The 55011-nt window shown below is 66.9% G+C and carries 62 protein-coding genes, 2 tRNA genes and 1 pseudogene (1 of these 65 only partly in view); 33 read left to right on the top strand and 32 right to left on the bottom strand.

Features of this window, described 5'->3' with window-relative positions; translation table 11 throughout:
* The 5 genes from UG56_RS18675 to pknB all read left to right on the top strand — a co-directional run.
* On the top strand, window positions 1-494 hold the 3' end of the coding sequence (locus tag UG56_RS18675) for a PP2C family protein-serine/threonine phosphatase (protein WP_052693202.1). Its footprint begins 841 nt before the window's first position; the window shows 494 of its 1335 coding nt (coding positions 842-1335); the start codon falls outside the window, past its left edge; its stop codon occupies window positions 492-494.
* 76 nt (window positions 495-570) lie between these two features.
* The gene (locus tag UG56_RS18670) at window positions 571-2001 is read left to right on the top strand and encodes an FtsW/RodA/SpoVE family cell cycle protein (protein WP_045547302.1); all 1431 of its coding nucleotides are present in this window, start codon (window positions 571-573) and stop codon (window positions 1999-2001) included.
* Complete coding sequence (locus UG56_RS18665) at window positions 1998-3476, top strand: peptidoglycan D,D-transpeptidase FtsI family protein (RefSeq protein ID WP_045547301.1); 1479 nt, start codon at window positions 1998-2000, stop codon at window positions 3474-3476. The genes UG56_RS18670 and UG56_RS18665 overlap by 4 nt, the downstream gene beginning before the upstream one ends.
* Window positions 3473-5017, top strand: a complete 1545-nt coding sequence (locus UG56_RS18660) for a serine/threonine-protein kinase (protein WP_045547300.1) — start codon at window positions 3473-3475, stop codon at window positions 5015-5017. The genes UG56_RS18665 and UG56_RS18660 overlap by 4 nt, the downstream gene beginning before the upstream one ends.
* Entirely contained in the window at window positions 5010-6824 is a 1815-nt protein-coding gene (pknB, locus tag UG56_RS18655; RefSeq protein WP_045547299.1) for a Stk1 family PASTA domain-containing Ser/Thr kinase, read from the top strand. The genes UG56_RS18660 and pknB overlap by 8 nt, the downstream gene beginning before the upstream one ends.
* Window positions 6825-6851: 27 nt before the next feature.
* Here pknB and UG56_RS18650 read toward each other — a convergent pair whose 3' ends face one another.
* Window positions 6852-7580: a DUF881 domain-containing protein gene (locus UG56_RS18650; protein ID WP_256206739.1), complete on the bottom strand. Its 729-nt coding sequence runs from the start codon at window positions 7578-7580 to the stop codon at window positions 6852-6854.
* Between the two features lie 103 nt (window positions 7581-7683).
* Here UG56_RS18650 and UG56_RS18645 point away from each other — a divergent pair, with 103 nt between their 5' ends.
* Window positions 7684-8145, top strand: a complete 462-nt coding sequence (locus tag UG56_RS18645) for a cell division protein CrgA (RefSeq protein ID WP_052693201.1) — start codon at window positions 7684-7686, stop codon at window positions 8143-8145.
* Between the two features lie 144 nt (window positions 8146-8289).
* Here the strand turns inward: UG56_RS18645 and UG56_RS18640 are convergent, their stop codons facing one another.
* From UG56_RS18640 to UG56_RS18610, 7 genes are all read right to left on the bottom strand, one after another.
* A complete protein-coding gene (locus tag UG56_RS18640; RefSeq protein ID WP_052693199.1) occupies window positions 8290-9096 on the bottom strand; it encodes a rhomboid family intramembrane serine protease in 807 nt (268 codons plus the stop codon).
* Window positions 9097-9201: 105 nt separating this feature from the next.
* Window positions 9202-9717, bottom strand: coding sequence for a peptidylprolyl isomerase (locus tag UG56_RS18635; protein ID WP_008355625.1), 516 nt, complete (start codon window positions 9715-9717; stop codon window positions 9202-9204).
* 122 nt (window positions 9718-9839) lie between these two features.
* The gene (locus tag UG56_RS18630; protein WP_045547296.1) at window positions 9840-10166 is read right to left on the bottom strand and encodes a DUF3817 domain-containing protein; all 327 of its coding nucleotides are present in this window, start codon (window positions 10164-10166) and stop codon (window positions 9840-9842) included.
* Entirely contained in the window at window positions 10163-10996 is an 834-nt protein-coding gene (locus tag UG56_RS18625) for an SURF1 family protein (RefSeq protein ID WP_084101282.1), read from the bottom strand. Before UG56_RS18625 ends, UG56_RS18630 begins: the two co-directional genes overlap by 4 nt.
* Window positions 10997-11183: 187 nt before the next feature.
* Window positions 11184-12086: a hypothetical protein gene (locus UG56_RS18620; protein ID WP_143055107.1), complete on the bottom strand. Its 903-nt coding sequence runs from the start codon at window positions 12084-12086 to the stop codon at window positions 11184-11186.
* Window positions 12087-12178: 92 nt separating this feature from the next.
* The gene (locus UG56_RS18615) at window positions 12179-13183 is read right to left on the bottom strand and encodes a TauD/TfdA family dioxygenase (RefSeq protein WP_071327188.1); all 1005 of its coding nucleotides are present in this window, start codon (window positions 13181-13183) and stop codon (window positions 12179-12181) included.
* 307 nt (window positions 13184-13490) lie between these two features.
* Window positions 13491-13910 (bottom strand): MarR family winged helix-turn-helix transcriptional regulator, encoded by a 420-nt coding sequence (locus UG56_RS18610; RefSeq protein WP_045547293.1) that lies wholly within the window; start codon window positions 13908-13910, stop codon window positions 13491-13493.
* A gap of 170 nt (window positions 13911-14080) precedes the next feature.
* Between UG56_RS18610 and UG56_RS18605 the strand changes: the two genes are divergently transcribed.
* The 4 genes from UG56_RS18605 (at window position 14081) to UG56_RS18595 (ending at window position 16201) form a co-directional block, all read left to right on the top strand.
* Complete coding sequence (locus UG56_RS18605) at window positions 14081-14479, top strand: DUF1304 family protein (RefSeq protein ID WP_045547292.1); 399 nt, start codon at window positions 14081-14083, stop codon at window positions 14477-14479.
* A 36-nt stretch (window positions 14480-14515) separates the two neighbouring features.
* On the top strand, window positions 14516-15211 hold the full coding sequence (locus UG56_RS29045; protein ID WP_177191508.1) for a hypothetical protein: 696 nt from the start codon (window positions 14516-14518) through the stop codon (window positions 15209-15211).
* 62 nt (window positions 15212-15273) lie between these two features.
* A complete protein-coding gene (locus tag UG56_RS18600) occupies window positions 15274-15606 on the top strand; it encodes an ArsR/SmtB family transcription factor (protein WP_045547291.1) in 333 nt (110 codons plus the stop codon).
* Between the two features lies 1 nt (window position 15607).
* A complete protein-coding gene (locus tag UG56_RS18595; RefSeq protein ID WP_045547290.1) occupies window positions 15608-16201 on the top strand; it encodes an SRPBCC domain-containing protein in 594 nt (197 codons plus the stop codon).
* Between the two features lie 86 nt (window positions 16202-16287).
* Here UG56_RS18595 and UG56_RS18590 read toward each other — a convergent pair whose 3' ends face one another.
* From UG56_RS18590 to UG56_RS18570, 8 genes and pseudogenes are all read right to left on the bottom strand, one after another.
* Window positions 16288-16539 carry a hypothetical protein gene (locus tag UG56_RS18590; protein WP_045547289.1) on the bottom strand — a complete coding sequence of 84 codons (252 nt, stop codon included), beginning with the start codon at window positions 16537-16539 and terminating at the stop codon, window positions 16288-16290.
* A gap of 392 nt (window positions 16540-16931) precedes the next feature.
* Window positions 16932-17744 carry a protein phosphatase 2C domain-containing protein gene (locus UG56_RS18585; RefSeq protein WP_256206738.1) on the bottom strand — a complete coding sequence of 271 codons (813 nt, stop codon included), beginning with the start codon at window positions 17742-17744 and terminating at the stop codon, window positions 16932-16934.
* 186 nt (window positions 17745-17930) lie between these two features.
* Complete coding sequence (locus tag UG56_RS28460) at window positions 17931-18086, bottom strand: DUF6980 family protein (RefSeq protein WP_177191507.1); 156 nt, start codon at window positions 18084-18086, stop codon at window positions 17931-17933.
* Window positions 18087-18136: 50 nt separating this feature from the next.
* A pseudogene (locus UG56_RS29160) lies at window positions 18137-18256 on the bottom strand (DUF6980 family protein); the annotation flags it as partial.
* Between the two features lie 128 nt (window positions 18257-18384).
* Entirely contained in the window at window positions 18385-18687 is a 303-nt protein-coding gene (locus UG56_RS18580) for a hypothetical protein (protein ID WP_045547288.1), read from the bottom strand.
* Between the two features lie 246 nt (window positions 18688-18933).
* Window positions 18934-19006, bottom strand: a tRNA-Ala gene (locus UG56_RS18575).
* Window positions 19007-19023: 17 nt separating this feature from the next.
* The gene (locus tag UG56_RS28700) at window positions 19024-19143 is read right to left on the bottom strand and encodes a DLW-39 family protein (protein ID WP_008355567.1); all 120 of its coding nucleotides are present in this window, start codon (window positions 19141-19143) and stop codon (window positions 19024-19026) included.
* Between the two features lie 81 nt (window positions 19144-19224).
* Entirely contained in the window at window positions 19225-20172 is a 948-nt protein-coding gene (locus UG56_RS18570; RefSeq protein ID WP_045547287.1) for a hypothetical protein, read from the bottom strand.
* A 72-nt stretch (window positions 20173-20244) separates the two neighbouring features.
* On the opposite strand from UG56_RS18570, the gene UG56_RS18565 reads away from it, so the two are divergent.
* Window positions 20245-21174 carry an MBL fold metallo-hydrolase gene (locus UG56_RS18565; protein ID WP_071327187.1) on the top strand — a complete coding sequence of 310 codons (930 nt, stop codon included), beginning with the start codon at window positions 20245-20247 and terminating at the stop codon, window positions 21172-21174.
* A 67-nt stretch (window positions 21175-21241) separates the two neighbouring features.
* Here UG56_RS18565 and UG56_RS18560 read toward each other — a convergent pair whose 3' ends face one another.
* Entirely contained in the window at window positions 21242-21949 is a 708-nt protein-coding gene (locus UG56_RS18560) for a hypothetical protein (protein WP_045547285.1), read from the bottom strand.
* Between the two features lie 664 nt (window positions 21950-22613).
* On the opposite strand from UG56_RS18560, the gene UG56_RS18555 reads away from it, so the two are divergent.
* Window positions 22614-22916: a hypothetical protein gene (locus UG56_RS18555; protein ID WP_045547284.1), complete on the top strand. Its 303-nt coding sequence runs from the start codon at window positions 22614-22616 to the stop codon at window positions 22914-22916.
* 179 nt (window positions 22917-23095) lie between these two features.
* Here the strand turns inward: UG56_RS18555 and UG56_RS28005 are convergent, their stop codons facing one another.
* Window positions 23096-23923, bottom strand: a complete 828-nt coding sequence (locus tag UG56_RS28005) for a zinc ribbon domain-containing protein (protein ID WP_143055106.1) — start codon at window positions 23921-23923, stop codon at window positions 23096-23098.
* A 10-nt stretch (window positions 23924-23933) separates the two neighbouring features.
* A complete protein-coding gene (locus UG56_RS18550) occupies window positions 23934-25037 on the bottom strand; it encodes a DUF262 domain-containing protein (protein WP_045547283.1) in 1104 nt (367 codons plus the stop codon).
* Between the two features lie 161 nt (window positions 25038-25198).
* Between UG56_RS18550 and UG56_RS18545 the strand changes: the two genes are divergently transcribed.
* Both UG56_RS18545 and UG56_RS18540 read left to right on the top strand, forming a co-directional pair.
* Window positions 25199-26434, top strand: coding sequence for a DNA cytosine methyltransferase (locus UG56_RS18545; RefSeq protein ID WP_071327186.1), 1236 nt, complete (start codon window positions 25199-25201; stop codon window positions 26432-26434).
* Window positions 26435-26444: 10 nt separating this feature from the next.
* Window positions 26445-27296: a hypothetical protein gene (locus tag UG56_RS18540; protein ID WP_045547282.1), complete on the top strand. Its 852-nt coding sequence runs from the start codon at window positions 26445-26447 to the stop codon at window positions 27294-27296.
* A gap of 16 nt (window positions 27297-27312) precedes the next feature.
* Here UG56_RS18540 and UG56_RS28455 read toward each other — a convergent pair whose 3' ends face one another.
* Window positions 27313-27465: a hypothetical protein gene (locus UG56_RS28455; RefSeq protein WP_177191506.1), complete on the bottom strand. Its 153-nt coding sequence runs from the start codon at window positions 27463-27465 to the stop codon at window positions 27313-27315.
* 187 nt (window positions 27466-27652) lie between these two features.
* On the opposite strand from UG56_RS28455, the gene UG56_RS28000 reads away from it, so the two are divergent.
* Window positions 27653-28453, top strand: coding sequence for a hypothetical protein (locus UG56_RS28000; protein ID WP_143055105.1), 801 nt, complete (start codon window positions 27653-27655; stop codon window positions 28451-28453).
* Here UG56_RS28000 and UG56_RS18535 read toward each other — a convergent pair.
* Window positions 28450-29511, bottom strand: a complete 1062-nt coding sequence (locus UG56_RS18535) for a DUF1152 domain-containing protein (protein ID WP_256206743.1) — start codon at window positions 29509-29511, stop codon at window positions 28450-28452. The two genes, UG56_RS28000 and UG56_RS18535, sit on opposite strands and share 4 nt — an antisense overlap.
* Window positions 29512-29586: 75 nt before the next feature.
* On the opposite strand from UG56_RS18535, the gene UG56_RS18530 reads away from it, so the two are divergent.
* From UG56_RS18530 to UG56_RS18490, 10 genes are all read left to right on the top strand, one after another.
* Window positions 29587-30330 carry a GntR family transcriptional regulator gene (locus tag UG56_RS18530; RefSeq protein WP_045547281.1) on the top strand — a complete coding sequence of 248 codons (744 nt, stop codon included), beginning with the start codon at window positions 29587-29589 and terminating at the stop codon, window positions 30328-30330.
* A 121-nt stretch (window positions 30331-30451) separates the two neighbouring features.
* Window positions 30452-30919, top strand: a complete 468-nt coding sequence (locus UG56_RS18525) for a hypothetical protein (protein ID WP_045547280.1) — start codon at window positions 30452-30454, stop codon at window positions 30917-30919.
* Window positions 30919-31242, top strand: coding sequence for a hypothetical protein (locus UG56_RS18520; protein WP_045547279.1), 324 nt, complete (start codon window positions 30919-30921; stop codon window positions 31240-31242). Before UG56_RS18525 ends, UG56_RS18520 begins: the two co-directional genes overlap by 1 nt.
* Window positions 31239-31415, top strand: coding sequence for a hypothetical protein (locus tag UG56_RS28450; protein ID WP_177191505.1), 177 nt, complete (start codon window positions 31239-31241; stop codon window positions 31413-31415). The genes UG56_RS18520 and UG56_RS28450 overlap by 4 nt, the downstream gene beginning before the upstream one ends.
* Before the next feature lie 85 nt (window positions 31416-31500).
* Complete coding sequence (locus tag UG56_RS18515) at window positions 31501-32826, top strand: FtsK/SpoIIIE domain-containing protein (protein WP_052693191.1); 1326 nt, start codon at window positions 31501-31503, stop codon at window positions 32824-32826.
* A complete protein-coding gene (locus UG56_RS29155) occupies window positions 32823-33083 on the top strand; it encodes a WhiB family transcriptional regulator (RefSeq protein ID WP_045547278.1) in 261 nt (86 codons plus the stop codon). Before UG56_RS18515 ends, UG56_RS29155 begins: the two co-directional genes overlap by 4 nt.
* Window positions 33080-33787: a DNA cytosine methyltransferase gene (locus tag UG56_RS18505; RefSeq protein WP_045547277.1), complete on the top strand. Its 708-nt coding sequence runs from the start codon at window positions 33080-33082 to the stop codon at window positions 33785-33787. Before UG56_RS29155 ends, UG56_RS18505 begins: the two co-directional genes overlap by 4 nt.
* Complete coding sequence (locus UG56_RS28445) at window positions 33784-35412, top strand: replication initiator (protein ID WP_052693189.1); 1629 nt, start codon at window positions 33784-33786, stop codon at window positions 35410-35412. The genes UG56_RS18505 and UG56_RS28445 overlap by 4 nt, the downstream gene beginning before the upstream one ends.
* 13 nt (window positions 35413-35425) lie before the next feature.
* Window positions 35426-35611: a helix-turn-helix transcriptional regulator gene (locus UG56_RS28440; RefSeq protein ID WP_045547276.1), complete on the top strand. Its 186-nt coding sequence runs from the start codon at window positions 35426-35428 to the stop codon at window positions 35609-35611.
* Window positions 35611-36840, top strand: coding sequence for a tyrosine-type recombinase/integrase (locus tag UG56_RS18490; RefSeq protein ID WP_045547275.1), 1230 nt, complete (start codon window positions 35611-35613; stop codon window positions 36838-36840). The genes UG56_RS28440 and UG56_RS18490 overlap by 1 nt, the downstream gene beginning before the upstream one ends.
* Before the next feature lie 41 nt (window positions 36841-36881).
* Here the strand turns inward: UG56_RS18490 and UG56_RS18485 are convergent.
* Window positions 36882-36955, bottom strand: a tRNA-Ile gene (locus tag UG56_RS18485).
* 153 nt (window positions 36956-37108) lie between these two features.
* On the opposite strand from UG56_RS18485, the gene UG56_RS18480 reads away from it, so the two are divergent.
* Window positions 37109-37750, top strand: coding sequence for a type IV toxin-antitoxin system AbiEi family antitoxin domain-containing protein (locus UG56_RS18480; protein WP_052693188.1), 642 nt, complete (start codon window positions 37109-37111; stop codon window positions 37748-37750).
* Window positions 37751-37773: 23 nt separating this feature from the next.
* Here UG56_RS18480 and UG56_RS27995 read toward each other — a convergent pair whose 3' ends face one another.
* From UG56_RS27995 to recF, 6 genes are all read right to left on the bottom strand, one after another.
* A complete protein-coding gene (locus UG56_RS27995) occupies window positions 37774-37977 on the bottom strand; it encodes a hypothetical protein (RefSeq protein ID WP_143055104.1) in 204 nt (67 codons plus the stop codon).
* A 182-nt stretch (window positions 37978-38159) separates the two neighbouring features.
* A complete protein-coding gene (locus UG56_RS18475) occupies window positions 38160-38714 on the bottom strand; it encodes a DUF3566 domain-containing protein (RefSeq protein ID WP_045547274.1) in 555 nt (184 codons plus the stop codon).
* Entirely contained in the window at window positions 38714-41413 is a 2700-nt protein-coding gene (gene gyrA, locus UG56_RS18470) for a DNA gyrase subunit A (RefSeq protein ID WP_045547273.1), read from the bottom strand. The genes UG56_RS18475 and gyrA overlap by 1 nt, the downstream gene beginning before the upstream one ends.
* A gap of 49 nt (window positions 41414-41462) precedes the next feature.
* Window positions 41463-43526, bottom strand: a complete 2064-nt coding sequence (gene gyrB, locus UG56_RS18465; RefSeq protein ID WP_045547306.1) for a DNA topoisomerase (ATP-hydrolyzing) subunit B — start codon at window positions 43524-43526, stop codon at window positions 41463-41465.
* 356 nt (window positions 43527-43882) lie between these two features.
* A complete protein-coding gene (locus UG56_RS18460; protein ID WP_045547272.1) occupies window positions 43883-44446 on the bottom strand; it encodes a DUF721 domain-containing protein in 564 nt (187 codons plus the stop codon).
* A complete protein-coding gene (recF, locus tag UG56_RS18455; RefSeq protein WP_045547271.1) occupies window positions 44439-45584 on the bottom strand; it encodes a DNA replication/repair protein RecF in 1146 nt (381 codons plus the stop codon). Before recF ends, UG56_RS18460 begins: the two co-directional genes overlap by 8 nt.
* 29 nt (window positions 45585-45613) lie before the next feature.
* Between recF and UG56_RS18450 the strand changes: the two genes are divergently transcribed.
* Together UG56_RS18450 and UG56_RS18445 are read left to right on the top strand one after the other, a co-directional pair.
* Window positions 45614-46036 carry an NINE protein gene (locus UG56_RS18450; RefSeq protein ID WP_045547270.1) on the top strand — a complete coding sequence of 141 codons (423 nt, stop codon included), beginning with the start codon at window positions 45614-45616 and terminating at the stop codon, window positions 46034-46036.
* Window positions 46037-46058: 22 nt separating this feature from the next.
* Window positions 46059-46457, top strand: coding sequence for a DUF2752 domain-containing protein (locus UG56_RS18445; protein WP_052693184.1), 399 nt, complete (start codon window positions 46059-46061; stop codon window positions 46455-46457).
* A 43-nt stretch (window positions 46458-46500) separates the two neighbouring features.
* Here the strand turns inward: UG56_RS18445 and gnd are convergent, their stop codons facing one another.
* The 3 genes from gnd to dnaA form a co-directional block, all read right to left on the bottom strand.
* On the bottom strand, window positions 46501-47391 hold the full coding sequence (gene gnd / locus UG56_RS18440; RefSeq protein WP_045547268.1) for a phosphogluconate dehydrogenase (NAD(+)-dependent, decarboxylating): 891 nt from the start codon (window positions 47389-47391) through the stop codon (window positions 46501-46503).
* Between the two features lie 77 nt (window positions 47392-47468).
* Complete coding sequence (dnaN, locus tag UG56_RS18435; protein WP_045547267.1) at window positions 47469-48608, bottom strand: DNA polymerase III subunit beta; 1140 nt, start codon at window positions 48606-48608, stop codon at window positions 47469-47471.
* Window positions 48609-49217: 609 nt separating this feature from the next.
* Complete coding sequence (gene dnaA, locus UG56_RS18430) at window positions 49218-50954, bottom strand: chromosomal replication initiator protein DnaA (RefSeq protein WP_045547265.1); 1737 nt, start codon at window positions 50952-50954, stop codon at window positions 49218-49220.
* 487 nt (window positions 50955-51441) lie between these two features.
* Between dnaA and rpmH the strand changes: the two genes are divergently transcribed.
* Genes rpmH through UG56_RS18405 form a run of 5 tightly spaced genes read left to right on the top strand, consistent with a single transcriptional unit; the run spans window position 51442 to window position 53784 of the window.
* Window positions 51442-51579, top strand: a complete 138-nt coding sequence (gene rpmH / locus UG56_RS18425; RefSeq protein WP_008355531.1) for a 50S ribosomal protein L34 — start codon at window positions 51442-51444, stop codon at window positions 51577-51579.
* Window positions 51580-51604: 25 nt separating this feature from the next.
* Complete coding sequence (gene rnpA, locus UG56_RS18420) at window positions 51605-51952, top strand: ribonuclease P protein component (protein WP_045547264.1); 348 nt, start codon at window positions 51605-51607, stop codon at window positions 51950-51952.
* Window positions 51949-52284, top strand: a complete 336-nt coding sequence (gene yidD / locus UG56_RS18415) for a membrane protein insertion efficiency factor YidD (RefSeq protein WP_045547263.1) — start codon at window positions 51949-51951, stop codon at window positions 52282-52284. Before rnpA ends, yidD begins: the two co-directional genes overlap by 4 nt.
* A gap of 4 nt (window positions 52285-52288) precedes the next feature.
* A complete protein-coding gene (gene yidC, locus UG56_RS18410) occupies window positions 52289-53278 on the top strand; it encodes a membrane protein insertase YidC (protein ID WP_045547262.1) in 990 nt (329 codons plus the stop codon).
* A gap of 11 nt (window positions 53279-53289) precedes the next feature.
* Entirely contained in the window at window positions 53290-53784 is a 495-nt protein-coding gene (locus UG56_RS18405) for a Jag family protein (protein WP_143055103.1), read from the top strand.
* A gap of 85 nt (window positions 53785-53869) precedes the next feature.
* Here UG56_RS18405 and UG56_RS18400 read toward each other — a convergent pair whose 3' ends face one another.
* Window positions 53870-54625 (bottom strand): L,D-transpeptidase family protein, encoded by a 756-nt coding sequence (locus UG56_RS18400; protein ID WP_256206736.1) that lies wholly within the window; start codon window positions 54623-54625, stop codon window positions 53870-53872.
* Between the last annotated feature and the right edge of the window lie 386 nt (window positions 54626-55011).

The following is a 55011-nucleotide window of genomic DNA, read 5'->3' as shown; positions in this document are numbered from 1 at the left end:
AGCTCAAGAGGAGAACCACCAAGACCGGCCAGATGACCGCCCTGTTCCGCGGTCACCGGATGGGCGACACCGGCGAGCTGGACCCGATCGACGAGGAGATCCCCGACGGCGCGATCGCCGCCGACCCGGAGGAGATGCGCTACGCGCTCCAGGCGCCGGCGAAGCACCCGCGGCTGCGCTGGACGTTCGGGCTGATGACCGTCCTCGGCATCGTCTGGATCGCCGTCGCGACCGCGTTCGTCTGGTCGCAGAACCAGTGGTACATCGGCGAGCAGGACGGCAACGTCACGATCTTCCGCGGCGTACCGACCACGATGGTCGGCTTCGACCTCTCCGAGCCCTACCAGACCTCTGACCTGAAGGTCGCCGACCTGGCCGAGACCTACCAGCACCAGCTCGAGGACGGCATCCACAGCAAGGACCTGGCCGGCGCCCAGGAGAAGGTGCAGTCGCTGGCCGACCAGAACGCTGCCGACTCGGGAAGCGGGTCATGAGCGAGCGCCAGCGAGCGACAACAGGCCTCAGGCCGGCACCTCCGTATTCTTGCGCTTGCGCTACGGAGGTGGCGGCATGAGCGGATTCACCCCGGCGAGCTCGATGCCCGTCTTCGTCCACCGGTCACGCCGAGGGGCTGAGCTGGTCCTGCTGATCCTGGCCCTGGCGGTCGGGATCGGAGCGTACGCCGCGGTCGGCCTCGGGGTGCAGGAGAAGATCCCGGTCGACATCGCCGGCTACGGCACCTGGCTGGTCGCGCTCCTGGTGGCGGCCCACATCGGCGTACGTCTGCTGGCGCCCTACGCCGACCCCGTGCTGCTGCCGCTGGTGGCGATGCTCAACGGTTTCGGTCTGGCCGTCATCCACCGGCTCGACCTGGCCGCGGGGGCGAGCGAGTCCGACGCCTTCGCCCGTCAGCAGCTGATCTGGATGACGATCGGCGTGGTGCTGTTCCTGGTCACGCTCTTCGTGGTCCCCGACCACCGGATGCTGCAGCGGTTCACCTACACCGCCGGACTCGGCGCTGTGGTCATGCTGATCCTGCCGATGCTCCCGCTCATCGGGAAGGAGATCAACGGCGCCCGGATCTGGATCAACCTCGGTCCGGTGAGCTTCCAGCCCGGTGAGGTCGCCAAGGTGCTGCTGGTGATCTGTTTCGCCGGCTACCTGGCGGTCCACCGTGACGCGCTCGCCCTGGCCGGCCGCCGGTTCGTCGGCATCGACCTGCCGCGCGGCCGCGACCTCGGCCCGCTGCTGATGATGTGGGTGATCAGCCTCGCGATCCTGGTGCTGCAGCGCGACCTCGGCTCCAGCCTGCTGTTCTACGGCCTCTTCGTGGTGACGCTCTACGTCGCGACCGAGCGCAAGGGCTGGATCTTCGTCGGCGGTGTGCTCTTCGCCGGCGGGGTCTTCGCCGCGATCAGCCTCTTCAGCCATGTCCGCGTCCGCGTGCTGACCTGGCTGAACCCGTTCGACTACTACCCCGACCCCCTCAACGGCACTTCTTCGGGTCAGCTCGTCGAAGGCCTCTTCGGGATGGCCTGGGGCGGCATGATCGGCCGCGGGTTCGGCTCCGGCGAGCCTTGGCGGGTCCCCTACGCCAACTCTGACTTCATCATCCCGGCGATCGGCGAGGAGCTCGGCCTGACCGCGCTCCTCGCGCTGCTGCTCTGCTACGGCCTGATCGTCGAGCGCGGCCTGCGCACGGCGATCGTGGCCCGCGACGACTTCGGCAAGCTGCTCTCCGTCGGTCTGGCCACCTCGGTGGCGCTGCAGACCTTCGTGGTCGTCGGTGGCGTGACCGGGCTCATCCCGCTGACCGGTCTGACCACGCCGTTCCTCTCGTATGGTGGATCTTCGCTGGTCGCCAACTGGGTGATCGTGGCCCTGCTGTTGCGCGTCTCGGACCAGTCCCGCAGGCCGCTGCCGACGGCGCCGTCCGACGAGGACCTCGCCGCTGAGGAGACCCAGATCGTCAAGCTCGACAAAGGGGCGATGACCAAGTGAACCGCCCCATCCGCACGCTCAGCGTCGGCTGCCTGATCCTGTTCGTGGCGCTGATGCTGAACCTGACGTACGTCCAGTTCTTCAAGGCGAGCTGGTACAACAGCCGCGCCGACAACCGCCGGGTCACCGAGGACGCCTACTCGCAACAGCGCGGCGACATCCTGGTCGGCAAGAAGGCGATCGCCACCAGCAAGCCGAGCGACGACAAGTACGAGTGGCAGCGCACCTACCCCGGCGGCAAGAAGTACGCCCCGATCACCGGGTTCATGTCCTATTCCTACGGCCAGTCCGGGGTCGAGCGGTCCCAGAACTCCGTGCTGTCCGGGAAGGACAACAAGCTCTTCACCAACCGCCTCGTCGACCTCGTGACCAACTCCGAGCCGGCCGGCGGCAACGTCGAGCTCACCATCGACTCGAAGGTCCAGGACGCTGCGTACGAGGGCCTGACCGCGCTCGGTGACGACGTCCAGGCGGCCGCGGTGGCGATCGAGCCGAGCACCGGCCGGATCCTGGCGATGGCCTCGACCCCGACCTACAACCCGGACCGGCTGGCGACCCACGACTTCGGCGCCGCGAGGAAGTCCTACGACCAGCTCTCGAAGGACGACGACGAGCCGCTGCTCAACCGCTCCATCCAGACCGCGCTGCCGCCGGGCTCGACCTTCAAGCTGGTCACCGCCGCCGCCGCGATGGAGAACCTCGGCAAGAACCCCGACAGCAAGGTCTACGGTGGCGCGCTCCTGGACCTGCCGCAGAGCGACAAGGACCTTCCCAACGAGAGCGGCGGCTCCTGCGGCGGCGACCAGATCACGCTCACCCGCGCGCTCGAGGTCTCGTGCAACACGGCCTTCGGCCAGCTCGGCATCGACCTGACCAAGGAGCAGCAGGACGAGCAGGCGCGGAAGTTCGGCTTCGGCCAGAAGTATCTGACCGACCTGCCGAACCAGGCCACGAGCACCTTCACCGACGATCTCGACAAGCTCGACAGCCCGCCCTTCCGCGCCTACAGCGCGATCGGGCAGTACAACGTCAAGGCGACCCCGCTGCAGATGGCGATGGTCTCGGCCGGCATCGCCAACGGCGGGACCGTGATGAAGCCCTACATCGTCGACCGGGTGACGTCGTCCTCGCTCGACGTCATCGACCAGGGCAACCCCACCAAGATCGACGACCAGCCTGCGGTGTCGAGCGAGACCGCAGAGGGTCTGACCGAGATGATGGTCAGCACCGTCGAGAACGGCACCGCTGCCCCGGCCGCGATCCCGGGCGTCACCGTCGCCGGCAAGACCGGCACCGCGCAGAGCTCCAAGGAACGTGCGCCGTACGCGTGGTTCACCTCCTTCGCCCCGGCGGAGAACCCGAAGATCGCGGTTGCCGTGATGGTCCAGAAGAGCGGCACCGAACGCAGCGAAATCGCCGGCGGACGGCTGGGCGGCCCAATCGCGAAGGCCATGATGGAGGCAGCGATCTCATGAGTCGTTACGTATTCCACGAGCTCATCGGCACCGGCGGGATGGGCGAGGTGTGGCGGGCGACCGACACGACCCTCAACCGCGAGGTCGCGATCAAGCTCCTCAAGCCCGAGCACGCCGAGGACCCGATCGGGCGCTCCCGGTTCGAGTCCGAGGCGAAGCACGCCGCGGCGCTCCACCACCCCAACGTGGTGGCCGTCTACGACGTCGGCGAGATGCCGACCGCCTCCGGCCTGATGCGACCGTTCCTGGTGATGGAGCTGGTCGACCACAAGCCGCTCTCCGAGCTGCTCCGGGACGGCCGTCCCCTGGATCCCGAGGTCGTCCGCGACCTGCTCGGTCAGGCCGGCGACGCCCTGGCCGCCGCACACCGCGCCGGCATCGTCCACCGCGACGTGAAGCCTGCCAACCTCCTGGTCACCCCGCAGCGCAAGGTGAAGGTGACCGACTTCGGCATCGCCCGAGCGCAGGCGTCGACCGGCATCACCGGCACCGGCCAGGTCATGGGCACCCCGCAGTACCTGAGCCCCGAGCAGGCCCGTGGCGAGAAGGCCACCCCGGCCTCCGACGTCTACTCCCTCGGCGTGGTCGCCTTCGAGTGTCTGGCCGGCTACCGGCCGTTCCAGAAGGAGACCCCGGTCGCGACCGCGATCGCTCACCTGCACGACCCGGTGCCGCCGCTGCCCGACCACGTCCCCGCCGATCTGGCCGCGGTCGTGATGCGGAGCCTGCAGAAGGACCCGACCCTCCGCTACGCCGACGCGGCCGCGTTCACCGCCGCGATGATCGGGCACGGCGCGGCCGACGCGGACGCCGATGCCACCACCGTCGTCGCCGCCGCGCCGGGTGACGCGACCGCGACGTCGGTCATGGACCCGGTGCCCTCGCCCGGTTCCACCCAGAACTTCGTCGGCATGCAGGGTGGTCCTGGTGGCCCCGAGGGTCCGCTGCCGCCTCGCTACCAGGACCCCTACGACCGTTACGACGAGGACGAGGACCAGCGGCCCTGGTACAAGAAGCCGTTCAACATCGTCGTGCTCGTGATGCTCGTGGCCGTGATCATCGCGATCATCTGGATCATCTCCACCCTCGCCGCCGATCCGGAGACGCCTCCGGCGAGCGATGCGTCCACCACGCCGTCGGTCTCCTCGACTCCCACCCCGTCGAAGAAGCCCGAGGACGAGCCGAAGCCCGTCGAGATCGACGAGGACGACTACATCGGCCGCAACGTCGACGAGGTGCGCTCCGAGCTCAGCGACCTCGGCCTGACCGTGAAGGTGGCCGTCCAGGACAACGACGGCAGCAACGAGCCCGACACCGTCTCCGGCCTCGACCCGACCCGCAACCTCTACGAGGGCGACACGATCACCATCCGCTACTACGGCGAGCGGCCGGTGGTCGAGCCCACTCCCACCGAGGAGACCGAGGACCCGGAGGAGACCGAGGACCCGACCGACGGCGAGTCCTCCGACGGCTGGGTGTTCCCGTCCGACATCCCCACCGACGGCAACGGCAACGGCAACGGAGGCGGCGGCAATGGCTGAGGGAGCACTCCTCGCCGGTCGCTACGAGGTCGGCGAGCTCCTCGGCCGCGGCGGGATGGCGGAGGTCCGCAAGGGCACCGACCACCGGCTCGGCCGCGTGGTCGCGATCAAGCGCCTGCGGATGGACCTCGCCAGCGACGCGACCTTCCAGGCCCGGTTCCGGCGTGAGGCGCAGTCCTCGGCCAAGCTCAACCATCCCTCGATCGTGTCGGTCTACGACACCGGCGAGGAGAAGTCCGACGACGGCGTCGCCCAGCCCTACATCGTGATGGAGTACGTCGCCGGCCGCACGCTGCGCGACGTGCTCCGTGAGGGTCGCAAGATCCTGCCCGAGCGAGCGCTGGAGATCAGCTCCGACGTACTCAACGCGCTCGACTACAGCCACCGCAACGGGATCATCCACCGCGACATCAAGCCGGGCAACGTCATGCTGACGCCGGCCGGTGACGTGAAGGTGATGGACTTCGGCATCGCCCGGGCGCTCAACGACGTCCAGTCCACGATGACGCAGACCGCGGCCGTCGTCGGCACCGCGCAGTACCTGAGCCCGGAGCAGGCCCGCGGTGAGCAGGTCGACGCCCGCTCCGACGTCTACTCGGCCGGCTGCCTCCTCTACGAGCTGCTCACCGGCCGTCCGCCGTTCGTCGGTGACTCGCCGGTCTCGGTGGCCTATCAGCACGTACGCGAGCAGGCTCAGCCTCCCTCGGCCCACGACCCGTCGCTGCCCCGTGAGCTCGACGCCATCGTGATGAAGTCGCTGGCCAAGCGGGTCGAGGATCGCTACCAGTCGGCGCAGGCGATGCGCACCGACATCGAGCGCTACCTCGCCGGACGTCCGGTCCAGGCGACCGTGCCACCGAGCTTCGACCAGACCCAGGTCGCCCAGAACCGCGCGGTGGCGGGCGCCCCCTACGGCGGCGACCCCACCAACGGTGGCTACTACCCGCCCCAGGACGACCGGGCCGAGGGCCCGCGGCCGTGGGTGCTCGTCCTCCTCGGACTCGTCATCATCGGCCTGATCGCGGTGGGCGCCTACTTCCTGCCGACGGCGCTCGGTCCGCAGACCACGCCGGCACCCGACGTCACCGGCCTCACCCAGGAGAAGGCGATGGCCGAGCTGAGCACGGCCAAGCTGAAGGGCGACGTCAAGCAGGAGCCGAGCGACACCGTCGCCGTCGGCGTGGTGATCTCCCAGGACCCGCCCGCCGGCGAGGACGTCGAGGAGGGCAGCACCGTCACGCTGACCGTCTCCACCGGGCCACCCAACCGGGAGATGCCCAACGTGATCGGGATGCCGCAGAAGACGGCCAAGGAGCTGCTCGAGAGCGATCCCTACAACTTCACGGTGAAGATCGAGACGGAGGAGTCCGACGAGGACAAGGGCACCGTCATCAAGTCCGACCCGGTCGACGGACAGAGTGTCACCACCGGCAACAGCACCGAGGTCCTCCTCACCGTCTCCAAGGGCCCGAAGAAGGTCCCGAACGTGGTCGGGAAGACAGCGGAGCAGGCCGAGGAGATCCTCCGTAATGCCGGCTTCAAGCCCGTACGCAAGGACGAGCCGAACACCGACAAGCCCAAGGGCACCGTCGTCGAGCAGACGCCGGCCAAGGGCACCCCGCTCGCCCAGGACGGCGAGGTGATCATCTTCGTCTCGACGAAGGAGGACGCCCTGCCGAGCTGTCAGACGCTCGTGCCCGGCACGGACCCGGCCAACCCGTCGGCGTCGGCCACCCAGACCGCCGATCCGGGCGACCCGCCCACGTGTGACCCGGCGCTGCCGCCGAGCACCCCGGCGTCGCCGTAGCGCCCGGACCTCGCCGTAGCCCCTGTCTCACTTGTCCTGAGGCAGGGGCTTCGCGTATTTCACGTCGAGCAGGCCGTCGTAGGCCGGCGCGGTGAGGTAGGTCAGCGGCTTGAGGAACCAGCCGATCTGGACGCTCGGGTCGCGGGCGTCGGCGCGGTAGTTCTGGACGTGCTCGTCGCGGTCGATCGCAGCCTGCAGACGGTCGGGATCGCCGACCGCCTCGATGACGTACGGCTGGGGGTAGGGGACGCCGTCGAGCTGCACCGTGCTGCCGGAGCACTTGATGCCGGTGGTGGTGATGATCCGCTTGCCGGCGATGGTGATCGCCTCGGCGCCACCGGCCCACAGCGCGTTGACGACGGCTTGGATGTCCTGCTGGTGCACGACGAGAGAGTTGGGGTCGTCGCCCGTGTAGCTCTGCTGGACCTCCGAGGGCGCGTCACCCAGCACGATCTGCATGCCGGCGCCGCTGCGGTCGGAGGTGCCCGCCGGGTCGGCGAGCCTCGCGGACTGGTGCCGGAGCTTCTTGACGTCCTTGTCGGTGACTCCACTGGTCAGCTGGTCCACCTGGCTCTGCAGGTCGGCGAGCTGGGCCTCGAGGCGGTTGTAGCGGGCCCGCTCGCCGTCGACGAGCGTCGCCAGGTCCTCGTAGCGGCCCGGACGCAGGTCGGTGCCGTCCGCGTTCACGAAACTCACCGCCAGCAGACCGCCACAGAGCAGCACCACGACGGGCGTACCGAGCCTCCAGGAGGTCACGCGGGACCAGCGCTTTGGTTTAGAGGTGGGGTTAGCCTGGGTTCCGGAGCTCACGACCATTAGGGTATGCGCAGCAATCACATTTGTCTGAGGAGCATCACCCGTGGCCAAGCTCAAGCTCTCGAAGAAGAGTGATCTCGACCTGCCGAAGGACCCGATCTTCACTCCCCGCTTCGGGATCGCCCTGTTGCTGATCGCTCTCGGCATCGGCTGGATCGCCTACTACTACACCGGGGTGCGCCCCAACGAGATCGGTGGCGACTTCACCGGGCCGAAGCCGGTGCAGAAGCTCGAGGGCTGGAACTATCTGATCGGCTTCGTCCTGCTCTTCCTGGGCCTGGCCGTCTCCGCCCACCCGAAGACCCCGCTGGGCCGCGGCCGCGGCGTCGTGGTCGGCATGCTCGGCTGCTTCGTGATCGGCCTGATCTGGATCTGCGTCTTCTACATCTTCGCCAACGACCACCTGGACAAGATCTGGGTCTTCAACGACCTGGGTCAGAAGAACCTGCTGGTCGGCATCGGCTTCATGGCGGTGGGCTTCACCTTCGCCACGAAGTGGGAGTGACCCCTTCGTTAGACCCCGAAAGAGGCGCAACCCTTGCGGTTGCGCCTCTTTGCGTTACACGGGTGTAGTTCTCCACAGGGTTTCCCACACCTGTGGATTTGTCCACGCCGGGAAAACGCCCCGAAAACACCTGTTCCGACGGCGTCAGAACACCAACATCCGTACGCCGACAAGGGCAAGCAACACCAACGTGAAGCCACCCAGGGCAGCCCACTGCAACGGCGCCTTGCGGTCGGCTCGGAGCTGGGTGAAGATGCCCGCGACGACGAGACCGCCGACGAAGCCACCGACGTGACCCTGCCAGGAGATCCCGGGCCCGAAGAAGGTGATCCCCGCGTTGATCAGGAGGATCGGCAGCAGCGGTGAGAGCGACTGGCCGGCCCTGACGAAGAGCACCACGAGGACGCCCAGGAGGCCGAAGATCGCGCCGGAGGCGCCCACGGTCGACCCGGCTGGCGTCGCGGCCCACACCACGAGGACGGAGCCCGCCACGCCCGAGATCAGGTAGAAGACCAGGAATCGCAGCCGGCCCACGATCGGCTCGAGGAACGAGCCGAGCATGTAGAGGGACAGCATGTTCACGGCCAGGTGGATGATCGAGACGTGGGTGAACGTCGAGGTCAGCAGCTGCCAGACCGCGCCGTCGTCGACCCCGGGCATCCAGCTGTAGCCGCTCGCCCGGCAGACGCTCCGTGGCACCGCGAAGCCGCCGTCCGGCGTCATGCAGTAGCCCTGCAGGCGGATCGCGAAGAAGTCGGCGATCCTCGAGCCGGAGCCGCCGGTCAGGATGATGCTCAGCCACACCAGGACGTTGACGCCGATGAGCGAGATGGTCACCGGGAGCGCCCGGAAGCCGATCCGCGCGCCGGTGAAGCGCTTGGGCTGGCGCACGGACCTGTGGCCTTCCTTCACGCACTCGGGGCACTGGAAGCCGACCGAGGCGCTGGCCATGCAGTCAGGGCAGATGGGACGCCCACAGCGCTGACAGCTGATGTGAGTCTCACGGCCGGGGTGTCGGTAGCAGACCGGCACCCCGACCGGGGTCGTCTCGGACAATCAGCCCTCGACGATCTCGACCGTCTCGATGACGACCGGCTCGACCGGGCGGTCCATCGCACCGGTCTTGGTGCCGGAGATCGAGTCGACGGCCTTCTTCGACGCCTCGTCGGCGACCTCGCCGAAGATGGTGTGCTTGAAGTTCAGCCACGGCGCCTGGCCGGTGGTGATGAAGAACTGGGAGCCGTTGGTGCCGGGGCCGGCGTTGGCCATCGCGAGCAGGTAGGGCTTGTCGAAGGTGAGCTCGGGGTGCGGCTCGTCCTTGAAGGTGTAGCCCGGGCCACCCGTACCGGTCCCCAGGGGGCAGCCGCCCTGGATCATGAACCCGTCGATGACGCGGTGGAAGCCGAGACCGTCGTAGTAGGGGACACCGGAGCGGCCGGCGTCGTCCGTGTACTCCTTGGTCCCCGTCGCGAGGCCGACGAAGTTGGCGACCGTCTCGGGAGCGTGGTTGGGGAACAAGGTGATCGTGATGTCACCGTGGTTGGTGTGGAGGATGGCCTTCTGGTCAGCCATGACCTGCCCTTCCGACATTGGGATTGGTACGGGATGTAACTCCTCGATCCTCCCACAACGCCGGTCGCGGACGAGACGTCAGGAGGTCGCGCCGTGCCGTCGGTCGCTTCGCTCCCCGGCCGCTACGCGTCGATGAGCAGGGGAGCGATCCGGTCGGCCACGCGGCGCTCGACCCAGAAGATCAGCCCGGGGACCAGGCCGGCGATCATCATCAGCAGGAACTCGGGGATCGTCCAGCGGGCCTTCTGGGTCAGCAGGAAGGCGACGATCACGTAGATGATGAAGACCCAGCCGTGGGCAACCCACAGCGGCGTCATCGTCTCGCCGAAGGACTGCAGGGCGTTGCCCTCGGGGAGGAGATACTTGAACAGCGAGCAGATGGTGCCCACGAGCAGCAGCACACCGACGACGTACGCGAGCACCTTGTAGGTGCCGAACAGCTTGTTCACGCGTCTGAGCGTACGCGCAGATCCTGAGCGGTTTTCTCAGGGTCTTCTTCGTCCTCGTCGACGGGCCGGGGGCGCAGGGTGTCACGCACGTAGCGCCACCACACGTAGATCCCGAAGATCCCGAACAGCCACCACTCGATCGCGTAGAGCAGGTTGCGCAGCCCGGTCGTGGCCTCCGGCTCGGGCAGCTGCGGAGCGGGCACGTCGGCGACGTCCGTGGAGCCGTCGTTGACCGGCATCGAGCTGGCCGGCCAGTTGTCCTCGACCGGCGAACGCACCACGTAGGCGCTGTAGAGGTCGTAGCTCGTGCGCGAGATCAGGTCGGAGATGTCGAGCTGCGGGAAGACGTTGTCGGACTTGCGGTCGTCGGCGACGTCGGTCCAGTCGCTGGGCTGCAGCCAGCCGGTGATCGTGACGTGGCCGCGCGGCGCGGGCGGCGCGCTGCCGACCTCCGGCGTCCAGCCGCGTACGACGTAGACGGCCGACTCCGTGTCCTCGACGAGCACCGGCGTGACGGCCCAGAAGCCCACCTGGGAGCCGCGCTCCATCCCGTCGATGAAGATCGTCTCGTCGGGCATCCAGATCCCGGAGACGGTCACGGGGCGGCCGATCTGCTCCCACGGGAAGGCGTCGTTGGGCCCGATCAGGTCGGTGAACGCCTTCGGTTTCGCGTGCACCAGCTCGGCGACCTGGTCCTGCTTGTCCTGCTGGCTCGACTGGTACTGCCACACCCCGAGCAGCACCGCGCCGGTCACGAAGACGACCATCAGCGCGTGTGCACCCCACAACCTCGGGGAGAAGATGCTTCGCGGGGGACTCTGGGCGGCCATAGCACTCCCAGAGTACGGGGCAGGGCGGGTCCCCTCAATCCGGCGTCGAGTCGAGCGTTGTCCAGCGCGCGTCCTGGCAAGGCGGAGGAGGGAGGCGGTCCGGGGTTGGCCGTCGACCGACGACAACGCCGCCAGGGCGCGTGATGGGCGGCGCTCGGCCGGCGCTTCCGGATTGAGGGGCCCCGCCCTAGTCGCAGACCGCGAATGGGACGGGTTCGCTGGTGACCAGCGCGGCCGCGGTCACCGGATTGGTCACCCGGAACCCGATCCGCCCCGTGGACGGATCGGCGACACCATGGGTGAAGACCTTCTTGTACGCCGCGTCCCGATCCCCCAGCTTCAGCCGGACGAACAGGTCATCCCTGTCCTCGCCGAGACGCAGAGTGGCCAGCCCGCCGCCGAACTCGACCGAGTAGGCCTCGACCGGCGCCAGCCTGGTCTTCTCCTTCGGCCCGCCCTCGGCGCACCCCTTGACGACGTACGTCGAGGTGGCCGGGCCGCCGGCGACGGCGAGCATCGTCTCCTGGGACGCCCAGTTCGCGGCGTCGGGGGTCACGGTGTGCTTGGTGATCACGTGGGTCTCCGGGTCGAACGTCGCACCCTTCAGCGGGCCGACTCCGGCCTTGATCGCGTGGCCGGGCTTGACCCGGTCCGCGACCTTGATGACGAACCCGTCCTTGCCACCGCCGGTGAACCTGGCCTCCCAGATGACGTCGGCCGCGCCCCACGCGTACTTATCCCGCAGGCGCTGGTCGACGTCCCGCAACAGACCACCGCTGACCTGGGCGGCCTCCTTGTCGGCCCGGCCCCACAGGTCGCTCTGGTCCGCGGGGCTCGACCTGCTGGTGATGTCCTCGAGCCCGAAGAGCGACTTCACCTCGTCGTAGTCGGTCACCGCGAGCGTCGTCGCGGTCTCCGGCACGAAGGTCATGGCTGCTTCGACGGGGTTCATCGTTGCGGCGTACACGGGGTAGGTGTTCTCCGTGGGCGCGGCCTCCGGCTTCTTCGGCTCGCTGTCGTCCCCGCAGCCGACCAGCGCAAGCGCCAACCCGGCGGCCAGCACGGAAATACCCCATCGCCTCACGTTCACCCCAACGAGTATTCCGGATCCCCGTCACGGTATGCGGGATGAAAGAGATGGAGGCCGCAGGCAGATGCCTGCGGCCTCCTTGATCCCGAGCGTCAGCGACCAGCGCCTGTGAGCTCAAGGGATGCGGGGAGCGGCTCGAGCACCGGGTCGATGATCCGCGAGGAGGCCTCCGACCGAGCGACGCGGCTGCGGCGCAGGTCCTTGACGGTCGTGAGGCGGCGGAGCCAACGGTCGGTGCCGTCGTAGCGAGCCGTGAAGGGCTTGCGGCCGTGCAGCGCACGGTGGTTGTCGACGATGAGGATCTCGCCGGGAGCCAGCGCGACGTCCTCGACGTTCGCGGAGAGCTCCATGATGAGCAGCTGAAGCGCACGGTCGGCCTCGACATCGCCCGGCAGGGCGGACATGTAAGGCGGGTCGAGCCGGACGTCGGGGGCCTGCGGGGAACCGGAGAGCACGGCGGTCGGCGCGGCGAGCAGCTCGCCCTCGTTGACGCCGGCCTCGCGCAGGTTGCGCAGGTGCTCGTCGTCGGGGTGGATCACGTAGCGCGGCTCGAACAGCGGAGCGTACTCAGGGCCGGTCACGTCGATCGAGCTGATCCCGACCGCGGTGGTGGGGATCATGTCGTCGTTGCGCAGCGAGATCAGGCCGAGGTGGTCGCAGCGGAGGTTGCTGAACGCGTCCTCGATGTGCAGGTCGAGCACCACGTCGCTGCTGTGTCCGGTCTGCAGGTTCTCCTGCTTCTGGATCGGCAGGATGTTGTTGACCAGCTGGCCACCCTGCAGCGAGGACCAGGAGACGGCATCGCCGAGCTGGGCCATGATCAGCGCGAGCCAGAAGTCGGCCATGTGCGGCGCCTGGGCGTCGGGGTGGTTCCAGTGGGGCGGGGTCGGGCCGGCCGTCACCGGGAGACCGCTGATCACCAGGGCGTCGGTCGCATCGCCGTAGCGGAACGCACGGATCGCCCGGGCGACGCTCTCCGGAAGCTCACCACCGAGGAACGGCGCGGTCTCGAGGAACTCCGAGGAGACCGGGTCCCCGAATCGAGCGAGCAACGACTCCGCGAGCGTGGCTGCGGCCTGGGACTCGGCTGGGGTCATCTCGACCCGGGTGACTACGGACTCTGCGCCCACAACATTGACCTTTCGGACTTTGTGGTGGAGGGGTTTCGTCAGAAGCGTTTTCTGGCACCCGCACCAAAGGGTTTCCTAAGTTCGGGACCACTTTGTTCCGCCGTACGGAATTCAAACGAGTGATAGGTCCAAATATCGAGACGATAGGTATTAGGCCCCTTGCGTAATCGCATAGAACCTGTTTAGGGAATGTATCTCCACTGCGGTCTGCCAGTTACCAGAAATTTCGCGGTCTGGTGCGGTTTTCCGGAAGCTCACGACCACCGTCGACGGGTCACTGATACGGATCGACGAGCTCGCGCAGCGAGGTGAGCGCCTCCCGCAGAGCCGATGCCAGATGTGGACCGAGGTGGTCGTTCCACTCCTGCTCGACACCCATCACCACCTCTCGAGCACGATCCGCGGCATCCTGACCCGCCGCCGTGAACCGGATCAGGCGGGCGCGACCGTCGGTCGGGTCCGGGACCCGCTCGACCAGCCCCTGCCGCTCCAGCGCCGCGACCAGCATGCTCGCGGTCTGCTTGGTGACCTGCGCCTGCTCGGCCAGGTCGACCAGGCGCGAGCCGTCCTCGGCGATCCGCTGCGCGAGCCGGGCCTGAGCGACGGTGATGTCGTAGCCGGCCTCCCGCATCGCGGAGATGACCCGTTCGTCCATCGCCCGGTAGGCGATCAGCATGAGCGTTGCGACGTCCATCGAATCCCTTGACAGTGTCCGGCGGCCTGGCCAATATAGTCAGTAAGACTGACTATCATACCGCTCTCCGGTGTCCAGACAGCCGTCTGTTCACGGGGTTCCGCCGGACGCGTGTTGCTTCCACGATCTCCACCGCCTCCCTCCTCGAGGCCCGTCCCGAGCAGGTCCCCATGAACGCAGTCGCGCAGCTCAGTGCCGGCATCTCCGCCGTGATCCTCATCGTCGTCTTCCCTTTCGAGGCCTTCTTCATCGACCGTCCCCAGGTCCAGCGGTTCCTCGGGATCGAGCCGCACGGCCTCCGCAACGTCCACCTGTGGTCCTTCTGCATCGGCGCCCGCAACGCTCTTGCCGGGATCGGTACGCTCATCGGCCTCTGGATCGTGAACTTCGGCGACGAGTCCACCGGCGTCACCGTCGTGGTCGTCACCTGCATCTACATGCTGCTCGCCTCGTTGTTCATGGGTGTGGCCGACGCCCTCGGCTACTGGCTTCCGCGCGGCGGCAGCGTCAGGGGCACCGTCGCCTCCGCTGTCCTGCCCGCGGTCGCGCTGATCGCCATCGCGATCTGATAGCGCGAACCTCCACCGACCACTACCCTCCGAAGCATGAGCGCCGCGATCATCTCGGGACTCTTCGCCGTGGTGCTCGCCTGCCTCGCCTGGGGCCTGCAGAACGGCAGCAGGCGGGCCCGGCTCCTCTCCCGGATCGAGCGCTACACCCAGATCCTCAAGGATCTTCCGTACGGACATCCCGCGCGCGCCCATCTCGACGCGGCGCTCGCCGCCGAAGCCGCACAGCTGCGTGACCTGATCGGGTCGAGCGCTCCGCCGTTCCCCGCGCCCGGCTATCCGCCGTCGTACGCTCCAGCGCCGCTCCCGTACGCCCCGTACGGACCGCCGGACCTCGGCCCCGCGACGATGGACGACATCTTCGGGACGGGCGACGCGCCTCGGCCTGGCTCGCCGAGCACGCCACCGTCGCCCAGGCCGGCCGGCCCGGCGCCCGGTCCGACACCTGCTCCGACACCAGGTGGACCGGCACCTGCTCCGTCACCAGGCCCGACCCCGGCTCCGGCGCCGGCTCCAGACCCGGCGCCAGCTCCCGGCCCAGCTCCAAGCCCGGCGCCGGGCCCCGCTCCGATGCCAGCACCAGCGACCAAGCCCAGGCTGACACCGCCGATGCGGGAACCTGCTCGCTCGTCCCGGTCGCTCCAGACGTACGCCTCCCTGGCCCTCGGCCTGCTCGCCGGCGGGTTCGCGATCTTCGCGATCTGGCTCGCCGTCGACCAGCTGCTGCGGTAGCCGGGCGGCCGCTCCAATCATATTCCTTGACAGGCATATTCCCTTTGAGGCATGTTTAAGGCGTGCCCACCCGAGACGTCTTCAGCGTGATCGCCGACCCGACCCGTCGGCAGATCCTCGACCTGCTCTGCCAGCGCGAGATGGGGGTGGGCGAGCTCGTCGAGACCCTCGGGCTCGCCCAACCGAACGTGTCCAAGCATCTACGGACCCTGGGTGAGGCAGACCTGGTTCACGTACGCATCGACGGACCGCGCCGTCACTACCGGCTCCGTCCCGACCGGCTCCGGGAGCTGGAGGAGTGGCTCGCGCCGTACCGCCGGATGTGGGCCGACCGTCTGGATGCCCTCGAGCGCCACCTGGACCAGCTCGACGAGACCGACCACGAGGAGGACTGAGATGACTACGACGACCGGCCCCATGGGCGAGGTGATCCGCGACGGCGAGAGGACGGGCCTGCGCTACGTACGCCTGCTTCGCCACTCACCGGAGAAGGTGTGGCGAGCGCTGACCGAGACCGACGGCCTGCGGCACTGGTTCCCGACCGACATCGTCGGCGAACGTGTCGCTGGCGCGCGGCTGAGCCTCCCGTTCTGGCCCGAGGGCCTGGAGCTGGCGAGCACCACCGAGGCGATCGAGGAGATGGGCGTCGACCCGGACAGCCACGTCTCCGAGGGCGAGCTGCGCGTGTGGGACCCGCCCCGGACCTTCGAGTTCACCTGGGGGATGGACGGTCGTACGGACCTGACCGACCTGCTCCGCTTCGACCTCGAGCCCACCGACGACGGCACCCGCCTCACCTTCACCACCTGGCTCGGCGGACCCGCCGGCAACACCGACACCGCCGTCGGCTGGCACGTCTGCCTCGACCAGCTCGCCGGCCTCCTCGACGCCCCGGGCTCACCGACCGACGATGCCGCCGTCGTCGTCCAGCGCGTCATGGCCCAAGCCGACGAGCTGCGCCCGGCGTACGCTGCCCTGATCTCGTCGTAAGTCAGACGGAACCGCAGTTCAACCTACGGTTTCTGTGGTGGGGAGCAAGCGGAAACTGGCTCAGGATGCATGGTGAATTGCGTCGATCACCCGATCATCAGGCTGAAGATCAGAGCCGAAACTCCGAGGACGTACATCACAAAGACCAGCCTGAGCGCGGCGAGGAGGATGCCGCCAACCCATGCCCAGGCTCCTGTCGCGTCTGCTAGCAGCGCGTCTAGCCGCTTGATGCTCCATCGTATGGCGACGAGGATTCCGATGAGGACGCAGACCCAGATGCCGGCAAGGAGAAACGAGACGGCGCCGGTGCTCGGTGAGGCGGCTTGGCTGAGGTGCACGGGCCGGACGGTATCGGCTGCGCCTGGCGGTTGAGACGCATTCGGCCGATCCGTTGAGCCGCTGCGAGCGCTGGGCTGCTCTCCGCGGGTCTCACCCCACCCCTAGTTTCTGCGTGCTATCGCTTCGAGGGGTCTCCAGAGCGACGGCGCTTGAGCGCTTTCCTGGCCCGAAGGTCAATGAGAACGGCCGATGCAACGACCCAAGTGGCGGCGAGTGCGAGCCCGACCGTCGCCCATAGACGCGCGGGCATCGGCAGCGGATCGCCGAATCGGGGATTCCAAACACAGAGCAGCAGGGCGACGATCACGGTGAGGCCGCCGAGGCGTGCCGCCGCTCGACCTGAATGCATGTGGGACCCCCTCCCCGCTCGCCAACTCGTCTCCGTCCGTCCTCAGCCGTGCAGTGTCGGCCCGGCAGCGGAGACCTGTCCGTCGCTTGAGTCGACAAATTGACACAGGACTGCGGTTGCATCGTCGTGCCTCTTTCCGCGGAACGTTCCCGCCGCATGCTCGTCGACTTCGCGGGTACGTCGCACGAGCTCGTGCGGTCCGACCTCGAGAACGCCGAGAAGGTGTTCCCAGGTCTGGCCGTGCCTCTCCACCAACGTCGCGGCTCCATCGGTCAGCACCGCGGCGGCTCGAACCGGTTGATTGGCGAGGGAAACGCTGCCAGACACGGCGTGGCGGGCCGCTTCTGGCTTGGTGCTGGCCACCCAGAACCCCTCTGCGGTGTTCCGCACCGCGGCGAATCCAGCAACGGAGTAGTCCTCGAGATGATCGAGCCGGTCGTCAGTGATCGGCAGAACGCCACCATCGTCCATGTACAGCACGACAGATGAGTCAGCCAGGACCAGGTAGTCGATCCTGTCGCCGCACAGCCGAAGCAGGGCAACGGTCGACGACGGGCTGTTGGGATCCTCGAGGTCGCAACTGTCTACGTGTGCGTCGCGCACCTGCTGAATCGCTCGCTCGAGAATGTCTGCAAGGTTCAAGGCACCCGGCGTCACAAGTCCTTCGGCAAGACGCAGACCGAGGTGACGAACGAGCCACGGCACGTCATGGATGCATCCGGTTTCCAGGCCGGGGACAGGTGTCGCACCGTCAAGCACGACCACGAAGTCGTTGCCGACGAGCACAAAGTCTTCGTTGTGCTCATGGGACGGCGACGTCTCCGTGTAGCTCTCGGCTCGAAGACGAATGCTCACTCTAGGCCCCAAATCGTCGGCGAATGTACTCCGGTCGTTAGCGAGAACGGATCGGGCTACCTCGACCGGACCCCGTCGAAGAGTATGTGATGCCGTATAGCTCGGCGACCGGAACAACCCGCCCTCATCATCGGCCAAGGAACCGGTGCACATCGCCTGGATGGGTCGGCTGAACGTGGTGGGCTGCTAGTCGGATACGGCCAACCACCAGCCGTAGTCGAGCATCTCTTTCGGCGCCGCCTCCGCCTCGAGCTCCAGGTCCTCGATGCGGTCGAACCATTCATCGCGGCGGCTTTCGGGCAGTTCGGTTCCGCAGAACGGCAGAAGTGGATGTGCTGCCACGTGTAGGCGGATCCGTCCGGGCCGTCGTGGACCCAGATGCCGTACTCGTCGAACTCGAGGCTGTAGCCGATGAGGTAGTCGCCGCACGATCCGGGCTCGGGGTGCGCGTCGCATTTGAGCTCCGCTTGGGCTTGAAGTTGATCGCAGCAATATGCGGGGCCGATCGGCATGGGTGAATGATGCTAGAGGGCGTGAGCGCTTGGTGTACTGGCTGAGCGCTCATTGCATCCGAGCGGCACGTACGGGTGCGTTCAGGCTGATCCGCACACGCTCGGTGCGCCTGGCGATTACAGCGTCGCTAGTTGTCCAGCACTTCGCGCCACTCACGCTCAAACTCTGATTCGTCGATGGCTTGGTGCGGGAAGTCCCAATCATCGAGTGGCTTCTCCGGAGCAGTGCCGAAGCGTGCCTCGTACGCCCGGACCGCATCGGCGCCTCCGGCGGCCGACGCCGCGACAACTTCATCGAGCGCAGCCGCAGCCTGCGGTTTGCGCCCAGGCCCCGCCAGTTCGATTGAACGGGTGATCCAACCGTCGTCGGCGACTTCCCACAGGAAAGTCACATCTTCTTCATCCCAGTACGACCGCACCCACCTCGGCATGGATGGATGGTGGCATCCACTAAGTAACGCTGTCACGCTGCATGTGGGACGCGCAGGGCGTCGTGATTCGACGGACACAGCCGGACAACATCTTGTCATCGTGCCCGCTTCGCACGCATGAGTCGCCGGTTGCGCCCGTCGATCGACTCCCAGTCCAGGCGGCGCCGGAGCAATGGTCGACGTCGGCGTCGCGCTCTGGCTTGACACTGGCTCAGTCGCTTACGTGTTTTGCCTGGTCAGAGTGGGTGGAGCGTAGGGGACTCGAACCCCTAACCCCCTGCTTGCAAAGCAGGTGCGCTACCAATTGCGCCAACGCCCCGGACGGGTGTCCGTCGGTCAGTTCACCTTGTCGGTCGCTGCGGCCCAGTGGCCCTTCTCGGGGTTGGACTGGTCGAGCTTCTTCTTGGCGAGAACGATGCCAGCCGCGGCCAGCAGTACGAGGACGATCTTCTTCATGTCATCTCCTGCAGGTCGTGGGGGAGCATCACTGCCCGTTAGACCAGGAAAGCGTACCGGCCCGCCATGAGGCGTACGAAATCAACCGGCCTCCGGGTCGGGCGCCAGGCCGAGGGAGGCGATGGGGGTGAGGGTCATGTGGGTGCTCGCCCACATCCGGCCGGTCAGCATCCCGAATCCGTACGCCGAGGGCCGGCTGTAGGGGGAGGCGCCGGACTCGTAGGTGGTGATGAGCTCGCCGGAGACCTCGACGATGGCCTCGGCCATGTTCGGGAACTTGAACTTGCGCCGCACCGCGCCGACACCGCCGTCGGGCGTCCGCTCGCAGATGAAGATCGTGCTCGGCCGGTGGCGCCCGAACGAGGAGGAGAAGACGTACTCGTCGCGGCGTACGACGACGCCTTGGACCTTGGGCGGCGTGGTCGTCGAGACGACGGGCTCGGAGAAGTCCCACTCGCCGTTCTCGCCCTTCTCGTAGGCGAACAGGGTCTGGTTGCCGAAGCCGCCCACGTAGATCTGGTTGCCGCGGATCCGGCAGTAGGAGCCGGCCGCCACCTTCACCGGCGCCTCGATCGGCTCGACCTCGGCGGCCTTCTCCGAGTTGCGGATCTTCGACAGCGAGTAGCGGTAGAGCTTGCCGGTGCCGCCGCCAGCGCCCTTCGAGACCCAGACGTCGTCGCCGTCGACCGCGACACCGCCGGCATGCCCGGGGCCCGCCTTGCCGTTGTGGCCCACCAGCAGCACCTCGGCGACGGTCTTGCCGCTCTTCAGGTCGACCAGCACGAGGGCCGAGCCCTTGTCGTGCGAGTAGTAGCTCTGCGCCAGCAGGTTGGTCTCCGGACCGTAGCCCAGCCCCTGCGGTGTCCAGTCGTCGGCGCCACCGGTCGCCAGCGTGTTCGGGATGAGCGGGCCGACGCGGCCACCCAGCCGCTTCCCCCATCGCTCGGTGCGCCTCATGCCGCCCTTGACCCATCGGCGGGTACGGCCCGGGATGGAGTCGAGGTCGAACGGAAGGTCGATCTTCGTCATGAGGCCGATGTTCGCATGCGGTTCCTACCGTGGTCGGATGGCGGGCCGTCCCAGGGTCGGTACCTTCCCTGTGTGACGAGCGATCCCACTGCCTCTCCTGCCACGCCGACGGCCCGAGAGATGATCGGCGCCCTGGCCGGATTCGGCCGCGGCCTCCTGCGTCCGCGGCGCCCTGACGAACGGCTTCTCGCCTCGATCACCGACGCCGGCCTGCCCCGGGGCGACCGGACGGTGACCGTACGCACCATGCCCCAGGTCCCGCGCACGCTGCCCGCCGGCGGCCTCATCGAGGGCGCCGGCCTCCACCGGCGCGTACGCAACGCGATGACCTGCTTCGTCATCACTCATCCCGAGGCGACCTTCGTCGTCGATCCCTCCTACTGCCGTGATGCTCCGGACCGCGCTCTCGGCGAGCTCCCGGGCATGCTGCGACGCCTGGTGACGCCGCCTGCGGACACCGTCGCCACGATCGACTCGCTCGGAGCTGCGCAGATCAAGCCCGACTTCGCCCTCCCGACCCACGCCCACTGGGACCACGTCTGCGGTCTCCTGGACCTGCCCGGTCTCCCGGTTCACCTGCGTACCATCGAGCGCGACTGGATCCTCGGCCCCGGCCGGCCACCCGTCGGGGGAGTGCGCCCGGCGCTGACCGACGGCCGGCCCGTGGAGACGTACGACCTCGACGGCCCGCCGGTCGCCACCTTCACCGCCTCCCACGACCTGTTCGGTGACAGCTCCGTCCTGCTGGTCGAGCTCGCCGGCCATACGCCGGGCAGCATCGGCGTCCTCGCCCGGACCGCCTCCGGCTGGGTCCTCATCGCCGGCGACGCCGCCTGGCACTACGACCAGGTCGACCTGATCAGACAGAAGCCGGCCTTCCCCGGCGACCTCGTCGACGAAGACCGGGACGCCGCCTTCGCAACCCTCCACCGGCTGCATCTGGCGCGTCATCTGATGCGGGTCGTCCCGACCCACGACCACGACGCGTCCAGCCGGCTCTAGGACACGAGAGGACCCGAAAAGTCGCGTGGCCCCGCCGGATCGACGGGGCCACGAGCGGTATCGAAGATCAGAACGTACGTCGCACCGTGACCGTGGTGGTCTTGCCGCTTCGGATGTGCTTGGTGATCAGTACGGCCTTGGTGAACTTGTTGGTCCGCCGGAAGCCGGTGAAGCGGTGCCGGAACTCGCCGATGTTCGTGTCGACGCCCACGTTGACGACCGTCGACTTCTCCTGGAAGCCGGCCGGCGTCCACAGGCGTACGGTGAGGCGGTACTTGCCCAGCCGGCTCGCCTCGCCCTCGACCCGGACGACGCCGGAGTCGCGGCGCACGGTGATCTGAGAGGACGGGCCCATGCCGATGACTCGGTAGGGGTTCTGGTCGACGCGTCCGACGCAGAGGACCGAGTAGTCGCCCGAGAAGTAGAGGCCCATGACCGGCTTCGGCCAGGCGAGGGTGGACTTCGTGGTGTCGCGTACGACCCCGTCGACCGGGTGGAGCGTCGCCGGCTCAGTCGTCGGATCGGCTGGCTCGCTGTTGCCGACCATCGTGAATCCGGACCAGTTGGGCCTCTTCACGTCGCGAATCACGGTCGTTCCGATGGTGCCACCGCTGGGCGAGCGCCGGGCGCCGACGGTGATGACACCAGCGCCGCCCTGGCAGGCGCTCGTGACGTTGACAGATGGGGTGGTCGCAGCCTGCGCGGAGCCACCGAGCGACAGGGTCGTTGCGCCGAGCGCGAGGGCGGCGGCAGCAAGCGTGAACTTGCGGAGCATGGGGGTCTTCCTTCGAAGTCGAGGCGCGCTGCAACATGCGGCGCGCGTGCATTGAAACACCCCTGCAGGTATCCGTCAGTGAATTCGGCACACAGAACCCCAACAGCGCTCGTCGAGCAGGATCGGCGCGGGCACACTTGAAGAAGACGACAACCCTGAAAACGAGGAAGAGGCCCCCGACGGGAGCCTCTGACCTGGTGAAACTGCTGTGCGCTTAGGAGGACTTGAACCTCCGACCCCCACATTATCAGTCCGATTCGCCACACGGACGGGTCATCGCAACGCCGCTGGGGAACGTCAGATGGGTGCTTTTCGATGGGTCTGTTGTTGGCTGTTGTGGGTCCTTCGGGTACCTCTCGGGTACCTCGCCCGGATCAGCCATGAGGTAGCCCAGTTGAGCGCCACCGAGCCGATAGCCAGCCAAGATTGCTCGTCGTTGCCTGGTGTCAAGGGTGGGCGCAGCCCATTGCGTAGCAACGCTTCTGCGCCCTTGATGCCAGGTGGCGGCGTGCAAACCCTGGGGATCGGGGCGGGGGCCGGAGGTGCGGTGAACTCGAAACGGACTTCGGATCTTTACGCCATACAGAGCAGCTTGATCTGTATGGGTCCCCGGACCAGATGTCTTCTGACACGATGCAACCCCCGAGAGCAAGGAGGGTCTTCGGTGTCGGACGAGGAGTACCTCAAGTCCCACTTCAGCGCGACCATGATGACTGAGGACGCCGCGGTCCTACACGTTCTGCGTGCGCTCTGCCAGCACTGCTATGCCGGCAAGTACAAGCAGATCGCATGGGGCGGGACAGGCGAGCGCGAGTGGCGGAGCAACGAGAACTGCGTGACATTCCGCTTCCAGAGCCCGAGCGAGCGGGAGCGGTTCCTAACGGAGTGCGCGCGTCTACTGGATGCTTCCCTGTGGAGACTCGTGAAGACGTCAGACAGCGATCCCGCGGAGCGGCAGCGCCGCTAGTCACTCGCCGCTGAAGTAGCTTGAGCGCTTGGTCTACGGACTGGGCGCTCTTCTTCATTTGCGCGGCACGTAGGGGGACCGGCCGCCAGGCCGCACGCCCCCGGAGGCCGCGCTCGCGGCCGGAGGCCGCCTTGAGTCAGTAGAGAAAGTTCTCACGAACTCAGCTTCGGCGAAGCGCACTAGGCGTAGACGCGATCCCACTCTTGAGCGACCTTGGGCTGACCCTTCGCACGACCTTTGCGACAAACGGGGCAGGCCGGCAATGCCGCTGTCTTAGCCCGAATCTGGTGCCGCTTTGCGCACCGCGTACAGCGGTATCGGCCGGTCGGTGCGTTTGCCTTTGGCGCGTACGGTCTCTCGGGCGAGAGGAATTTTCGCGCTAGTGCGTCTTCTGCACTCGCGAGCGCGACGCCGATCTGGCGAACTGTCGCTGAATAGGACTCGTACTGGCTCTGTCCCTGACGCACCTGTTCGAGGAGGCCCGCCGCGGTACGGCGGCGCTGCCTCAAGTGCGTCACGAACGGCTCAAGTGCGGCACGGGCAGACGAACTTCGGTGCGCAATTGCGTTGCGCACAATCCTAAGTTCCTCAAGCGTGTCGAGTTCGTCCTTGTGGCGTTCGATTCTAGTGAAGGGCCGCCCGTCCTTCAGGAGCCGCTTAGCAAGCGGAAGAACTCCTTTACCATTCTTATCGAAGGGCAGCCAAATGAGGTACTGATTTCCGCCTGTTAGAATTTCCTCGGCCTGTTCGCGGTCACTGAAGTTCACAACCCCACCAGAGTCACTGATACCGCTGGAACCGAGCAGCACAGCGAAGAAGAGGTCCTCAAGGAAGAGCTCGAAACTCGTGTACAGATCTAAGAGTGCCGACTCCCGGAGCGCATCTAGGTTTCGCAGCGTGAGCTGGCCTTTGGCATGCAATGCCTCGCCTTCTTTGACGAGACGCTCCAACCGGACCGCACGGTTGTCGAGGCTCTTTCGGCAGTCCTCGGCGGTTACCAGCGCCATATGCTGGAACTCAGATCTTGCTCAAGAGGAACTTGTACCGAGAAATGCGCGCAGCGCGGTCCGAAGAAGCTCCGCGCAGCGCCTTCGCGACATCGTCGGGCACGTCCTTCTCGGCCAGCGACCGCTGGACAGCGTGAGCAGCGTTCTGCCATTGGCTGATCGTCAGGTCTGGAGCGAGAGGGTAGTCCTCTTCGCCTTCTTTCCGCGGCTTCGGATCAAGTGGTGGGCCGTAGTGGGCGCCGGCGATGGCCGCGAACAGCGCATAGAACCACCCCTGTGTTTGAAGAGCCCCCAGACCGCCACGGCGCGGATCTGGTTTGTAGATTCGCTCAATTACGTCAAGCACCGATTCGAACCTCCCGCCGACCTCTTGTGAGTACGGGAAATCATCGTCAAACTCTCGATATACAGAGTCAATCGTCGTGATCGTCTTGGCAGCGATGCCGCGAAGCAAGAGGATCATCAACTCGCTTGTCAGTTCGACTTCGCGCATCTGAGCAATCGCACGAGCCGTGAACAACTTCCAGTCCCGCCATCGGTCCAGTTGAGCGTATGCAAGTTCGTAGGCTAGCGACTTAAAGGCTCCGTGATACTCTGCGTTGCGCAATTCCTGGTCATTCAACCGCTCCCCCGTGCTATTGAGACGCGCAAATAATTGCAGAAGGACACGGTCGTCAAGTTTTGACGGAAGAATATGGACCGAGAATTCCGTAGTCGTGATTCTCTCCTTGATGACAGCAGGGAGATCTTGGAACTGAACACCCGCGAGTTCGCGGTTGTGCGATCTCATTATCGAAAACCTGTCGGCGTCTGTCGCGTCCGGCAGACAATCGATATCGATATAAGAAAGCAGCGTTCTCAGCCGTTGTTGACCGTCGACCACTTGGCGAACATTTCGGAGGGTCGACGGGTCAGGCTTCGACTGTAGGAAAATGATCGGAATCGGGTAGCCGCGTACGAGGGTGTCGATGAAGTAGCTCTTGGCCTTCGGTGTCCACACGCTCCCACGCTGATAGTAGGGGCGCAGGTCGAGGGCTCCTGTCCGCTGCCAGTCAAGGAAGTCCAAGGCGGTGTAGAGCGTCTTTGTTACTCCCAGCGGTCCCTCAATGGTCACAAGACCACCGTAGCGAGAAAGTCTGGCCTCCGCTCGCAGATGTCCGCTTGCCGGGTGTGCGGTCGTTCTGACACGGCCATGCCCAGGTCCCGTTCGGCTCGAGTTTGTGGGCGAAAGCAGGTACGGTTTCGCTCAGGGGTTCGACATACTGGGAGGCTCAAGTGCGGATCGCAGGACTGTTTGCCGGCATCGGTGGCATTGAGCACGGCTTCCATCGTGCGCTGGGTGATGCCGTAACGACGGACCTGCTGTGTGAGTGGTGGGAGCCGGCCAAGGCCGTTCTCACGAGGCGCTTTCCTGACGTCGACGTACATCCCGACGTACGTGAGCTGCGAGATCTTCCGGGCGGCTTGGACCTGTTGTCGGCGGGGTTCCCGTGCACCGACCTCTCGCAGGCTGGGCGCACTGCCGGCATTACAGGTGAAGCGTCGGGACTGGTGTCCCATGTGTTCGAGGCCCTTCGGCTGACCAAGGCGAGCAGCCAGACACTCCCGTGGCTCATGGTGGAGAACGTGCCGAACATGCTGACGCTCGACAAGGGCAAAGCGATGGCATACCTAGTGCGAGAGATCGAAGCGCTCGGCTACCGGTGGGCCTACCGAGTAGTGGACTCGCGCTTCACTGGCGTGCCGCAGCGCCGGCGTCGCGTGATTCTGCTTGCCTCGACGACTGAGGATCCACGACGGGTGTTGTTCGCCGACGAAGCGGGCGAGCGTCCGCTGGACGACTTCAAGGCGGATGCCTTCGGGTTCTACTGGACAGAAGGACGCGGGGGACTCGGCTGGGCGCAGGATGCCGTGCCGACCCTCAAGGGCGGCTCAACACTCGGCATCCCCTCTCCGCCGGCTATCTGGGTTCCAGGAGCTGCGGACGAGCGTCTGTTCGTGACGCCGAGCATCGAGGATGCAGAAGCCATGCAAGGCTTCACCCGAGGATGGACTGACGTCGACCCGAACGGCAAGAAGAACGGCCCCCGCTGGAAACTGGTGGGCAACGCAGTAACCACCCGGGTGGCCGAGTGGGTAGCTGGTCGCATCGTCTCGCCAGGGGACGCCGTTGTCGACCTGAACGGCCAGGAGGTCACGAAGCGCTGGCCGACCGCCGCATGGGGCGAGAACGGCACGGCCTATGCAGTTAATATTTCCGAGTTCCCGAGCCATCTACCGTACGAACACCTCGCCTCAGTCGTCGACCTGGCAGAAGCACACCCGCTGAGCGCTCGCGCGATCAACGGGTTCCGAAACCGGCTCCTCCGCGGCAACCTAGGACGATACGAGGGCTTCCGCGACGCCGTCGATACCTACGCTGAGGCCATGGGGGTTGCGTTGTCGCCGGTTCCGACGATTCCAGTAGAAGAGACCCTCAATTTCCCAGTGGACAACCTGCTGGTGAGCTAGCGTCACGCCTGTGCATGGACCGGACATACTCGCTCGCTTCCTGACTACCCCCAGCGAGCCAGACAAGTACGGCCAGCGCTGGCAGTACAACTCACGATCGGACCGCCACAGCAAGGTTGGCTGCTGGGGGGTCGCGTTAGACCTGCTCGCACAGTCGTCGCTGATGCAGCAGCACGCGCTCAGCGGAAAGATTGTCCTCGGCGTGAACCATGAGATGCGGGACTTTTCGACCGATCGCGCCAAGGTGCTCGACCTGGTCATCGCGCGTCCGGACGGCCCCGTCCGGGCAACGGGCATGACCTTCCACACACTGGTCGACCACTACGGGATCGACTTGACCCCAGACCAGCAGAATCTCCTTATGACGCTTCCTGACATCCGCGTTGCGCCGGTTGGCGCCGTCCTCATCGCACTTGAAGCGAAGGCGACGATGACCGCGCACGTGAAGTCGCTCCCTCGTCTGTATGACGAGCTGAACTCGTCACATCAGGCGATCCACGGAGCATCAAGTCAAGCTCTGGCAATCGCCTACGTCCAGATCAACAACTCCGCAGAGTTCCTCTCCTCGGTCGTGAACAGCGAGCGCCTCTCCGAGGGCCTCCCGCCGCGGTTGACGATCCATCGGCAACCTGCCGACACCATGCGAGTGCTCGAGAAAGTGGCTCAAATGCCACGACGCTCCGGGAAATCAGGCAACGGCTTCGACGCAGTCGGGGTCACTGTGTTGGAGTTCGTCAACGACGGCGGGCCGGTCGACGTGCTGACCGGGCCACCCGCGCCACAACCCGGAAGCAACTTTCACTACAACGGAATGATCGTCCGCATGGCGAATGAGTACGACGCAACCTTCGCTCACATCTGAGCGGGTCCGAAGCGGATCAGCGGTATCGATCGTTCCAGGCGCTGATGTTGCTCTTTGCTGGCCGGATCTCGTGAGCGGGCAGCCAGGCGTGCCGGATCTCTGGCGCGGCGTCGGTGGTGTCGACCCAGATCACCCAGGCGCGCCATCTGCCCTTCTGCAGCCTCCCCACTTGAGCACGAGGCGAGGCTAGGTGGCGGGGAGTTCCGGCGCTGGCGATGCGCCCCGACGTTTAGCCGGTGCCTGGGCTCTGGCCAGGCATCATTCTTGGGAGGCTGGCTGACACACCTCATCCATCGGACGCCAGGTCGATAGATGAGTCGCTGCCCGTCCTCCCTCGGGCGCCGTACAGTCGCAACATGAACTACGGGCCCATGCCGCTGCTGCCGGACCCTGAAGCCTTCCCAGACGAGGCGGCTCTTGCTGAATTCGTCCTTGCCAAGATGGACCGGTGGTTTCACATCGAGGAACAGGTGCATGGTCGATACTGGACGGGCGAACAGACTCGTATCGACGCGGTCCTGAGACCCAGGGATCCAGACGGCTGGCATGACGCGGTTCCAGCGTTCGCCGTGGAGTTCAAGACTGCGAGGCCATCCAGCGTCGGCGATGGCTACGGTTGGGTGGCACAAGCAGTCGCATACACACACTGCGAGTGGGACGGGTACGGAGTCTTGCCGGTGTTTCTGTGCCCATCACCGCTGACAGGCCTTCTCGCCAGGGCGGACGCGATCGCCTCGTATCGACAGCGCCAGATCCATCCGGACCTCCTTGAAGCCGAGCAGGAGAAGCTCCGCAGAAAGGCACGTCGGTTCGGTAGCCACTACACCGAGGCGTACGTCGACTCGCAGGCGTTGATCGCACATCGGCAGCGAATCGGAGAAATGAACTTTGAGGAGTTCACTGCCCGTGCAGATGGCTATGCAAACGCTGACGCGCGGGAGCGCGAACACCAACTGCGCGTCGCAGAAGAGCTATCCCACGTTCTCGGCCAACTTAGCGTCGGGGACCTCATGCCATATAAACACACCGGCTGGACCCTACGTCGGTCAGGTCGCTGGCTCTGGAGCGAGCGCGACGGGCGCGTCAAGGTTCCGTACAAACTACGTCCACGCATCGGTTCATTCAGGCGCGACGCCGACGCAAACCCGGAACTCTAGGCCCCGTTGACGATTGCGCGGAGTGACCAGAGGCCGAGTCCGTCGACACGCGCCGCCTCAAACTGCGGGCAGTCGGCAGTCGTGGCTTCCAGGAGCCGGCGCGTCGTGATGAATGATGCGCCCAACTCAAGACTCGTCCGAGCGATCGCAGAAAGCGACATCGGCGGTCGCAGGGGTGACTGTCCAGCGGCACGGCGGCGCTCATAGTCGAGTTCGTCAACGGCAATGTTGCGCATGATCTGTTCAGCCGCTTGAAGGCTGTGCGTTTGCATGAGCGAAGCAGCGAGCGGAAATTCTTCGATCGCCGGAGCGTCCATGATCCAAACGCTTGAGCTGTCGTCGGTTACTGGCACCGGATCCAGCCCTCGCCTCATGTCAACTGATCCTCGGTGGCCCATCGCGGCCGCTGCTGCAACTGTTGTCGCTTCCGTCGGATGCCATGCGAGCACGTCCGACAGGTCCTCTACATCAGACGGAGTCACAGCACCGATCCGCTCGCCGCGAAGGCGCGCGAGGATCTGTGTCACCTCCCCCGCGGTGAGTTCGCCGTCCACTCCTGGTCCGAGGATCGCTAGCCGGACAGGTAGACCGGCCTGCATGCTCGCCGCGAGGGTCAGTGAGTCAGCTAGCGGACTAAGTAGCCTGGATTCGTCACCGCGCGCGACGATGTCTCCGCCGACGTCCACGACCGTTAGCGACCGAGCATCAAGCGCCTGCGCCAGGGATCGCAGCTGATCGGCCAGGCCGACCGCACCGCCGGCGAAGTCGTGCACGAACAAACGAGCGTCGATGTCTCCTGCGAGTCGCGGAAGCACCGAACGCCCCGCGGGAAGCGTGTCGCTGGTTGGTCCGACTTCCGCGCGAACTCCAGCGATCGCACGTAGACCGACGAAGTCGCCTCGTGACCGAGGACCGGGTACCGGGTCGATCCTAAGTCGTTCCCACGCGCACGTACTGACCAGAGCTTGCTCACGTGGATCGTGGCCTAGCAGTCGACGGATCAGCATTGCGCCTACGGCATCGCCGCCACCGCCAGCCGCCACCAAGAGAGTCCGCATGGCCTCGATTGTCACCTGCCAGACGTTAAGGCGCTACCGTTGAGAAGTGGTATTAACCAGTCGGAAGAAGTAGCGATGAGCAACACAGCCAATGGGGCACCGAAGTTCCGTCAGATTGCGGACCAGATCCGCGCTCGCATCTTGAGTGGGGAGCTTCGTCCGGGCGACGAGATCCCAAGCGAGCGGGCGGTCGCGGCGGATTACAACGTGTCGCGTCCCACTGCGACCAAGGCTCTGATGCTGCTACGCGAACTCGGCCTTGTGCACTCAATCCAAGGCTCAGGAACGTTTGTCGCCGACCTGGCGGTGAATCGTCGGGCAAACGAGCGCTACACGAAGGCTCGTACGTCCGGGCGGATCTACGCCGACGGGACCCGCGCCGAGATTGTGGCCGCCGAGGTCATACCGGAGGCTCCGGAACATGTCGCGCGGGCACTGCAACTTGAGGCAGGAAGCGCTGCCATTCGACGCCGGCGCATCACCTGGGAAGGCGAGCGCCGAGCTGAGACCTCGACGTCATGGTTCAACGCCGAACTGGCCGGCACCGCTCCCCGGCTGCTCACCAAGGAGCGGATAAGGTCCGGAACCTTGGCGTATGTCGAGGAGCAGACTGGCCGACTTGGTACCTATGCCCGCGACCGGACATGCGCACGCACAGCCGGCGCAGATGCTGAAGCCCTCGGACTGACCGATGAGGCAGCACCGGTTCTTGTGGTCGAACACATCGTGTACGACCAGCACGACCGACCGATCGAGTTCGCGGAGGCGGTCTATCCGTCCGACCGCTGGAGCTACGAACAGCGGTACGACCTGACCTGATCCACGCTCGACGGGAAGAACCTTCGGGGAGATGCTTGCGCTCTTAAGTGGTATATGCCACTCTGTTGGTAAGTGGCATATACCACTTACCAACAGAGATGAGTTCTGAGGAGATCAAGTCATGGCGATGAAGCAGCGTTTCGCAGTCCAGCACGGCGACGTGTTCCCGCAGGGAGCGTTCCTCAAGGGCGAGGTCGAGCCGGTCCTCGACTTCCAGGCCGGCAAGCGGGCCGATGGGTCGATGCCGCAGCAGCTCGACAAGGAGACCGGGCTGCCGGTGTGGCAGGTGATGGTCCTCGACGCCGACGACACCGCGGGGAAGAAGGACACCGCACTGACGGTGAAGTTCGCGGCCAAGCACCAGCCGGTGCCCCCGGCCAACGACACCCCGTTCCCGTGGACCCCAGTGGAGTTCGTGGGCCTGACCGCGCTGCCGTACGTCGAGTACACGGGCGGGAAGAACCGAGAGGGCCAGGACCGGGCCCGGATCACCTGGTCCTACCGCGCTGAGTCGATGGTGAAGCCCGGCGAGAACGCCGCGCGTAAGCCCGCCACCGGTGCCGCGCCCGCTAGCTCGAAGGCGGCGTGATGAGTGCCCCGAAGATCACCCTGGCTCTCACGAGCCGTCGCTACGCGGTCACCGACGCCCCGACCGGGGCCGACTCCAAGGGCCGGACCTTCACCGTCACGGTCCTGGAGATCGACTCCCGCCCGGACAGATCGCTCAGCGTCATGATCTCGGGGCCAGTCTTCGACGAGATCGGCCCGACCGGCGGCACCACCTCGGCCCACTGGCTCCAGGGCGACCGCTTCGCCCGGGGCATCGCTGGCGGCATCCCTGCCCTGGCGAGCGCCCCGGGCTGGGTCCGGGAACTGGTCGAGACCACCCACGCCCCTGGGGTGGCGGCATGAGCCTCTACCTCGTCTGGATCGGCGACGGGTCCGACCCTGCGCACTTGGCCGGGCTCAACGCCGATCACACCCTGTGCGGCCAGCCCAACGCCGGCACGGCCTGGACGTGGGACTACCCCGACCTCTCCACCCCGGTGTGCCCGATCTGCCGCGCCAAAGCAGCGGTCCTGTGAGCACACCCCACATTCGCCCGCCGGCCGTCATGGAAGGGAAGGCGTGGCGGCTGGCGGGTTTCCAACTCTTAGAACGGAGCATCCGATGAACGAAACGATCTACGTCAGCGTTGGCGGCCTGCTCGCCCTGGCGGTGGCGGTCCTGGTCGTGATCAAGCCGACCCGCCCGGCAACCGTGACGGCCCTTGCCTGGCTGGCATCGATCGCCCGCCGCGCCTGGTGGTGGCTCCGCTTCCGTATCACCTGGAAGGGCGTAGCCCGAGAGGCCGGTCTGTCCAAGCGCCGCACCAAGCGCGTGAAGAAGATGGGCGTCGGGGAGGAGTCGATCGAAAGGTGGCGCGACCCCAGGCTCAAGAGTGTGACGACCTCGGCTCACGCGGTGACCCTCAAGGTCCGGACCCGTCGTGGCCAGGCGCTGGCCGACCTCGAGGCGTTTGCCCCGAAACTGGCTGCGACCTACTCCGCTGACGCTTACCGGGTCTACCCGCCGAAGCGCCGGGCCGGCTCGACAGTGATGTTTGAGCTGGTGATGCGGGACCTGATCAAGACCCCGACCGTTGCAGGGATGCCTGAGCCTCGGATGCAGACCGAGTCGGTCCTGCTGGGTCGCCGTCAGTCAGGTAAGCCGTTCCACCTCCAGATCGAGCAGCGTCACACGCTCGTGGTCGGTGCCTCGGGCTCGGGGAAAGGCTCCTTCCTGTGGGGCATCGTCGGATCCCTGGCCCCCGCGATCAAAGTCGACGCGGCACGGGTCTACGGGATCGACCTCAAAGGCGGCATGGAACTGACCATGGGTGCCCCGCTGTTCACCCAGATCGCCGTCACCGGGGAACAGGCCCTGGAGCGGCTGCGGGAGTTCGTCGCGATCGCGGATGCCCGTACCGAGGAGCTGCGTGGGGTCTCTCGCAATCACAAGCCGGCGCCGGGTGACCCGCTCTACGTCCTGGTTATCGACGAGCTGGCCTCGCTGACGGCCTACGCCGACCAGGACATCAAGAAGGAGGCCGAACGGCTGTTGAAGCGGCTGCTCTCCATCGCACGCGCCGCCGGCGTCGTGGTGTGCGCGTTCGTGCAGGACCCGCGTAAGGAGGTCATCGACATGCGCGGCCTGTTCACCCAGACCATCGCCCTCCGGCTCCGCTCCGCGATGGAGACCAACATGGTCCTCGGCGACGGCATGGCCCCCTTCGCACCGGCCCACCGCATCCTCAAGGCGGCCCAGGGCACGGCCTGGATCATCGACGAGGACGGCTCCACCGACCGCATCCGCGCCGACTACTGGTCCGACGACCTGATCCGCCGCGTCGCCTCGCTCTACCCGGCAGAGCCCGAGCTGGTCACGATCTCGGACGCCGCTCCTGACGACCTGCCGGGCATGCAGCTCTCCCTGACCGATGGGGGCGCGCGATGACCCCGGCGTGGATGGAGCACGCCGCGTGCACCCTTCCCGAGACCCGGGGTCTGCCTTGGACGACCGACGCGGACGAAGCCCCCACGGTCCTAGTCGACCTGATGCGGGAGACGTGCGCCAGCTGCCCGGTCCGGCTCGCGTGCGACGCCTACGCCCGTTCGTCCAAGTCGTCTGGTGGTTGGTGGGCCGGCGTCGACCGTGCCGAGGAGCCTCGGGATCTCCTCGATCTCCTCGACGCGAGGCGGAGGGCAGCATGAACGCCCCGCGGATCCTCGATCTCTTCTGTGGCGAGGGCGGTGCCGCCATGGGCTACCACCGCGCCGGTTTCGAGGTGGTCGGCGTCGACATCAACCCCCGCGCCCTGCGCCGTTACCCCTTCGAGACCATCCACGCCGACGCCCTCGACGTTCTGGCCGACTCCCGGTTCGTCGCCGGTTTCGATGCCGTGCACGCCTCGGCACCGTGCCAGGCTTACTCGGTCACCCGGCATACCCACGGCCACATCCACCCCGACCTCATCGACCCCGTTCGTGAAGGTCTGGTCGCCGCCGGGCTGCCGTATGTGATCGAGAACGTCCCCGGCGCCCCGCTCCGGGATCCGCTGTTGCTGTGCGGGTCGATGTTCGACTTGGGTGCGATCGACACCGATGGCACCCGGCTCCGGCTACAGCGACACCGCCTCTTCGAGTCCAATGTGTTTCTCTTCGGTCCTGGCACGGCATGCCGCCACGACACCCAGGTCGAGGTTGGTGGCGTCTACGGCGGAGGTAGTAGCCCGAGACGACCTGGCAGTGGCCACGGCGGTTACTCACCTGGCAAGCACACCGCTGCCAGGTTGATCGGTGCGGACTGGATGACCCTTCGTGGGCTGGCTCAGTCGATTCCGCCGGCCTACACCGATTTCGTCGGATCTCAGCTCCTCGACCGCCTCGGGATCAGCTCCTTGGACGGTGCCGCGTGACCGTCTCGGCTGCCTCGACTCTGGATGCGCCGGGCATCCACAGTGATGCATCGCCCTCCAGCTCTGGGTTTCCGGGGTTCGGGGAGGATGCGCCGCTGGATCTGTCCGGACTCACCCCGGCCGCCTTCAACGCGGTCGGTGCCCGGCTCCTCGACGGCTCCTTCGACGCCTGGGCCGAGACCGCAGCAGCGGTCAAGTACTGCGCCCACCCCATCCGGCTCTCCGGATCGTCGACCACGATTGATGCCCGTAGCGGGGAGCTTGTCGGCACGTTCTCGTCCGCGAATGCCCCGCTCGGGGTGCTCTACCGTCCCTGCGGCAACCGCCGCGCCGACGTCTGCCCCTCCTGCTCGAGGACCTACGCCCGCGACACCTTCGCCATGATCAACGCCGGCCTGGTCGGCGGGAAGACGATCCCCGCCACGGTGGCAGACAACCCGCTGCTCTTCGTCACCTTCACCGCGCCCTCCTTCGGGCACGTCCACGGTCCTCGCCCGAAGAACGGGCAACCGGTTGGCGGACGGTGTCGGCCACGCTCCGCCAGGCCCGGACAACCCCTCACCTGCGAACACGGCCGCCCTCTCGGGTGCATGTCAGTCCATGCTACCGACGACCCCACCAACGGTGCGCCACTGTGTCCCAAGTGTCACGACACCGACAGCGCGGTTGTCTGGCAGTGGCACGCCCCGGAGTTGTGGCGACGGACCACCATCGCGCTCCGCCGCATCCTCGCGCATCAGCTCGGCGTCACCGAGACCCGACGCAAGCCTTCGAAGAAGACCCCAGTCCCTCCGCCGGCCCTCGCCGATGTGGCCTCGGTCCAGTTCGCCAAGGTCGCCGAATACCAAGGCCGCGGCCTGGTTCACTTCCACGCCCTCATCCGCCTAGATGGTCCCGATGGTCCCGGATCCCCGGCACCCCTGGACGGTCGCGGTCTGGGCCGGCTCCTGGAGCGCGCGGCCGGCGGCGTCCACCTTGAGGCACCCCCGGTCGATGACGATGACGTTCCCCGGGTGCTGTGCTGGGGAAAGCAGCTCGACGTCCGGGTCGTACGCGACACCAACCGCACCGACGACCCCAACGGACCCCTCACCCCCGGGCAGGTCGCCGGCTACCTCGCCAAGTACGCCACCAAGGACGCCAACTCCATCCGAGCCGACCAACCGCTTGAGCACATCGCCGAGTTCGCCTCGAAGTGCCGACGACTCAGCGCCAGGGCACGTGACCACTACGGCCCCCACATCAACGCCAACGGCCAGCCGGTCAACCCCTACCAGCTGCTCGGCAAGTGGGCCCACATGCTCGGGTTCCGGGGCCACTTCTCCACCAAGTCCCGCCGCTACTCCGTCACCCTCGGCCAACTCCGCCGCGCCCGCGCCAAGTACCGCGCCCTGGTCGCGACCGCCGAGCACGACGAAGACGCCCGTAAAGCGCTGCTCGACCTCAAGGAGCTCGAGGCACGGCTCCTGGCCGACGACACCGAGACAACCCTCGTCATCGGCAACTGGACCTACCAAGGCACCGGCTGGACCAACCCCGGAGACGAAACCCTCGCCCTCGCGGCGGCTGCCCGTGCCCGTGAGTACGACCAATGGCGGGCCCAGACCAAGAACACCAACCGATGAAGGGGACGAAACGATGAGCAGCAACCAGTTGCTGACGATTGAGGAAGTCGCGGAGTACTGCCGGGTCACCGTTCTGACCGTGCGGTGGCTTCGCCAGGAGGGCCGGTTCGCTCCGGCAATCAAGATCGGGCGACGACTGGTCTGGGATATGTCGGACCTCGACGCCTGGATCGACTCTCAGCGTGAGGTGGCGGCGTAATGGGTGTGGAGACGCGTACGTCGGCATCGGGAAAGAAGAGCTACAACGCCCGGGTCAAGTGGCAGGGGCGCCAGGTGGCCTCGATGACGTTCGACCGTAAGACGGACGCCAAGGACTGGCACAACGAGCAGATCCGGAAGTTGCGCCTCGGGGAGTGGTTCGATCCGCGGCGTGGGCAGGTTCCGTTGGACGATGTTGCCGGGCACTGGCTCGAATCGCTCGGCCGGCTGAAGCAGAGCAGTGCGCGCGAGGATGCCCGAAACTGGCGCAATGACATCAGGCCGAGGTTCGGCCAGGTGCCGGTGGGTTCGATCACCACGTCGGATGTGTCGCGTTGGCTCGGTGGCCTACTCGCGTCTGGGCTGAAGCCGACCACTGCAGCGCGGAAGTTGGCCACCTTCAGGTCGCTTCTCGATTACGCGAAGGAGGATCAGCGGGTCAGCTCCAATGTCGCCCGACAGGTCAAGGCCCCGACGGCTGGGCGTACCAGGCGTGAGGGTCAGCATCTGACTGTGGCTGAGGTGGGCCTTCTGGCCGAAGAGTGCGCGGTCCCAACCGATGAAGACGGGGTGCCGATCGCCGGCCTTGACGCGAATGGCGAGCAGATCCGAAACAAGTACGCCGACCTGGTCAAGGTGCTTGCTCTCGGTGGCATGCGCTGGGGCGAGATCGCCGGGCTGCAGGTGCACGATCGGGTATCCGTCCCAGGAAACGGTCTGCGTCTGAAGCGCGCAGTGCTGGCCAACAGCGACACGGGCGAGCTGTATGTGGAGACGCTGAAGGGTCACCGCGCACGCACGGCACCGCTGGTTGATGAGCTGGTTCCGATCATCGATCGATGGTGTGAGGGGAAGAAACCGGGCGACTGGATCTTCGATGCTCCCCAGGGCGGACCGTTGCACGAGCGCAACTGGAAACGCTCGATCGGCTGGTCGAAGGCGGTCAAGAAGATCGACCATCCAACGCTTCGGGTCCACGACCTGCGGCACACCTGTGCCTCGGTCTGGCTGGGTGCCGGCGCTGACCCGAAGGTGGTGCAGCGCATCCTTGGTCACGCCTCCGCGACCATGACCATGGACCTCTACGGGCACCTGATCGACCAGAACCTCTGGGACGCCGCGAAGAAGGTCGGGTACCTCTCGGGTACCAAGAAGGCTGATCAGGCCGATACGGGCACGGCAGAGGCGGCCGACACGTCCTCTGAGACGAACGACGAAAAGGGTGCCTGACATGCAGAAACGCCCCGAACCGGAGTCCAGGGCGTGTGCTGTGCGCTTAGGAGGACTTGAACCTCCGACCCCCACATTATCAGTGTGGTGCTCTAACCGTCTGAGCTATAAGCGCAGGTGCCAGCCGGGGGTGGAAGCCCCACCAGCAGGCGAGAGGAAACATTACCCGCCCGCCGCCCGCGGAACCAAAACGGTGACACTCTGCCCACCCTGGGGAGGTCAGTCCGAACCGGGTTCGGACAACCCTCCCCAGGGTTAGGGTGCCAGCATGTCCGACTCGGAGGACCTGCAGGCGATCTTCGCGCGTGAGGATGCGGCGCGGATGCTGGATGCTCAGCGGCGGATGCAGAACGGCGTCGCGACCTATGCCCAGCTCACCGCAGGCGGCCTGAGCCGGATCGACATCGAGCGGGCCGTACGCCGCAACGAGCTCCGTCGCGTGCACCCTCGCGTCTACATCGACCACACCGGCCCGCTCACCTGGGAGCAGCGCGCCTGGGCCGCGGTGCTCTACGCGGACCCGGCCGTGCTCTGCCGGGAGAGCCTCGAGGCGCCCAGGGGCCGTGACGACGGCCGGCCTATCCACGTCGCCATCGACCACTCCCGCAAGGTGATGCCCCAGCCCGGCGTCGTCGTCCACCGGATGCGGGGCCTGGCGCTCAAGGCGTACGGCGGCACGCCGCCACGTCTCAGGGTCGAGGACAACGCGCTGGCGATGGCCACGAGGCGAGGTCCGAGATCGACGCGCTCGCGCGGGTCGCGGAGGTGGCGAGCAGGTCGTACGTCACTGCGGCCAGCCTCCAGGCGGCCCTGGAGCGCGCGCACTCCCTCCGTCGCCGCAAGCTCATCCAAGGTCTGGTGGGCGATCTGGCATCAGGCACACACTCGGTGCTCGAGCACGGCTACCTGACCAAGGTCGAGCGAGCCCACGGCCTACCAGCGGGCAGACGTCAGTCGCCACGGACCGGTTCCACGGGAAACCAGTTCCGTGACGTCGAGTACGAGGCGTACGGGCTGGTGGTCGAGCTCGACGGTGCCCTCGGCCACGACTCCTGGCGCGACGAGGCCCGCGACACCGACCGCGAGCTGGACGATCTGGCTCGGCTGGGGTCCGTCACGGCAAGACTGAGGTTTCACCAGGTCTTCGACACCCCGTGTCAGACGGCAAGACGCGTTGGCCGGATCCTCACCAGGAACGGATGGCCCGGAAACCTGCGCCCATGCGGCGACACCTGCGAAGCCTCTGACAGATGAACCTGGGGAGGGCCATCCGAACCATGTTCGGACAGCCCTCCCCAGGTTGCAGGAGCGGGTGCGGCTCAGTTCTCGGTGAGCTCGACCTCGACGCCGCCGAGCAGGGCGGCGGCCATGTTGTACAGGAACGCGGCGAGGGTGGCGACGGCGGTCATCAGGACGATGTTGACCACCGAGACGACCATGGTGAAGCCCATGACGCGGGCGAGACCGAGGTAGTCCTGCACGTTCCAGCCGGCGCTGGAGTCACCGACGACGTCCTGAACCGCCTGGTTGATCGAGTCCCACACACCGGCGGCGCCGAGCACCGACCAGATGACGAAGACGGCGACGATCACCACGACGCTGAGTGCGATCGAGAGCAGGAAGGCCATCTTCATGACCGACCACGGGTCGATGCGGCTCAGGCTCAGCCGGGCCCGGCGAGCCGACCCGCTGACCGCGTCCCGCTCCGCGCCGGCAGGGCCGGAGGTGCGGGCGGTCGAGGCCACCGCCGAGGTGGTGCGCCTGGCCGCATTGGCAACCGTGTCCGTGATCCGCTGGGTCACCGGCTGCGCGGTCTCGTTCCGCTCGGTCATCGCGACTCCCCCAGTCGTGCTGTCGGCGGTGCGGTCCGTCATCAGGATTCATCTTCCGTCGTCGTCTCGGACGGCGCTCCGTGCTCGCCGTCTCCACCGATTGTTACATCATCTGCAACCTCTGTCCCGGGGACGATCTCATCGTCGACCTCGCGGGCCTCGACGGAGCGGGCCACGACGGCGACCGAGTCACCCTTCTTGGGCGAGACGAACTTGACGCCCTGGGTGGAGCGACCGGTGGCCCGGAAGTCGGAGTTGATCGGGCTGCGTACGACCTGGCCGGTCGCGGTGATCGAGAGGATCTCGTCGCCGTCGACCACGATGAACGCACCGACCAGACCACCGCGGTCGGCGTTGGCGAGGGCCATCGTCTTGATGCCCAGACCGCCGCGGGACTGCAGGCGGTACTCGGAGATCTTCGTACGCTTCGCGAAGCCGCCGTCGGTGATCGTGAAGACGAACTGCTCCTTGACCTCGTCCGGCGACTCGGCACCGGAGACAGGAGCGGCCACGTCCGCGGTGTCCTCGTTGGCCTCGGAGAGCCCGGCCGCGATCTCGGCGGCGACGTGCTCGGCCCGGATGACCGACATCGACAGCAGCGAGTCGCCCTCACGGAACTTCATGCCGGTGACACCCGAGGTCGCCCGGCCCATCGGCCGCAGCTGGCTGTCGTCGGCACGGAACCGGATCGCCTGGCCCTTGCGGGAGACGAGCAGGATGTCGTCCTCGGAGTTGACCAGCTCGGCGCCGATCAGCTCGTCGTCGTCCTCGCGGAAGTTGATCGCGATGACACCCGCCTGGCGGGGCGAGTTGTAGTCCCCGAGCCGGGTCTTCTTGATCAGACCGGAGCGGGTCGCGAGCACGAGGTAGGGAGCCTGCTCGTAGTCGCGGATCGCGAGCACCTGGGCGATCGACTCGTCCGGCTGGAACGAGAGCAGCCCGGCCACGTGACCACCCTTGGCGTCACGCGCCGCCTCGGGCAGGTTGTAGGCCTTGATCCGGTAGACCCGGCCGGCCGTGGTGAAGAAGAGCAGCCAGTGGTGGTTGGTGGTCGAGATGAAGTGCTCGACCACGTCGTCGCCGCGCAGGGTGGCGCCGCGTACGCCCTTCCCACCGCGCTTCTGGGTGCGGTACTCGTTCGCGAGGGTGCGCTTGGCGTAGCCACCGCGAGTGATCGAGACGACCAGCTCCTCATCGGGGATGAGGTCCTCCATGGAGAGGTCGCCGTCGGCCGCGATGATCTGGGTGCGCCGGTCGTCGCCGTACTTCGCGACGATCTCGTCGAGCTCGTCGCCGACGATCTGACGCTGGCGGGCGACGTTGGCGAGGATGTCCTCGAGGTCGGCGATGATCAGCTCGAGCTCGGCGAGGCGGTCGACGATCTTCTGCCGCTCCAGCGCCGCGAGGCGACGCAGCTGCATGTCGAGGATCGCGTTGGCCTGGACCTCGTCGATCTCGAGCAGCCGGATCAGGCCCTGGCGGGCGTCGTCGACCTCGGGGGAGGAGCGGATCAGCGCGATCACCGCGTCGAGCTGGTCGAGCGCCTTGACCAGGCCGCGCCAGATGTGGGCGTCCTCCTCGGCCTTGCGCAGCCGGAAGGCCGTACGCCTCCGGATGACGTCGATCTGGTGCTCGACCCAGTTGGAGATGAACTGGTCGATCGAGAGCGTGCGCGGGACACCGTCGACCAGCGCCAGCATGTTCGCGGAGAAGTTGGTCTGCAGCTCGGTGTGCTTGAGCAGGTTGTTGAGTACGACACGGGCGACCGCATCGCGCTTGAGCACGACCACGAGCTGCTGCCCGGTGCGGGAGGAGGTGTTGTCCTTGACGTCCGCGATGCCCTGGACCTTGCCGGTGTCGGCCAGGTCGGCGATCTTCTGGGCGAGGTTGTCCGGGTTCACCATGTAGGGGAGCTCGGTGATGACCAGGGTGGTGCGGCCCTTGTTGTCCTCGTCCACGTCGATCACCGCGCGCTGGGTGATCGAGCCGCGGCCGGTGCGGTAGGCCTGCTCGATGCCCTCACGGCCGACGATCAGCGCGCCGTTGGGGAAGTCGGGACCCTTGACCCGCTCGATCAGCGCGTCCTGGAGCTCCTCGCGCGTCGCGTCGGGGTGCTCGAGCGCCCACTTGGCGCCGGAGGCGACCTCACGCAGGTTGTGCGGCGGGATGTTGGTCGCCATGCCGACCGCGATACCGGCCGAGCCGTTGACCAGCAGGTTCGGGAACCGCGCCGGCAGGATCTCCGGCTCCTGGGAACGGCCGTCGTAGTTGGGGCCGAAGTCGACGGTGTCCTCGGTGATGTCGCGGACCATCTCCAGCGCCAGCGGCGCCATCCGGCACTCGGTGTAACGCATGGCCGCGGCCGGGTCGTTGCCGGGCGAGCCGAAGTTGCCCTGGCCGTGGATCAGCGGGTTGCGCATCACCCACGGCTGCGCCAGCCGGACCAGGGTGTCGTAGATCGCGGTGTCGCCGTGCGGGTGGTAGTTACCCATCACCTCACCGACGACACGGGCGCACTTGGAGAACCCGCGGTCGGGGCGGTAGCCACCGTCGTACATCGCGTAGAGCACCCGCCGGTGGACGGGCTTGAGGCCGTCGCGTACGTCGGGCAGGGCCCGGCCGACGATGACGGCCATCGCGTAGTCGATGTAGCTCGACTGCATGGAGGCCTGCAGCTCGACGGTCTCGATCCGGCCGCCGGCGTGGGTCTGCCCGGAGCCTTCCGGAGGAGTCTCGGTCACGATTTCACTTTCTGCGTGCGTCTATCGGTATCTAGGGCCTCGGCGAGACTCAGATATCGAGGAATCGGACGTCCTTGGCGTTGCGCTGGATGAAGGAGCGTCGCTCGGCGACGTCCTCGCCCATGAGGATGGAGAAGATCTCGTCGGCGTGGGCGGCGTCCTCGAGAGTGACCTGGAGCAGCAGTCGCTGGCTCGGGTCCATCGTGGTCTCCCACAGCTCGTCGGCGTTCATCTCGCCCAGACCCTTGTAGCGCTGGACCGGGTTCTCCTTGGGCAGCTTCTTGCCCTGCTCGAGGCCGTCGCGCATGAGGGCGTCGCGCTCGGCGTCGGAGTAGACGAACTCGTGCTCGGCGGGCTTGTTCCAGCGCAGGCGGTAGAGCGGCGGCTGGGCGAGGTAGACGTAGCCCTGCTCGATCAGCGGCTTCATGAACCGGAACAGCAGCGTCAGCAGCAGCGTGTTGATGTGGTGACCGTCGACGTCGGCGTCGGCCATCATCACGATCTTGTGGTAGCGCAGCCGGTTGATGTCGAAGTCGTCGTGCACGCCGGTGCCCAGCGCGGAGATGATCGACTGGACCTCCTGGTTGGCGAGCACCTTGTCGATCCGGGCCTTCTCGACGTTGAGGATCTTGCCTCGGATCGGGAGGATCGCCTGGATCCGCGGGTCGCGGCCGGACTTGGCGGAACCACCCGCGGAGTCACCCTCGACGATGAAGATCTCGCACTCTTCGGGGTTGGTCGACTGGCAGTCGGCGAGCTTGCCGGGCAGGCCACCGCCACCGCCGATGCCCTTGCGGTTGCGGGCCAGGTCACGGGCCTTGCGGGCCGCGATCCGCGCCGAGGCCGCGGCCATCGACTTGCGGATGACCTCCTTGCCCTCGGCCGGGTTCTGCTCGAGCCAGGCACCGAGCTGGTCGTTGACCGCACCCTGCACGAAGCCCTTGACCTCGGTGTTGCCGAGCTTGTCCTTGGTCTGGCCCTCGAACTGCGGCTCGCCGATCTTCACCGAGATGATCGCGGTGAGACCCTCACGGATGTCGTCACCGGTGAGCCGGTCCTCCTTCTTCTTGATCAGGCCCCACTCCTCGCCCCAGCGGTTGATCAGGGTGGTGAGGGCGGCGCGGAAACCCTCTTCGTGGGTGCCGCCGCCGGGGGTGTTGACCGTGTTGGCGAAGGTGTGGACCGACTCGTTGTAGGAGGACGCCTGCCACTGCATCGCGATCTCGACGCTCATCGGGTTGGGCGCCTTGTCGTCGGTCTCGGCCTCGAAGGCGATGATGCTGGAGACCGGGGTCTTGCGCTTGTTGAGGTGGTCGACGTAGTCGGCCAGACCGCGCTCGTAGTAGAAGGACTGCTCGAGCACCCGCTCGCCGTTGCCGGAGCCGTGCAGCTCGTCGGCGCCGTCGGTGTCGGACTCGATGGTGCCGTCCTCGACCGCCTCGGCGATCGCCGAGGCCTGCGGCCGCTCGTCGCGCAGCTCGATCCGCAGCCCCTTGTTGAGGAACGCGGTCTCGCGGAAGTGGCTCGAGATCGTCTCGAGGTTGTAGTCGGTCGACTCGAAGATCTCCGGGGAGGCGTTCCACGAGATCGTGGTGCCGGTGCGCTCACCCTCCTCGAGCTCGCGGACCTCGCGCAGGTCGTAGTCGGGTACGCCGCGGGTGAACTCCTGCTCCCACAGGCGGCCCCGGTTCTTGATCTCCATGTGGAGGTTGGTCGAGAGCGCGTTCACCACGGAGGAGCCGACACCGTGGAGACCACCGGAGACCTTGTAGCCGCCACCGCCGAACTTTCCGCCGGCGTGCAGGACGGTCAGCGCCAGCGTCGCGGCGGGGATCTCCTGGCCGGCCGCGGTGTCGGTCGGGATGCCTCGGCCGTTGTCGGCGACGCTCACCCAGCCGTCCTCGCGCAGCGTCACCTTGATGGTGTCGCAGTAGCCGGCGAGCGCCTCGTCGACCGCGTTGTCCACGATCTCCCAGATCAGGTGGTGCAGGCCGCGGGCTCCCGTGGACCCGATGTACATACCCGGTCGTTTGCGGACCGCTTCGAGTCCTTCGAGAACCTGGATGGCAGACGCGTCGTATGCGACTCCGTCTGCGGTCTGGTCGTCCGGCATGGGAGTCGTCTGGTCGGCAGCGGTCACCGGTGCGATCCACCTGTCATTTCGGTCCGGATTCGGACGTGGTGTCGGTCGGGCATGCAACGGGCCGACCAGCGCCGGGGAAGTAAAACCTAGGACGATCGACCCAACCTCTATGTTACCCCGTGGAACCCCGGATTCCACGCACGCGGCCTGTCCTGAGGGGCAACTGTGACCGAAATGGCCGTCTGTACGTCTCCTGACGGTGTCTCTGCGCCCTCAGCAGGGGGCTCGGTGAGTCCCTATACGTTCTCGGGGCGCCCAGAGCGGCAGATCGCGGCTCACGCGCCGAGCCTCGAACACGTGTTCATGACTCGCTCCGGGTCGCTGGCTCAGCCGTAGGTGTCGCGGGGCCCGCGGCCGTCGCGTACGCCTCGCGGACCCTTCTTCCACGACGGCAGATGCGGGCCGAGCACCTCGATGACGAGGACGGTGCCGTGGCCGAGCTCCTCGTTGAGCCGCTTGACCAGGGTGGGCGCGAGCAGCTTGAGCTGGGTGGCCCAGGCGGTGGAGTCGGTACGCACCGACAGCTTGCCGTCGGCGTACGACTCCGGGGTGGTGTGGTCGGCGATCTCCTCGCCGACGATGTCGGGCCAGCGAGCCATCACGCCGTGAACGCGCAACGAGGTGTCCCAGCCGTGGTCGTTGACCATCCGGCTGACCACCGAGTCGATGAGCTGGGGGTCGCGGTCGTCGGGCCGGGCGCCGGAGACCATGCCGCGTCGCGTGGCGCCGTCCGGCGTACGCCGCTTCTTCCTCGGTCCCGCCTTCGGCGCGGGCATCTTCGCGGTCGCGCGGGTCAGGGAACGGGCGAGGTCGAGGCCGTCGGGGCGCTTCTCGGGTTCCTCTTCTTCCGCGGTGGTCTCGACAGGCTCGACCTCCGGCTCCTCACTCACCGCGGGTCACCTCGCCGGCCTTGACGTGGTAGCGGGCACCGGCGAGAGCGGCCGGTACGTCCTCGGGAACCGCGGCGGTGACCAGCACCTGCTCAGCACCGGCGACCAGCTCGGCCAGCTGGACCCGACGCTGGCTGTCGAGCTCGGCGAAGACGTCGTCGAGGATCAGGATCGGGTCGTCGCCGTCGGCCCGCAGCAGGTCGTACGCCGCCAACCGGAGCGCCAGCGCGAACGACCAGGACTCGCCGTGGCTGGCATAGCCCTTCACCGGGAGCCGCTCGGCACCGGCGCTGATGTGCAGGAGCAGGTCGTCACGGTGGGGGCCGACGAGGCTGATGCCGCGGTCGAGCTCGTCCTTCTGGCGCCTGGCGAGCTCGGCGAGGATGGCCTGCCGGAGGTCGTCCACGCTCGCCGTGGCCTCGACGGGCTCGACCACCGGTTTGTAGGTGATCTCGGCGTCGTCGCGGCTCGCGCCGCGGGCGACCGTCTCATAGGCCTTGCCGACGTACGGCTTCAAGGCCTCGACCAGGGAGAGCCGCTGGGAGAGGATCTCGGCGCCGATCCCGGCGAGGTGGTCGTCCCAGACGGCCAGGGTGGCCAGCGCGCCCTCGCGCGCGGAGCCGCGCGCGAGCCCGGCGGTCTTGAGCAGCGAGTTGCGCTGCTTGAGGACGCGGTCGTAGTCGCTGCGTACGCCTGCCAGCCGCGGGGCACGCAGGATCATCAGGTCGTCGAGGAAGCGCCGCCGGTCGGAGGGGTCCCCCTTGACGAGGGTCAGGTCCTCGGGGGAGAAGACGACGGTGCGGACCAGGCCGACCAGGTCGCGGGTGCGGGGGAGCGGGCTCTTGTTGATCCGGGCCTTGTTGGCGCGGCCGGCGTTGATCTCGACCTCGAGCGTGGCGGTGCGACCGTCACGCACGACGGCGGCCCGCACGACCGCCTGCTCGGCGCCGGCCCGGACCAGCGGGGCATCGGTGGCGACCCGGTGGGACTGGAGCCGGGAGAGATAGTCGATGGCCTCGACCAGATTGGTCTTGCCCTGGCCGTTGCGCCCGACGAAGGCCGTCACGCCCGCTTCGAGCGGGACCTCGACGTTCGGGTAGGAGCGGAAGTCGTGCAGAGAGAGGTGTGAGACGTACATCGTGTTTCCTCTCTCGTTAAGGTGCCTGCATGACCCAGTCTCCCAACCCTTACGGCCCGCCTCCAGGGCAACCCGCCCATGGCGAGCCGGCCGGGCCTTTCTACCTGTCGGTGATGGGCCAGGTCCACGGGCCCTACCCGGTCCAGCAGCTCGCGCAGATGGCTGCGGCGGGACAGATCAAGTCGGACACCCCGGCGAGCCTCGGCACCGACCAGCAATGGTTTCCCGTGAAACAGATCCCCGGCGTCTTCTCGAGCCGGGAGTGGCTGGTCACACTGCTGTTCTCGATCTTCCTGGGTGGGTTCGGTGTCGACCGGTTCTACGTCGGTCAGATCGGGCTCGGTGTCCTCAAGCTGGTCACCTGTGGCGGCTTCGGGATCTGGTCGCTCATCGACATCGTGCTCGTCGCCATCAGAAAGTTCCCGGATGTCGACGGCAAACCCCTCGCGTGACCTGCACGGACGCCTTGCGGCGGTGAGCTCCACGGAGGTCACCGCCGCCATCGGCGTCGGCGGTGTCGTGATCGCGGCACTCCTGCCGGCCGGCGGGATCGAGGACGGTCCGGTGCTGTGCCCGTTCCGTGCGCTCACCGGGCTTCCCTGCCCCGGCTGTGGCCTGACCCGGTCGTGGGTCTACCTGATGCACGGTGACATCGGCTCGTCCCTGGCGAGCAACTGGTTCGGCCCGGTGCTCATCCTGGCCGTCGTCGTCCTCGCCGTGGTCTCGGTCCGCTCCCGGTTGGCCGGGAAACGCCCTGCTGACCTCGACAAGCTCGTGAAGAGCAAGGTCGTCCTCGGCCTCTTCGCGCTCTTCGTCACCTACGGCGCCGTGCGCCTGATCCTCACCATGACCGGAGTCGTCGACCCCATCTGATGGGTGGTCGAGCCTGTCGAGACCACCCGCGCAAGCGGGTGGCTCAGGCCTCCGACTCCGAGATCACCGCGTGCCCACCGAACCCGTTGCGCATCGCGGCGATCGCCTTCATCGCGTGGTCGTCCTCCTGGCGCGAGACGAACCGCGCGAACAGCGAGGCCGAGATCGCCGGCATCGGGACGGCGTTCTCGATCGCGGCCTCGACGGTCCAGCGGCCCTCGCCGGAGTCGTCGGCGTAGCCCTTGATCTTGTCGAGGTGCTCGTCCGCGCGCAGCTGGTCGACGAGAAGATCGAGGAGCCAGGACCGTACGACCGTGCCGGTGCGCCACGAGGCGAAGATCTCCGGGACGTTGTCGACGATGTCGACCTTGTCGAGGAGCTCCCAGCCCTCGGCGTAGGCCTGCATCATCGCGTACTCGATGCCGTTGTGGACCATCTTGGAGAAGTGGCCGGCGCCGGGGGTGGAGCCGCAGTGGACCAGACCGTCCTCGGTGCCGGTCGGCTTGAGCGCCTCGAAGGCGGGCATCACCTTGGCGGCGTTCTCGGCGGAGCCGCCGTACATCAGCGCGTAGCCGTTCTGGAGACCCCAGACGCCACCGGAGACACCGCAGTCGACGAAGCCGATCCCCTTCTCGGCCAGGCTCTCGGCGTTCTTGGCGTCGTCGGTGTACTTGGAGTTGCCGCCGTCGACGACCAGGTCGCCCTCAGCGAGGAGCTCCTTGAGCTCGGCGATCGTCGAACGGGTCGGGTCGCCCGCCGGCACCATCACCCAGACCACCTTGGGGCTGGGCAGCGCCTCGACCATCTCCGCCAGGCTCGCCACGTCGGCGAGGTCGGGGTTGCGGTCGTATCCGACGACGGTGTGACCGGCCTCCCGCAGCCGGGTGCGCATGTTGCCACCCATCTTGCCGAGACCCACGAGTCCGATGTGCATGCGAGGTTCCTATCCACAGTGGTCGAGCTGCTCTTCGGTGGTCGAGCCTGTCGACACCACCCTAATGAGCGAGCGAATCAGGAAAGCAGGCGGCGCGGCATCAGCAGGTAGCGGAAGCCCGGCTCCTCGCCACCTTCGGCCGGCTTGCCGCTGATCACCACGGGCTTCGGGGCCTGCGTGAACGCGAGCTCGACGACCTGCTCGTCGATGGCCTGCAGCCCGTCGAGGAGGAACTGCGGGTTGAACCCGGTGGTCAGTCCCTCACCCTCCATGGTCGCCTCGATCGACTCGGATGCCTGGGCCTCGTCACCGGAGCCGGCGTCGAGGGTGAGCACACCGTCCTCGAAGACCATCTGGACCGCGGTGTTGCGCTCGGCGACCAGGGCGACGCGCTTGACCGACTCGACCAGGGAGGCCTTGTCGACGAGCGCGGTGGTGAGGTGCTCGGCCGGGAACAGGCTGCGCACCTTCGGGAACTCGCCGTCGAGCAGGCGCGTCGTGGTGCGACGTACGCCGCCCGCGGCTGCGCCCTCGAAGCCGATGATCCCCTCGCCGGTGCCGGTGGTGGACAGCGCGAGGGTGACCTCGCTGCCGCTGGTCAGCGACTTGGCGGTGTCACCGAGCACCTTCGCCGGCACCAGCGCGGCGAGGCTCCCGTCGGGAGTCGCCGGGTTCCACTCGAGCTCGCGGTGGGAGAGCCGGAAGCGGTCGGTGGCGAGCAGCGAGATCGTGGAGCCCTCGATCTCGAGCCGCACGCCGGTCAGCACCGGGAGCATGTCGTCACGACCGGCCGCGGTCACGGCCTGGGCGACGGCGTGGGCGAACAGCTCCGACTTCACCGTGCCGGCCGCGGTCGGCATCTCCGGCAGGGTCGGGTAGTCCTCGACCGGCATCGTCTGGAGGCTGAACCGCGCGCTCCCGCACGTGAGCGAGACGCGGGCGCCGTCGGTGACCATCTCGACCGGCTTGGCCGGGAGGCTGCGGCAGATGTCGGCGAGCAGCTTGCCCGAGACCAGTGCCTTGCCCTCGTCGGCGACCTCTGCGGAGAGCGTCGCCCGCGCGGAGGTCTCGTAGTCGAACGTGGAGAGCACCAGGCCCTCGTGACCCGCCTCGATCAGGAGACCTGAGAGCACCGGGGTGCTGGGGCGGACCGGAAGGCTGCGGGCAGCCCAGGCGACGGCATCCGCGAACACGTCGCGGTCGACGCGGAACTTCACGATGACCTGTCCTTCTTCTAACTCGACATCGGGGCGTATGAGGACATGCGGTCCGGGCTGCGCTTGAACCATGGGGGAAGACGCCACCGGTTCCGGAACGCCCCCGCGTTGACATGACCTGGAGTACGCATCCTGCCACGGACCGCCGACAACCGGTAAGCGCTCAGCTGTGTCGGCTCTGCACAGGCGGCCCTGTGCACTCGAAGCGCTGAGCGGGTTGTCCCCAAGGTGGGGCGTTCGTGGAATTTCACCGAGGATCCATGGACATAAATAGTTTCGTACGTCGTAAGAGCATCTGTGGGAAATGTGGATGAGACGCGTCTTCCCAGGTCATCGCAGGAATTGTGATTCCACAGGGGATGTGGACGCCATGCTGAAATGACGCACGTCACTGTGGGCTGTGGAGAGTTGTCGGCCCGTTTCGGTGTTTTGTGCACAGGCCATCCCCTTTTCCATCCCATTTGAACCGCCGGTTCTCCACAGGTTCCACCCAGCCTGTGGGCTGTGGACAACCTGGGAAATCTCGTCCTGTGGGTTTTGCAAATCCCAAAACGCGAAACGGCCGCCGCCCCGGACGGGGTCGGCGGCCGCGTACGACTGCTGGTTCGGCTAGCCCTGGCGCGCCTGCATCTTGACGCGGTTGGTGAGCTCGGAGACCTGGTTGAAGACCGCGCGGCGCTCGGCGAGCAGCTGGTTGATCTTGCGCTCGGCGTACATCACGGTCGTGTGGTCGCGGCCGCCGAAGTGCTTGCCGATCTTGGGCAGGGAGTCCTCGGTGAGCTCGCGGCACAGGTACATGGCGATCTGACGGGCCATGACGAGGTGACGCCCACGCGAGGGTCCGGTGAGCTCGTCGATCGAGAGCCCGAAGTAGGCCGCGGTCTGGGCGATGATCAGGCCGGCGGTGATCTCCGGCTCGCCGCCCTCGGGGATCAGGTCCTTGAGCACGATCTCGGCGAGGGTCAGGTCGACGTCCTGCCGGTTGAGGTTGGCGAACGCCGTCACCCGGATCAGCGCGCCCTCGAGCTCACGGATGTTGGTCTGGATCTTGCTCGCGATGAACTCGAGCACGTCCGGCGGCGCGGTCAGCCGCTCCATCGCGGCCTTCTTCCGGAGGATCGCGATGCGGGTCTCGATGTCGGGCGGCTGGACGTCGGTGATCAGACCCCACTCGAACCGGTTGCGCAGCCGGTCCTCCAACGCCTCGAGCCGCTTGGGCGGGCGGTCGGAGGTGAGCACGATCTGCTTGTTGGCGTTGTGGAGCGTGTTGAAGGTGTGGAAGAACTCCTCCTGCGTCTGGGTCTTCCCCTCCAAGAACTGGATGTCGTCGATCAGCAGGACGTCGACATCGCGGTAGCGCCGCTTGAACCGGTCCTGCCGGTCGTCGCGGATCGCGTTGATGAACTCGTTGGTGAACTCCTCCGAGCTCACGTAGCGCACCTTCGCACCGGAGTAGAGGCTCCGCACGTAGTGGCCGATCGCGTGCAGCAGGTGAGTCTTGCCCAGCCCCGACTCCCCGTAGACGAGCAGCGGGTTGTAGGCCTTGCCGGGCGCCTCGCTGACGGCGACGGCGGCGGCGTGCGGGAACCGGTTGGACGACCCGATGACGAAGGTCTCGAAGGTGTACTTCGGGTTCAGCCGGGTCTCGAGGACGTTGTGGCTCGGCTCGCTCGCCCGCGTCGGCGGGCCGGGGACGAGCTGTCGCGGCGGGGCAGGCTCCTCGACCGGGGCCACCGGCGGCGCCGGGGGATTTGTCGACATGTCGCCATATCCGGGACGTACGTCCTCGTGACCGGCGGGCGGGGCCGGCTGCTGGGCGGGGGGCGGCGCGATCGGAGCCTGCGGCCCCGCGTACGCAGCGGGCGCCCCCGGCTCGTCGAGCGGGAGGGTCGCCGGCTGGACGCCGGGGATCAGCCCGGGCGAGTTCGGCGGGTAGACCGACTGGTGCGGGAACGCCGACTGGTTCGGGAAGGCCGTCTGCTGCTGGAGGGCAGCGGCGGCCGCAGCCGCGGCGTCCGCGGCGGCGATCTCGCGCTCGGAGATCATGATCGCCTGGGTGTCGGGGTCCGGCGTGACGTCGAGGTCGGGGTTCACGGTGACCGCGATCCGGATCTCGCGGTCGAAGATCTCGCCCAGCGACTTCTCCAGGGAGCCACGCAGGCGGCCCTCGATCTGGTTGCGGGTGAAGTCGTTGGGGACCTCGACGATCGCGGTCGACCCGTGCAGCGTGAGCGGCTCGCTGTCCCGGAGCCAGGCTCGCTGGTTCGGCGGCAGTTCGGCGACCACCCGCGTCCATGCGGACTGGAGATCTGGCTGTGGTTCTGGCGCGAGGCCGGAGTGCTCCACAGATTCCTGCCTTCCCTGATGGCTCGGGTGGGTGGTCTTGTTTCTTGATGCGGCCTGGATGGAGGCAGCGGTCTGGTCTACATCCTCCACAGACTTTTCCACAAGCTGTGGAGCATCCCCGAATGTAGGCATCGGAGATCAACCGAGACACGTCGCCGTTCTCGAGAATCCGACCGTTTCGGCAGGTCAGGCGGGAAAAATAGATCCCAGCATGGCATCCCCCCGAATGCGGCCGACGCTCCTGACGATGTGCAGGGAAACCTCGGTAGAGGACGAAGTTACCGGCTGGCGGCGGTGACGGGCAACCCGTCCTCCACAGGTTGCGGGCGAATCACAGGGTTGTGATAGGGCGCGAGTTTGACCGTGGTTTCGCCGTCCACGTACCGTTACTAGGTCGCCCGTTCCACGGGTGCGTGATTCTTGGTCCTAACAAGCAGGACAGCCGGAAGAGCGACCGGCCACCACACCACACACTAAGGAAGCACCCGTGAGCAAGCGTACTTACCAGCCGAACAACCGCCGCCGTCACAAGACGCACGGTTTCCGCCTGCGCATGCGCACCCGCGCCGGCCGTGCCATCCTCGCGGCGCGCCGCCGCAAGGGTCGCGCGAGCCTGACCGTCTGAGGCCCCGGCCTCAGCCACCACGCGCGTGCTGCCACGTCGCCACCGACTGACTGATTCGTCGGGCTTCAAAGAAGCGGTACGACGAGGGAAGCGCGCGGGCTCGAAGAGCCTGGTGGTCCACCTGCTCGTCCCCGGCGCAGCTGCCGATCGGGAGAGCGAGCCGCAGGTGGGCTTCGTGGTGAGCAAGGCCGTCGGCCCGGCCGTCGTCCGGAATCGTGTGAAGCGCAGACTGCGTCACCAGGCCCGGGAGTCCCTGAGCGGACTCCCGGGCTCTGCTGTGCTTGTGGTCCGTGCGCTTCCCGCTGCCGCAGATGCCGACTACGACGCGCTGGGCGCCGATCTGCGGCGCTGCCTGGAGCGAGTGCTCCGATGAGCGCAGCGGTCCGTGTCGTACGTGGCGGTCTCGACAAGCTCAACCATCTGGTTGCGGCCGTCCTGGTCGGACTGCTCCACGTGTGGCGGACTCTCATCAGTCCGCTCTACGGCGACGTGTGCCGCTACTACCCGTCGTGCTCGGCGTACGGACTCGAGGCCGTCAAGATGCACGGCCCCTGGCGCGGGAGCTGGCTGACGGCACGCCGTCTGGCCCGCTGCGTCCCGTGGGTCAAGACTCGGGGCTTCGACCCCGTGCCCGCCCCCAAGAAATGTGAAGAGACCCAAGACCTGGTCCGTGTAAGTGCGGACTCCCCAAACCGAGGAGCCTGATTCCGTGGGAGCCATAGGCGATCTGTTCGGATGGATCGCAACACCGCTGTATTACGCCATCTCGGGCATCCTGCTCGTGTGGCAGAAGGCGTTCGCGTACGTCATTCCGTCTGAAGGCTGGCAGTGGGCCCTGGCCATCGTCGGCCTGACCGTGACCATCCGGGCGCTGCTGATCCCGCTGTTCGTCAAGCAGATCAACTCCAGCCGCAACATGCAGCTGCTGCAGCCGAAGGTGAAGGAGCTGCAGAAGAAGTACGGTCACGACCGCGAGAAGCTCGCCAACGAGACCATGAAGCTCTACAAGGACTCGGGCACCAACCCGTTCGCGTCCTGCCTGCCGCTGCTGCTGCAGATGCCGATCTTCTTCGTGCTGTTCCGCCTGCTCTCGCACGCCTCGAAGGGTGACGGCAAGGGATTCCTGAGCGACGAGGCCGCCCACGAGTTCGCCAACTCGACCTGGCTCGGCTCGCTGCTCTCCGACCAGTTCACCACCGCCGACCACATCTCCACCCAGATCCTGACCGGGTTCCTGGTCGTGGCCATGATCGCCACCACCTTCCTCACCCAGCGTCAGCTGATGTCGAAGAACATGCCGGCCGACGCCATGACCGGCCAGTACGCCCAGCAGCAGAAGCTCCTGCTCTACGTGCTGCCGGTCGTGTTCGCCGTCGGTGGTATCGCCTTCCCGGTCGGAACGATCCTCTACTGGACCTCCTCCAACCTGTGGACCATGGGCCAGCAGTTCTACGTGATCCGCAACAACCCTGCCCCGGGGACGCCGGCGTTCGACGCCAAGCAGGAGCGCGACCGGGAGAAGCGTAAGAAGAAGGGCCTGACCGACGCGGAGATCGACATCGCCGAGGCCAACGAGGCGGCGGCGGAGAAGCGTCCCGCGACGCGCACCCAGCCCAAGAACCAGACCCGGAGCCAGCGGAAGAAGGCCGGCACGAGCGCCGGTCGCTCCACGACCCAGAAGAACGGGGGAACCAAGTGACGACTCAGGACGTGAGCGAGACCGCAGGTGCGGTCAGCGAGGAGACGCGTCTCAAGCAGCTCGAGCAGGAAGGTGACATCGCGGCGGACTACCTCGAGGAGCTCCTCGACATCGCCGACCTCGATGGTGACCTCGACATGGACGTGGAGGGCGACCGTGCCGCCGTCTCCATCGTCGGTGGCGACCTGCAGCAGCTGGTCGGACGGCACGGCGAGGTCCTGGACGCGCTCCAGGAGCTGACCCGGCTCGCGGTCTACCGCGAGACCGGCGAGCGGTCCCGCCTGATGCTCGACGTCGGCGGCTACCGCGCCGACCGTCGCTCGACGCTCATGGCACTCGCCGAGGAGACCGTCGCGAAGGTCAAGGAGTCGGGTGCCCCGGTCTCCCTCAAGCCGATGTCGCCCTTCGAGCGGAAGGTCGTCCACGACGCCGTCGCCGCCGCCGGGCTCACCTCCGAGTCCTCGGGTGTCGAGCCGCGGCGTTACGTGGTCGTCCTGCCTGAGTGACGCTGACAAAGAGATCGCCCCTCGTGCCGTGTGGCACGAGGGGCGATCTGCTTTGTGCGGATGTTTCACGTGGAACGGGCGGCGCCTACGACCGGTAGACGACGACCCGGTCACCGATGCGGATCTGGTCGAAGACCCACGCGATCGACGACTTGTTGCGGACGTTCACGCAGCCGTGGGAGCAGCCGGCGTACCCGCGGGCGGCGAAGTCCGAGGAGTAGTGCACCGCCTGGCCGCCGTTGAAGAACATCGCGTACGGCATCGGCGTGTGGTAGATCGAGGAGACGTGGTTGCGGCTCTTCCGGTAGACCTTGAAGGCGCCCTCGCGGGTCGGGGTGTCCGAGCAGCCGAAGCGCGCATCCATCGCCCGGACGATGTTGCCGCCGCGTACGTAGCGCATCCGGCGGTCGGTCTTGTCGACGCAGAGCACACGACCGGTGAGGCAGCGGCGGTCGAGGTTGTAGAGCGCGGCGTCGGTGGGCGTGCTCGTCAGTGAGCGGAGACGGTCGAGGGTGCGCTGGTTGACCTTGCCGGTGATCGCGAGGTGCTGGTTGCGCTGGAAGATCTTGACGGCGCCGGTCGTCTTCGAGCCGTAGTAGCCGGACACCCGGCCGCTGTAGATGCGGCGTTCCTTGAGGCGGGCCTGGATCTTGCGGACCCCGAGGCCCGACGAGCCCTGCTGATAGAGGACGGTGTACGCCGTGTGCAGCCCGATCTGCCCGACGGAGGTGGACGGCGCGCTGGCCTCGGCGCTGCTCGGCGCCGCGATCGAGCCCAGGGAGAATCCCAGGGAAAGGATGGTGGTGAGGAAGATCGCCACCGGGGTTCTACGGACGTTCACATCAGCTCCGTGGGTCAAGGATGGGGGCCCGGTCGCGCGGGCCGCGGGGGTCGCACAGCGAGTGCGACGTTCTACGACTAAGACGTTCGAGCAGCGCGTGCGGTTGCATCAGCTTCGCGAGGCTGCTCGCGGACTGTAGCGCACCCCGAGCCCCGACGAGGCCTTTCGGATCGCTTCCGTGGACTCGGCGGATGTCGGCGTCTTTCGCAGCCTCTGTGAGCGGCGGTGTTTCACGTGAAACGCGGTGATCGAGCTTGTCGAGATCACGCGTGTGTGTGGTGATCGAGCTTGTCGAGATCACGCGCTCGACCGGTGATCGAGCCTGTCGAGATCACCCGTGTGTGTGGTGATCGAGCCTGTTGAGATCACGACATGCGGAGCCGACA

Origin of the sequence: Nocardioides luteus (assembly GCF_000960475.2) — a bacterium.
Lineage (GTDB): Bacteria > Actinomycetota > Actinomycetes > Propionibacteriales > Nocardioidaceae > Nocardioides > Nocardioides luteus_A.
Note: the sequence above shows the minus strand (reverse complement) of the source record. Positions and strands in the feature narration are given on the sequence as shown.

Bases quoted from the DNA above. Each gene is read 5' to 3' on its own strand.
- UG56_RS18450 (WP_045547270.1), top strand. From the start codon at position 45,614: ATGACCCAGTCTCCCAACCCTTACGGCCCGCCTCCAGGGCAACCCGCC.
- gyrB (WP_045547306.1), bottom strand. From the start codon at position 43,526: ATGCCGGACGACCAGACCGCAGACGGAGTCGCATACGACGCGTCTGCC.
- UG56_RS29045 (WP_177191508.1), top strand. From the start codon at position 14,516: ATGAGCGCCGCGATCATCTCGGGACTCTTCGCCGTGGTGCTCGCCTGC.
- UG56_RS18490 (WP_045547275.1), top strand. From the start codon at position 35,611: ATGGGTGTGGAGACGCGTACGTCGGCATCGGGAAAGAAGAGCTACAAC.
- UG56_RS18475 (WP_045547274.1), bottom strand. From the start codon at position 38,714: ATGACGGACCGCACCGCCGACAGCACGACTGGGGGAGTCGCGATGACC.
- UG56_RS18660 (WP_045547300.1), top strand. From the start codon at position 3,473: ATGAGTCGTTACGTATTCCACGAGCTCATCGGCACCGGCGGGATGGGC.
- UG56_RS18640 (WP_052693199.1), bottom strand. From the start codon at position 9,096: ATGGCCAGCGCCTCGGTCGGCTTCCAGTGCCCCGAGTGCGTGAAGGAA.
- UG56_RS28000 (WP_143055105.1), top strand. From the start codon at position 27,653: ATGAACTACGGGCCCATGCCGCTGCTGCCGGACCCTGAAGCCTTCCCA.
- UG56_RS18595 (WP_045547290.1), top strand. From the start codon at position 15,608: ATGACTACGACGACCGGCCCCATGGGCGAGGTGATCCGCGACGGCGAG.
- UG56_RS18535 (WP_256206743.1), bottom strand. From the start codon at position 29,511: ATGCGGACTCTCTTGGTGGCGGCTGGCGGTGGCGGCGATGCCGTAGGC.
- UG56_RS28450 (WP_177191505.1), top strand. From the start codon at position 31,239: ATGAGCCTCTACCTCGTCTGGATCGGCGACGGGTCCGACCCTGCGCAC.
- UG56_RS18625 (WP_084101282.1), bottom strand. From the start codon at position 10,996: ATGGCCGCCCAGAGTCCCCCGCGAAGCATCTTCTCCCCGAGGTTGTGG.
- UG56_RS18635 (WP_008355625.1), bottom strand. From the start codon at position 9,717: ATGGCTGACCAGAAGGCCATCCTCCACACCAACCACGGTGACATCACG.
- UG56_RS18580 (WP_045547288.1), bottom strand. From the start codon at position 18,687: ATGCCGAGGTGGGTGCGGTCGTACTGGGATGAAGAAGATGTGACTTTC.
- UG56_RS28700 (WP_008355567.1), bottom strand. From the start codon at position 19,143: ATGAAGAAGATCGTCCTCGTACTGCTGGCCGCGGCTGGCATCGTTCTC.
- gnd (WP_045547268.1), bottom strand. From the start codon at position 47,391: ATGCACATCGGACTCGTGGGTCTCGGCAAGATGGGTGGCAACATGCGC.
- recF (WP_045547271.1), bottom strand. From the start codon at position 45,584: ATGTACGTCTCACACCTCTCTCTGCACGACTTCCGCTCCTACCCGAAC.
- UG56_RS28005 (WP_143055106.1), bottom strand. From the start codon at position 23,923: ATGGCGCTGGTAACCGCCGAGGACTGCCGAAAGAGCCTCGACAACCGT.
- UG56_RS18670 (WP_045547302.1), top strand. From the start codon at position 571: ATGAGCGGATTCACCCCGGCGAGCTCGATGCCCGTCTTCGTCCACCGG.
- UG56_RS18505 (WP_045547277.1), top strand. From the start codon at position 33,080: ATGAACGCCCCGCGGATCCTCGATCTCTTCTGTGGCGAGGGCGGTGCC.
- UG56_RS18610 (WP_045547293.1), bottom strand. From the start codon at position 13,910: ATGGACGTCGCAACGCTCATGCTGATCGCCTACCGGGCGATGGACGAA.
- UG56_RS18615 (WP_071327188.1), bottom strand. From the start codon at position 13,183: ATGACCCCAGCCGAGTCCCAGGCCGCAGCCACGCTCGCGGAGTCGTTG.
- UG56_RS18525 (WP_045547280.1), top strand. From the start codon at position 30,452: ATGGCGATGAAGCAGCGTTTCGCAGTCCAGCACGGCGACGTGTTCCCG.
- UG56_RS29155 (WP_045547278.1), top strand. From the start codon at position 32,823: ATGACCCCGGCGTGGATGGAGCACGCCGCGTGCACCCTTCCCGAGACC.
- UG56_RS18570 (WP_045547287.1), bottom strand. From the start codon at position 20,172: ATGACGAAGATCGACCTTCCGTTCGACCTCGACTCCATCCCGGGCCGT.
- yidD (WP_045547263.1), top strand. From the start codon at position 51,949: ATGAGCGCAGCGGTCCGTGTCGTACGTGGCGGTCTCGACAAGCTCAAC.
- UG56_RS18530 (WP_045547281.1), top strand. From the start codon at position 29,587: ATGAGCAACACAGCCAATGGGGCACCGAAGTTCCGTCAGATTGCGGAC.
- UG56_RS18480 (WP_052693188.1), top strand. From the start codon at position 37,109: ATGTCCGACTCGGAGGACCTGCAGGCGATCTTCGCGCGTGAGGATGCG.
- UG56_RS28440 (WP_045547276.1), top strand. From the start codon at position 35,426: ATGAGCAGCAACCAGTTGCTGACGATTGAGGAAGTCGCGGAGTACTGC.
- UG56_RS18560 (WP_045547285.1), bottom strand. From the start codon at position 21,949: ATGCTCCGCAAGTTCACGCTTGCTGCCGCCGCCCTCGCGCTCGGCGCA.
- UG56_RS18605 (WP_045547292.1), top strand. From the start codon at position 14,081: ATGAACGCAGTCGCGCAGCTCAGTGCCGGCATCTCCGCCGTGATCCTC.
- UG56_RS18515 (WP_052693191.1), top strand. From the start codon at position 31,501: ATGAACGAAACGATCTACGTCAGCGTTGGCGGCCTGCTCGCCCTGGCG.
- pknB (WP_045547299.1), top strand. From the start codon at position 5,010: ATGGCTGAGGGAGCACTCCTCGCCGGTCGCTACGAGGTCGGCGAGCTC.
- UG56_RS18520 (WP_045547279.1), top strand. From the start codon at position 30,919: ATGAGTGCCCCGAAGATCACCCTGGCTCTCACGAGCCGTCGCTACGCG.